Origin of the sequence: Zhongshania sp. R06B22, assembly GCF_040892595.1 — a bacterium.
Taxonomy (GTDB): domain Bacteria; phylum Pseudomonadota; class Gammaproteobacteria; order Pseudomonadales; family Spongiibacteraceae; genus Spongiibacter; species Spongiibacter arctica.
Genome location: NZ_JBFRYB010000002.1, coordinates 170145 through 227815 on the forward strand (window position 1 = coordinate 170145; position 57671 = coordinate 227815).

The following is a 57671-nucleotide window of genomic DNA, read 5'->3' on the forward strand; positions in this document are numbered from 1 at the left end:
GCTGCCGTCTGCCATGCAACGGCTGCCTTTTTGAATATTAAAGATGCAGCGGGTGACTACGTTGTCAGCGGTAAGGCGGTAACAGGTTTCAGTAATACTGAAGAAGATGCGGTGCAATTAAGTGATGTGGTTCCCTTTCTTTTAGAAGATGAACTTGTTAAGCGTGGCGGTGACTACCAAAAAGTAGCTGACTGGCATGCGTTTGCTGTGCAAGATGGACTGCTTATTACTGGCCAAAATCCAGCAAGTTCGGAGCTCGCTGCAGAAAAATTATTAGCAGCTCTGGCGGCTTAGAACTGCCCTCTCTATTGAAACCAATAGGACATATAAATGTTAAATTTTAGTTTTCAAAATACGACCAAAATCCTGTTTGGCGAAGGCCAAATTAAGGCGATAAGCAAAGCAATACCCAAGGACGCGAAAGTGCTAGTCACCTATGGTGGCGGTTCAATTAAGGCCAATGGTGTTTACGAGCAGGTTGCTGCGGCATTGAGCGAGCACACTTGGTTTGAGTTTTCGGGTATTGAGCCAAATCCGACCTACGCCAATTTGATGAAAGCATTGGTTTCCATTCGTGAGCACGATGTCGACTATCTGCTGGCGGTAGGTGGCGGCTCTGTTGTTGACGGCACCAAATTTATCGCCGCGGCGGCCTTGTACGAGGGTGACGATCCCTGGGACTTTATTGCCAAGGGTCAGCCTATCAAGCAGGCACTGCCGATGGGCTGTGTGCTAACTCTACCGGCAACGGGTTCAGAGTCGAATACCGGCGCGGTAGTTACCCGTGACGGTAATAAGCTGCCCTTTAGCAGCCCTTTGTTGCGGCCCTTGTTTGCAGTGCTTGATCCGGCAGTGACGCTGTCCTTGTCTGATCGCCAAATTAGCAACGGTGTCGTCGATGCCTTTGTTCATACCATGGAGCAATACCTTACCTACAGCGTTAATGGCAAAGTGCAGGACCGTTTCGCTGAGAGCCTATTGCTCACTCTGATTGAAGAGGGGCCAAAAGCGCTAGCCGCCGACACCAAAAATGATTTAGATGTTCGCGGCAATATCATGTGGGCGGCGACCATGGCGTTGAATGGTCTGATTGGTTCCGGTGTGCCCCAGGATTGGTCAACGCATATGATTGCGCATGAGCTAACCGGTGCCTACGGCATTGACCACGCTCGTACTTTGTCCATCGTCTTGCCCGCAGTGATGAAAATTCGCAAAGAGGCCAAGCGTGATAAATTATTGCAGTATGCGCAGCGTATATGGAATCTAACTGATGGTGACGAAGATACGCGTATTCAGCGTGCTATTGAGTTGACAGAGCAATTCTTTACCGCCATGCAAGTGCCGACGCGGCTATCTCATGTTGACTTAGCTGAGGCGCAGATTGATGGTTTGATCGAAAAGCTCACTCAGCATGGCATGGTGAAATTAGGTGAACACAAGGCTGTTACGCCCGATGTCAGCCGTGAAATCTTAGTCGCTGCGCTTTAGGACTAAAATAAATGGCAAGATCAATCTCGCATTGATCTTGCCATTATCATTAGCTTTATTCCGGCTTCACAGGATGAGATTTGTCGACTTTAAGTGGATTTTTTGAAAACGTGGATCTCAAATTCATCGCGACTGCTATTTGTAATAAAGATCAATCAAGGACAAAAATGCCGTCGATTACTGATTGATGACTTTATCAAACGCCTCGCTAAATCTGCGATAGTCTTCATATTGCGGCATATGACCTAGACCATCTAGCTCTATAAGCGTTGAGCCTTTAATCATACTTTGGGCGTTCTTGCCGAGCTTGTCATATTCTCCAAGCGTTCTGGTGACACCCTCTTTTAACCAAGCCCGACCGGGTCCGGTTTTATCCCTAGTTCCAATAATCAAGTATGTTTTATTCTCGATTTGTGAAAATCTAGCGACGATGTTCTCTGAAAATATGGGGCCGTAGCTTAAGGCATTATTCCAGGCAACAAGCTTCCAGTCTTCTCCGGCAAGCATTCCCTTTAGCGGGCTCAAAAGTGCCTCGTAGTCACTTGACCATTTGCCATCATAATAATTGGCCTTTTGATAACGTCTGGCTTTTTCAATTGTGGTGCCAAGCTCAAGCTGATAGAAGAAGTTAATGTCTTTATGTTCTGCATATTGGCTGTAGTCTTCCAAGCCAATAGGATTGATGAGTATGAGCTTATTTACCGCTGTACTGTAATTGGCAGCAAATGTAATTGCTAACATACCTCCCATCGAATGGCCGACAAGATCAAATTTTTTGATATTCAAACTATCTAGTAGTAATTTAGTATTCAAGCCTAGTTGGCCAAAGCTGTATTGGTAATAAGCTGGCTTGGAAGATTTACCAAAACCGATCTGATCCGGCATGATGACCCGATAATTTTTCTGGAGTAAGCCTTTGGCAATCCTTTCCCAGTAATACGCTGAAAAGTTTTTACCATGGAGTAAGACAATGACCTTTTGTGCGTCTTTGTCCCCTATATCCATATAGCGCATTTTTAGGTCTTGGTTTTGAGAGTTGAAGTTGAAAGTATTGACGGTAAAAGGGTAGTCAAAGCCGTCAAGCTCTTTATTATATACTGGCGATTCATCAGCATAGGAGATTGTAGATAGCGTGAGAACAGACACCAAAACCAATAGCAACGTTTTCATAAAAACCTCATAGGCCAAGTTTCTTGCTAGCTTATTCTTTAGCTTCCATTTTCGCCTTCAAATCAGCAAATGGACTATATGTAGCGGCTTTTACTTCTGACTTTGCGCTGCTGCCATATCGCACATGGTTGGCAAATTTTGTGTGCTCTTCATCATGACAATAAATACACAGTAACTCCCAGTTGCTGCCATCACTTGGGTTGTTGTCATGATTGTGATCAACATGATGCACTGTTAATTCGGAGAGATTCTTGCGGTCAAATTCTCTCGTACAACGACCGCAAATCCACGGGTAAATTTTTAAGGCTTTTTCGCGATACCCAGACTCTCTTTTGGCATTGTATTTAATCTGCTCGGCGCGAACTTGATCATATTTACTCATACTTGATTTTTCAGTGCTCATACGTTTTAAACTCTTATTCAATGAACATTCTATTGCCATAAAAGCGCTCAGAGCTTACAGGTACAGTAGATATAATAATCACTGTAGAGCCTGTGAGAGCGTGTTGTAACACTAACATACTAAGTCTAACTGCAGATTGTGTATTGCAATATCTATCTGCCATGGTTTTCAGTGGTGGCTACAAGATGTGGAGCCTGTACTGTGGTAACGGTGAAAAGCGTTTGTAGCTTAATGATCACTATTTAAAATAATTTTTACTGATGAGTATGTCGAGACGCTGTAAGGGACTAGATAAGTAAGAATAATTTGCAAGATATTCTGCTTGCTTAAGCTAAGGCTGAATATTGCCGAGCTATGATTTATCAGTGCCAGTACGGTGCCGACCAGTAGGCAGACCTTAAATGCTGTGCGATATACATTTGGCTGTAAAGCGGCTTCGAGAAATTTAAGCATTTGCTATTCCGGCTATTATTGTTATGTAAAATTTGAGTGCCAGTAAAAAGGCTTCTGCCGGCAGATCAATCCACGATGCTGGCTGTACCTTTACCCCGCGGCATTCCCTCGGCTGGTGTTAGCTTGCGTTTAAATTGATTAATCCACAAGTGGGTTGATTAGTCCGCGGATCAAGCGGCTATTCACGCGAACTAAGACCGTTCGCGGAGAGCGGTAGTCTTCTAATAACCAGTGCAGTGCCGATTGGCTGATCGCACCTACCAGTGAGATCCCGGTGATGCGAGTTTCCTCTTTTGGTAGAGGCCAATCTGGCTGCATGGCTTTTCCTAGGAACAGCAGTAAATCGGCGAATTGCTGGATGCGACTTGTGTACATTGCGTCGATGCGCGGGCTAACGCCAAGGACTTCTAGCCAGCATACGCGAGCCACTCGGGAATTTTCAAAGGCGGTGAAAAATGCCTCAAGGCCGGCATCGATCTGGCTGGCTGGGTGCTGCTGGCTTGCTGAGGCGGTAATCGCCGCCATGACCTGTGCTTGGATCTGGTCTAGCGACGCCGTATAGACCGCAGCCAATAGATCTTCGGTATCACTAAATGTTTTGTAGAAGTAGCGGTCGGTGAGACCGGCCTGCTTGCACAGCATTCTGACGGTGGTGGCGCGGTAACCGACGGTGCCAAAGAGTTCTAAGCCGGCATCCATGAACTGCTGACGTTGTCGGGATAGGCGCTCGGCAGCGCTTTCGCCACCGTAGGTGCGTCCCGGGTTTGCTTGTTGTTCATTTTTTTGCATATGAGTATTTGACGACAAGCGCCATCAGAAGTAAAGTGATGTTATTCGTCGTCACATTAATTGTTTTTCGCTTCAGCACTCAGAGAGAGTCAGAATATGCAGGCAAAGCATTGTTATCGGGTTGTCATTATTGGTAGTGGATTTGGCGGGCAGTGCGCCGCGATGCGTTTGCAGGAACAGGGTATCAACGATATTCGGATTCTTGAGCGCCGCGACTTTATGGGGGGCACCTGGTGTCAGAATAGCTATCCGGGTGCGGCGGTGGACGTGCAGTCGCCCTTGTATTCTATTTCGTCTGAGCCCTACGCTTGGTCGCAAATGTTTGCAGAGCAGGATGAGTTGGAGCGCTACACCAATAAAGTGATCGATAAGCATGGCCTGCGCGATAAAACCACGCTAAACGCCAATGTGAAACAGGTGCAGTGGGATGACGCTGCCAAGCGTTGGGTGCTTGAGACCGAAGCCGCGGGGACGTTTGAGGCGCAGATCCTGATAAATGCGTCCGGCCCCTTGAGTACACCGGTCATTCCCAACTTCCCCGGCCGCGACACTTTCAAAGGTAAAAGCTTCCATACCAATAGCTGGGATCATTCTTATGATTACAGCGGTAAGCGTGTGGCTATTGTTGGCAGTGGCGCAAGTGCCGCCCAGGTGATCCCCGCGATTGCGGCAGAGGTCGGTGAACTGCATGTATTTCAGCGCAGCCCGCATTGGGTATTGCCGCGGCCAGATCGCAAGTTTTCATCATGGCAGCGCAAGCTGCTTGGTATCAAACCACTCTACAAGGCCCTACGCTGGGCGATCTACTGGGGCTTGGAGGCTCGTGTTATTGGCTTCAAGTATTCAAAAACAATGCTTCATTTGGTTGGTGGTCGTGTTGCCCTGAAGCATCTTGAAAAACAAGTCGCAGATCCGCTGCTGCGCAAAAAGCTGACGCCGGATTTCACCATCGGCTGCAAGCGGATCATCCTCTCAAGTACCTTGTATCCCGCGCTGTCTCAAAAAAATGTAACGGTGCATGACAAGCAGGATGGTATTGCGGCGGTTAATGAGAACGGCATACTGACAAGCCAGGGGCAGCAGATTGATGTAGATCTGATTGTATGGTCTACCGGCTATGACGCTACCGATGGTGTTATCTCCTATCCGGTGATTGGTAAAGACAGCGTGAGCCTCGCCTCGGTCTGGGAAGCGTTTCCGCGGGCCTACCTCGGCACTGCCATTCCGGCTTTCCCTAATTTCTTTGTTGTCACCGGTCCCAATACTGGTATCGGCCACACCTCGGCAATTTTTATTATTGAATCGCAAATGAAGTACATCACCGACAGTATTGCCGAGCTGGATAAGTCCGGTAAGCAATCCATTGAGGTGCGGCCCGAAGCCGAAGCTGAGTACACCCAAATGGTGCATTCAGAAATGGAAAAAACGGTTTGGAAGTGGGGCGGTTGCACGAGCTGGTATCAGAGTAAAAGTGGCCACGTTATTGCCATGTTCCCCGGTTTTAGTTTCACCTATCGTCGGCTTGCCAGCCGCTTCAAATCAAAACACCACCTAATGAATTGAGACTGATGACATGAATAACTTTAAAAATAAGATTGTGGTTGTCACGGGTGCGGGTTCGGGTATGGGCCGCGCCTATGCGCTGGAATTTGCCAAACTTGGAGCGCGGCTAGCCCTTAACGACTACGACAGCGCAGGCCTTGCTGAAACCGTTGAGCTACTGCGCGAGGCCGGTGAAGTAGAGCTTTATACCGCCACCTTTGATGTGGCAGACCGGGCGGCGATGGCAGGTTTTGCAGATGAAGTGAAAAGTGTTTTGGGTAACGCCCATGTGATTATTAATAACGCCGGTATCTCGGGTGCTGGAAAGCCGGTGTGGGCGACGCCACTTGCCACAATTGAACGGGTGATGGGCATCAACTTCTACGGGGTAGTGCACGGCACCCAAGTTTTTCTGCCCCAGTTGATTGAGAATGGCGAGGGTGCAGTGGTTAATGTGTCTAGTATTTTCGGCCTTATCGGCCCACCCAATAATAGTGAATACAGTGCCTCTAAGTTTGCCGTGCGTGGCTTCACCGAGTCGCTTATGGTCGAGTTGCATGACAGCCCAATCAGCGTGCATCTTGTGCACCCGGGCGGCATTGCTACCAATATTGCCAATATGCCCCAGCATCAGGCATTTTCAGACAAATACCTGTCAACGCCGCCCGAGCAAATTGTTCGCCACGTGATCCGTGGTATTCGCCGCGGCACACCCAAAATTGTGTACGGCCGGGATTCCTTTAAGACTTGGCTGGGCGCGAATCTGGTTCCGCTGCGTTTATTAAATAAATTGATATGGCACGACATGCGCAAGGTTCTCGACCGCAGCGATTATCCGCCGCAGCCCTCTGCCATGCGTGATCTGTCTACGTCAGAAAAAGAAGGTAATGCAGAATGAAGAAGCCCCTTGTTGTTGCCCTAATCAGCATAGTGATTGGCTTTGCCATCTGGGCTGGCGTCACCTATCCGCGCATTGGTGGTGAGGTGTTGGCACTAGCCAGTAAGATTGAAACCACGCTCTATGGACTGCACCGCGCTGAGATAGAAATCAGCGATAGCCGCCTTATGAGCTGGCAGGGCGGGCCAAAAGACAGCGCGGAAACCGTGGTCATGCTTCATGGCTACAGCTCAGAAAAGACCGTGTGGATGCGCTTTGCCAGTCATTTTACTGACCGTTATCGAGTGCTGATCTTAGATCTCCCAGGCCATGGTGAAACGGCCTTTGATCCCGCGCTCAAATACGACTCAGTGAGTCAGGGTGAGCGTGTGCTGCAAGCTCTGGATGCACTGGGTGTTGCCAAGGCGCATATCATCGGTAATTCGATGGGCGGCTTTATCGCCGCGCAGATTGCTCTGCACCATCCAGAGCGGGTGCGGAGCGCGACGCTGATCGATCCTGCGGGGGTGGTAGCGCCAAATACCAGTGATATGGAGCGGATGCGCGCCCTCGGCCGCAATCCATTTGAGATGAGCAGCCGTGAGGAGTTTGACACCTTCTACGCCATGACCATGTCGCAGCCGCCTTGGTTGCCACGAATGATATTGGACTATATGGCGGACGACTATATTGCGCGGCGTGAATCACTGGCGCGTATTTTTCACGACTTCCATGACGTCGACATGCTCGACACGCGGCTCTCTGAGTTTGGTGTGCCGGTGTTGCTGCTGTGGGGTGAGCGCGACCGTCTGTTGGACATCAGCAGCGCTGAAGTATGGAGGCAGGGCATTCCTGGCGCGCAACTCATCACTTATCCAGAACTCGGGCATATGCCGATGCTAGAAGATGCCTCAGGTAGTTCCCGCGATGTTCTGGATTTTATCGCCAAGCATCAGTAAATATCGTTCTCTCTAATAGGCAGCAAGCATGAAAACATTTAAGGATAAGGTTGCCATCGTTACCGGCGGTGGTGGCGATGGTATTGGTCATCACTTAGTGATGGAGCTTGCGCGGCGCGGCGCCAAAGTCGCGTTCTGCGATATTGCTAATCGGGAGGCCAGCGAAGCTAAGCTCGCAGAGATCAAGGCAGACTTTTATAGCGAGCAAGTGGATATGGGCGATAAGGGCGCCATCAACGTCTTCGTCGACAATGTGATTGCTCACTTTGGACACATTGATCTCTTAATCAACAATGCAGGTATTGCCCTAGGTGACCTCACTTTTGGGGAAGCCAGTGAGCAGGACTTTGAGAAAATAACCAATATCAATTACTGGGGTGTTATTCACACCACTCAGCGCTGCTATCAGCATCTACTGAGTCGCCCAGAGGCCGCCATTGTTAATCTCTCTAGCTCGCAAGGTATTTTAGCCTTGCCCTATCTGGTGCCGTATTGCACAACCAAGTTTGCGGTGCGCGGCTTCACCGATAGCTTGCGTGCCGAGCACCGTATCCGTGGCATCCATAATCTTACCCTGCATACAGTTCATCCCGGTGCAGTGGCCACCAACATCACACTTAATGCCGATCACCACAACAGCAGTACAAAACACTTTCATGCCGAGTTGCAAAAGGGCACGCAGCCATCAGCTGCGGCCAATATAATTTTGCGCGGAGTACAGAAAAATGTTGGCCGTATTTTTATTAGCGATGGCCGCGTGCAAGATATACTCGCTCGACTTATGCCCTCAGGCTACGTGAGCGTTGTACGCTGGCTTATGCGGATGCGCGGGATTGCGATACGTTGAGTGGCGTATTAACCCACCGCGCCTTTCGGCGCGGTGGGTTAATACGGGGATATATTATTTTTCCAGTTGAGTGCGTATCTGCAGGCGTTTGGCGTCGGCCATCGACGCCAAAAAACGCACGTTGGCAGAAATTTCTCGTAGGTCTTCTAGCCAGCGTTGCCTGCCATCCACCGCGTCGCCTCCAGCTTTCAATAAATTCTGGTTGTCCGCTATTTTAATCGCGTTTTCAAAATAGCTGCCGGATACCGACTCTTCGCAATGGATTCGCTTTTGCAGAACGCGCTGCTTGCCCAGGGTTAATGCGTGATTGATAAGTTGCTTTGGATCACTAATTTCACCCTCGGCTTGCATCCGCAAAGCCCTTGCCAACACTAGGTAGGCTTCTATAAACGGCCGGAGGGTGCCGTGTCCTAAAATGGGCGTAATACCAGCCAGCAATTTCCGCGTGGGTTTGGCCCCTTGTATAACGCTGTTCCGCCAGTCTGGTGCGCGTTGTTCAAGTTCGCGTTCCAGCAGCAGGATAAAAGCGCTTGAGCCTTCGAAGAAAAATTCGTATTTGAACATCTCTCGCAGTTTGAGTGCTTCGTCGTGGAATTGGGTAATGGCTTCGTCACCGGTTTTGTTAACAGCAAGCAGTGCCATATCGGCAATAGCGCTGGTGATGAAAAAGTGAATCAAGCCATTGCGATAGTAGGCCGCGGTGCGACCCGCGCCAGCGGGCAGCATATAAACAGATTCAATACCGTCGTTGAAAATATTGATGACACCGGTTGTGCCGAGTTGTTGCAGGCATTTTTTGATGCCCGCGTCATCGAGGTTTTTGACGTCGTTGGTGGCCGCGAAGCCCAGCTTATTGATTAACTCCAGCAGCGCTTGGATATCGGCATTTAGCTCGCTAAACGTGATGGCCTTGTGGCCGTGTTCAAGAATGACATAGCAGATTAAAGAGTTAACGGTGATTGGCGTGGCATTGTTGGCGTCAACCGCTAATTCGAAGGCGATTTTTTGAATGTCTCTGGTTTGCGGCGCCGGACTGCTAAGGTCTAGGTGTTCACTGATAGTGACACCTTCCCCAAAACGCACATGGATTTTGCCATGAGGGTTTTTTAGACCACTGATGTATTCCATAAACCACGAGGTCGACTCGGGGCGTTTTTTACCGCCGGCCTGCAGGGCGTCGTAGTCAGCAACTTCAGGTACTTGGTCGTAGGTAATGGAGACTGGCATCAGTAACAGGTCAGGGGCGTCGTCACGCATATGCGCGCTAACCACATAGTTGATTAAGCCGAAGCGCGGGGGCATTAATTTGCCGGTGCGGGAGCGTGTACCCTCTAGCGCCCACATTAATGGGAAGCGTTTTTCACCGAGGTAGTCGATATAGTTTTTAAATACGACCTTGTAGACGGCGTCGTCTTGGAAGCTGCGACGAATAAAAATAGCGCCAGATCGGCGGAGTATTGGGCCTATTCCGGGCATGTTCATATTGATGCCCCCGAAGAGGTGTAGCGGTGTTAAATTCTGGTCGTGAAAGATGGTCATCAGTAAAAAACCATCGATATGCGATTTGTGGGTGAATAGAAACGCGACCGGTTTTTCGGTGAGTAGTTTGCGGATGCGCTCGATATCGCCATCCGCGTAATCAATGTCTTTGTCAAAACCGCGGGTGTACATGAAGCGGCCTAAGGCGGCGGCAAGGTCAGTACCGAGAGCGGTCGGTTTTGCCGACATTTCGTCTAGGCAAAGTTTTGCCTCTTTGATCAAGCTGTCCATCGAGCGGCCGCTAGACTCGCTAATCTTAGTGAGGGCTTTGATGACAGAGGGCTTGCGAATGACTTCGTCTGAGAGTAACTGGGGAATTTTGTAGCGCGCGCCTTTGATATGGCGTTCATTTTTTTCTAGGGCTAAAAAAGCCGAGCGATCAATAAACTTAACAAGATTCTCGTCGCCACCGTGCTTGCGAACATGGTGAACACAGGCCTCGTTTAGCTGCGCGAGACTGGCGCCATTGCCAACGGTAATGCTGTAGCTGTTGCGGTCCTTGCGCAGCCTGAGTTGCTGTTGAAACCAGCCGGGGTATTCACGATTGCCGGTCACTAAATCTCGTAGTGACACCCCTTGCATATCCCGAGGCGTGCGGGTTTTCCAGCTCACTCGCACGGGCACAAAGTAGGGGTTTTGATTTGATTTGGTCAGTTCTGACAGCTGGGTGTTCGAGCCCTGTCCGTGGCGCCGCACTTCTCGTAATTGGCGATGAACGACATGGTAGCTTGCGCCTGCGGGTTTGTTCTCGCGGATAGCCTCTTCTAGTAGGCGTTTTTCAGTTCGGGTGATGCTGTCTACGATGAAAACCACCGGCCCCGTAATATTGTCAGGCCAGGGATTATTGCGAGTTTCCTGCATATTGCTATTCCTTTAGTACTATATACCGAGAGATTATCACTACTAATATGGGGCGCGTTCTTATCGACCCCGTGCCGTGTTATTTAAAAAGCATATTACCCATCTTTATAATTGCCGCTCTAACCAAGTGTGTACTTCGGCGTAGATTTCATGCTTTTCCGGTTCAAGAAAAATTTCGTGATAAAGGCCCGGGTAAATCTTTAGGGTTTTATCCGCGGAGGAAATACCGGCGTAGAGTTTTTCTGAACCCGCGGGTGAGGCCATTCTATCGTCGCCACCATGTAAAATCAGCATCGGTAAAGAGATGCTAGCGGCATTTTTGAGTACACGGTCAGCTGTACGCAATAGTTCAGTAATCAGTCGCACCCGGATTTTGCCAGTGAACACGCGTGGGTCGTTGCGATAAGCTTCAACAACCTTGGGATCATGGCAGACGTCATTGGCCTCTAATTTTAGTATCGGTAGCTTTGGCAGTAGGATTGACAGTAGGCGCAGCAACAGTCTTTGCACAGGACCCACTGCACCACCCGTGTCCAGGGCTGCACCCGATAGAATACAGCCGGCGACCTGTTCTTGATGCTCCAGCAAATAGGCGCTTGAAATCACGCCGCCCATGCTGTGGCCGATCAAAAAGAGCTTGCTCGTGGGGTGTAGCTCGGCAATTTGCTGGCGGTACTCGTCAAGGGTGGTTAGAAAGTCGTCAAAGTTATCTATATAGCCGCGCAGCCCTTGGGACTGGCCGTGGCCTTCGTGGTCTAGGGCGTAAACGGCAAAACCCTGGGCCGTAAAGTACTTAGCTATTTCGACATAGCGATTGCTGTGTTCAGCCAGGCCATGGACCAGAATTAATACCGCCTTTGGCGTGCCGACTGGCTGCCAGTTTTGGGTGTAAATACCGCAACCGTTGCGGCTGCGTAAAAGACTTTTTTGCTGTGTCATCGGCTAGCTTCCATTGCAACTTCGGTTCTTGAGCGTTTTGAATCATTTATCAGTCGGATTTCCATATCTCGCAGGATACGGTCAAGGACATGACTGACATTGGTTTGGAGGCGAATGGTTTCTATATAGGGCCAGCATGCGCGCTCGCCGTCTCGAATCATATCCATTGCTTCTTCTGTGGTGCGACCTGACAGCAAACCCATTGGGTTGTGGAGGCGACGCGGCGGCAGAATATTAATATCGCCGGTATAGGTTTGGGCCAATACCGAGCTGGTCATGTTCACCAACTTACTGAGGCTAGGGTTGAGACCCACGGGTTTGGAAATAAGTTTAGTGCCGGCCAATAGCCATTCGCGGGTAGTGTTGCGCATGGCATGTTTCATAATACCCCAGCTATTCTGATCTTTGGACTCAGAAACGAAGGGTAGTGCAATGGGGTTGGTTTGGCTGACAATAAAATGATTGACACCGTATAGCCTAGCGACGCGTTTTATAGGCATATCGTCGCTGACCGAACCGTCAATCCATTTCTGGGAAGCGAGATAAGCTTGGCGCTCGCCGCGTTGATTTTTGGCCGCTAGGGTGACGGGCGGAAAGGCGCCGGGAAAGGCGCAGGATGCCATCACCGCTTCGCGAATCATCACATTGGGTGAGGCAATCGCGTTGAGCAATCGAGACGATTGGTGTTTTTCAGCGGGGGCCACCGACACATTGATTTGCAGCCCGGTTAGATGGAATGCCTCTTGGAATGTCAGGTCTGGTATTAATCGTTCATATAATTCTGCAGCCGCTTCAGGGGATATTGCCGCGCGTTTAAATATATTGAGATTGGCGAGCTTGCTGGCATCTTTGGCTACTTCGATACTGATGTATTCTGGTGTAAAAATTTTAGCTAGGTCGGCTCGGGAGTGGGTGCCCACTAGCGCGGACACGAGGGCGCCACCACTAGAGCCGGAAATAATAGGTGGCAGTAGCTGCTGTTCCCACAGTGCCTTTACCACCCCAAGGTGGAAATACAGCAGGGTGCCTGAGCCACTTAACATTAGAGCGGAACGACCAAAGCAGTGACTGGCGCGCTGAAAGAATTCGAACTTTTCTTCAAGCGGAATATCCTCGGTCCTGTCGCTGGCTAAGTATAGTAAGGCTGAACCGATTTCTTCTATGTATTCGACGATCAGGCTTTTGGTGCCAAAACGCGCTTTTTTGTAAAGGCTTGAGCGGCCCATACCGGCCATATTGCCGTGAATACCTTCGTTCAGCGAAAACATCAGACCGTGGTTGTCGCCTTTTGCACGTAAGTCACGGAGTCGGTCTAGGCGCTGTCGAATAGACTTAAAATCATATAGACCACTTCGGTCTACGTTTTTCCAATAATCAAGACCGCTCTTCTGGTCGCTGCGCATTGCCGCGGCCTTCCATTGCTCATAGGTTTCTGCGTTGTCTAATTCTTGGTCGATTACGTCTTTGCGTCGGGACATGTTTTATTCGCTCCGGTCAGCGTCGTTATCGTTAGGGAGATTAAATTTATTACAGGCTTTAATTCGGCAGTCAAAGAAATATGATCCGTCGGCAATGATGTTTTTGGCGCGGATTATGTCGAGGGAGATTAGCTCCTTGTCGTTCAGCGAAGAACTGCTTGGACCCTCAGCATGAGCTAGCATTGTCATGTTTTGCGGGCCTATATTTCTTTGCACCTGAAAAAACGCATTGTAAATATTCCATTTATGGCAGCGTGACGATCTTCAGGGCTAAGACAAAGCATCATTTTTGCTTGCACTTATAGCCCTACTATTGTCAGTGTTATTTCCCGTCTTAACAATATCAATCTCCTGCAATGATGCTCTGCTGGTCATTGTTCTTAGATGATCGGTCGCTTTGAATTTGATGGCAGGCTGTTTTCGGCCGCATTTGCTCCCTCTTATGGGGTAAGCATATTTTGTGCCGTCGGCTTTTTTCTAGACTAGAGGGTGCTTGGCGCGCGTTACTTGTCCTATTCGCCCTCATAGCATTAAGTGCAGCCAATATCGCAGCCCCGTCTAAGCGTTGATGGCGCGGCGATGCATGACTATGCGCGGCTTTTAAGATATTTTGCGGGGATATTCAATGTTTAGGGCCTTCGCGATTGTGCTAGGCAGATGACGATTGCGACTGAATCCTTTATTGTACGCCCCTTTATATTGTTGAGAGCACAAACCAATGGATGACTTCGCTGAGATCCGGCCATACCACGACAATGAAGTTGTGCCGGTGCTAGCCAAGTTGTTGCGAGATCCAGAGTTGTTGAATATCGTTGCGAATCTGCGCATTCCGACCTTAAATCGCTACCTGCCATGGTTGGTGCGACCAGTTATCACCTGGTATCTGCGGCGTGAACTCAAGGACGTAACGACGGTGGCGGATTTTCAGCACGTCATTAAGCGTTATATGGACACGATGATCGAGGATCATACCTCCAGTTTCACTGTGTCTGGACTTGAGGTTTTGGGTTCGAGCGCAGCGTATTTGTTTATTAGCAACCATCGCGATATTGCTCTCGATCCGGCCTTTGTGAACTACGCCCTCTATCATCACGAGCGAGATACCGTGCGTATCGCCATTGGCGACAATCTACTTTCTAAACCCTTTGCCGCTGATCTGATGCGTCTCAATAAGAGCTTTATTGTGCAGCGCTCTGCCCGCGGTCCTCGGCAGATGCTGGCGGCGTTTAGGCAATTGGCCAACTATATTCGGTTTTCATTATTGGAAGAGCGCAGCTCTATTTGGATTGCCCAGCGCGAAGGGCGCGCTAAAGATGGCAATGATGCCACCGAGGCAGCGGTTATAAAGATGATTGGTATGGCTCAGAAAAAGCCAGACGAGAGCTTTTCTGACTATATCAATCAGTTAAATATTGTCCCGGTTGCTATTTCATATGAGTGGGACCCCCTGGATGCCGCCAAGGCCCAAGAGTTGGTGCAGGTTGAACGCGATGGTGCCTATTTAAAAGCGGAGCATGAGGATTTAAAAAATATTGGTATTGGCGTGCTGGGTAATAAAGGCGATGTTCACGTTAGCTTTGGTGCGCCCCTCAAAGGGGAGTTCGCCGACGCAGCAATGGTGGCGGCGCAGTTAGACGAGGCAATTATTGATCAGTACCGCCTGCATGCGAGCAATGTGCTAGCGTATACGCGGCTATACAATGATGAAAGCTGGCGTGAGTTGCGGGTGCCAGACATTAGCGATGCTGATATCGCCGATTTCGACAGGCACTTCGAAAACATCCCGCAGGAGTATCGTGTTAAGGCGATGGAGATATACGCTAACCCAGTGCGCAATCAATTGCGCAGTCGGGATTTGCGGGCAATAGAAGAGATCGTTTAGGTGCTCACTGACGCGCTTAAAAAAGCGATTCAGGATGCCTATCGACAATTCCTAGACGTAAAAAAGCTGCGGCCTCGCTACGGCCAGCGCTTGATGATTGCTCATATCGCCAGAGTGTTGGGTGGTATAAAGCGCAATCAAGAATTTCAGCGCGGTGGTGGTGATCACCTCTGTGTGGTCGAGGCGGGCACCGGTACCGGCAAAACCTTAGCCTATGCGGTTGCGGCGATTCCAATCGCGAAACAGAGTCATAAGACACTAGTTATTTCTACCGCAACCGTCGCTCTGCAAGAACAAATTATCTACCGCGATCTGCCTGATATTCTCACCAATAGCGGCCTGCACTTTACGGTGAGTTTGTCTAAAGGTCGGCGGCGCTATATCTGTTTGTCGAAATTAGATCAGTTGCTGTCGGGCGCAGATGCCAAGGTCTTACCGCTGTATGTGGATGAGCATATGGCGGCGCCAGATGCCGAAAGCCTGTCTTTGTACACTGATTTTGCGCAGAAGATGGCGACTGGTAAATGGGGCGGTGACCGCGACGACTGGAACACGGTTATTGCTGACGATAAGTGGGCGAGGGTTACCACCGATCATGCTCAATGCACTGGTCGGCGCTGCAGTCATGTCAAACAATGTAGCTTTTTTAAAGCCCGAGAATCGCTGACGCAGGCCGATGTGATTGTGGCAAATCACGATCTGGTCCTGGCTGATCTCGCCTTGGGCGGCGGTGCCATTCTGCCACCCCCTGAAGACTGCATCTATATTTTTGATGAAGCGCATCACTTGCCAGATAAGGTCATTAACCATTTCAGTGCGAACTTTCGCTTGGCCGCGACCGAGCGCTGGTTGGAACAAATTGAGCGCGCCTTGGCGGCGATGATTGCTGTGCCGGCCATGGATGTAAGTGCGCGAGGCGGGCTGGAGAGCTTGCTGTCGCAGCTGATTGCGGTGCGGCGGGGCTTGGACCCGCTGCGGCCCATATTAGAAGGCTTGTTAGACAGCGCGGAAGAGCGTCAGGGTACAAAGAGCGTTCGGTTCCCAGAAGGTATAGTGCCGGATGATTTAGCGGCCCATGCTAAGAATATGGTTGGGGGCTTCAGTGGCGTGATTCAACAGGCTGAAAAGCTTATTGATACCTTTCAGGACAGCTTGGATGGCAACCAACTCATGGCTAGCCGAGAAGTTACCGAACAGTGGTTGGCGACGGTATCCTCTGCGCGTTTTCGTGCCGAGAACGCCTGTGCGTTATGGCGCTCTTATGCCAGTGATGCGCGTCAAGAAAAACCGCCCAATGCACGCTGGATGGCCTTGGTAGAAACTGGCCAGGGATTGTTTGATATTGAGCTAAACGCCAGTCCAATACTGGCGGCCAATGCACTTAAATCGGCCCTGTGGTCACGTTGCTACGCGGCGGTGCTGACATCGGCAACACTCACTGCGCTAGGCAGCTTCAATCGCTTTAGTATGCGTGCGGGTCTAGATGTTGATGCCAGCTTTGAAGTGGTGCCGAGTCCGTTTGCCCACGCCGAGGCCGGTGAATTGTATGTGCCGGCCATGAGTTGCGATGCGGGCAATGCAGAGGCGCATACCGCCGCGTTAATAGAAATGTTGCCAGAGCTGATGGCGCCCTCGGCTGGGAACTTGGTGCTGTTCTCATCTCGCAAGCAGTTGCGCGCGGTCCGAGAGGGTATGCCGGCGGAATGGCAGCAACGTATTCTTGCCCAAGATGACCTGCCCAAGCATGAGATTCTTAGTCAACATCGAGCGCGTTTAGATAAGGGCGACGGCAGTGTCATTTTTGGCTTGGCAAGCTTTGCCGAAGGGGTGGATTTACCCGGTAAATATTGCTCCCATGTGCTAATCGCCAAAATTCCCTTCGCGGTGCCGGAAGATCCGGTAGAGGAGGCGCTGGCTGAGTGGATTAGTCGCAATAACGGTAATCCCTTTATGGATATTACAGTGCCAGATGCCGCGGTGAAACTGATACAAGCCAGTGGTCGTTTGTTGCGCAGCGAATCAGATGTTGGGCGTATTACTATTTTAGACCGGCGCATTGTGACTAAGCACTACGGTCGGAAAATGCTGGCGTCGATGCCGCCATATCGGCAGATAATAGAATGATTTGGATGACTTCTACGCGCGGATTCAGCGATGAGTGACGGCCTTGAAGTTGCAGCGGTATTAATCGATATCGAGGCCGAGTTGCGTCAAATAGGATGTTGGCAAGCAGAGGCACCACCGCCATCAGCGCTGCGCAGCGAGCAGCCCTTTGCCGTGGATACGCTTAATTTTGCGCAGTGGCTGCAGTTTATCTTTATTCCGAGGATGCGATTTTTAATCGATCAGCAGCAGGACTTGCCGAGGGCCAGCGGCATTGCGCCCATGGCCGAAGAGTATTTTAGCGCTACGCAATTGCCTGCGAATGGTTTGATGGCTGCCTTGCGTGCGGTAGACGCCTTGCTGGGCAGCCAGCAAGCTTAGCGAGTGCCAGTGTCTTCGGCAGCCATAACCATGCGTACTAAGTGGGCCAGTGAGCGCACTCCCATCTTCTCCATAACGCGCGCTCGGTGGATTTCTACGGTACGCTGACTGATATCAAGATCGTAGGCGATGACCTTGTTTGCCTTGCCTTCGATCATGAGTTCCATTACTTGAGTTTCGCGCGGGGTAAGATCGGATAATTTAGCCCGAATTTTATGCTTCTCTTCCAGATCAGCACGATTCTCGGTGTCAGCGGCGATGGCCTGTTGAATTTTCCCTAATAACTCTTCTTCTCGGTAGGGCTTTTGCACAAAGTCCACTGCACCTCGTTGCATGGCGTCTACAGCCATTGGCACATCGCCATGTCCGGTGACAAAGATAATAGGCAAAATAGAATGTCGGGTATTGAGTTGGCGCTGCAGTTCCATGCCATTCATGCCGGGCATACGAATGTCCAGCACCATACAACCTGCCATCTCTGTGCTGTAATCTTCTAGAAAGGCGTCCGCTCGTGAGTAACTAGCCACTTTGTGGCCAACTGATTCTAGTACCATTTGGAGGGAGTCTCGCACGGCTTCGTCATCTTCTACTAGGTACACAGTTGCTTCGATAGTCATTGTTACTTCCTTGCCGTTACCGTTTTATAATGTATTTAGGCTACCATGAAATTATAGGCTTTTGGCATGCTTAATCTGCGAATTAGTCGATTGATACTGGCAGGAAGCGCCAAGACTGGATAAGCTTCCGGCTAATAAGCCGCAACGCAACGATGCGATTGCTAAACACAACAAGGGTTGCGCATGCGAACTAAGCGCAGTTTAGTACAGATTTATCTCCTCAGCCTAGTCGCATTGTCTGCGATTCCTTTGGCGATATTTGGCTATATCTGGATTGCTAAGGAATACGAAAGTTACACCGAGCAAAGCGAAGCGTGGCGAGACGCCTACGTGGAGTCTCGGCGTGAGCTGTTGCGTAGAGAAGTTGGCAAGGCCGTTGAGTATTTAGACTATAAGCATAAGCAGTTGAACCGACGGCTGTATAATGACTTGCGTCAGCAGGTCGCCGTGGGTATCACTCTCGTTGAAGATACCCGCAAAGAGTTTGTCGGCGAAAGTAAGGCTGAGCAGCTAACCCGTTTGCGGGCAACCATGGCCTCACTCAGATTCTCCGATAATAAGGGCTTCTTCTTTTTATTCGACGACCAAGGGCGAGCTTTGCTGCCGCCGATGGACGCCGCTGCTGAACAGCGAATGACAGACCGCGCGACGGTAGCTTCTTTTTCTAGCCAGATCAGGGCCGCGCTATCAAATAAAACATACGACTTTCTTGAATACCGATTTACCGATCAGAATAGCGACCTTACGCCAGAACGCAATTTTAGCTTTGTTTACTACTACAAGCCGCTGAACATTTATATGGGCGCCAGTATCTATCTCCGGGATGAACTCAATCGTCTAAAGAGCGAAGTCATTGAGCGGATCGCAGCGGTCCCCATCGACCCAGATAACTCGATATTGTTTGTGGTGGATAAAGACGGTCGGCAGCTGGTTAATGCCTATGATCCCAGTAACGTGGGTTCCTTTATGCCAGATATCGTCGATGTTAGTGCAAGGGTCGGCGGTGATGAGCAGAGCCTGTTTACTGAATTAAGCTGGCTGGACCGCGACGGTCAGAAAAAACCGGTTATCTCTTATATCCGCCGTTTCGAACCCTGGGGCTGGGTATTGGGTTCTGGTGTGTTTCTGGATGAACTTAACGTCAAACTCGCCGATGAACGCACCGCCCTTCAGGCCCGGGTTAAGGAGCATATTCTATTCATTGTTGTTATCGCGTTTGTGTTGATGATGTTCTCAACCATTGCGGCGCGTTGGTTGGCTAGGCGCAGCGCAGCTGGGTTTCATATCTTTCAGCAGTTCTTTGCTGATGCGAGCAAGAGTTCTACCGCAATAGAAGTGACGCGTCTGCCGTTTGCCGAGTTTCAGCGTTTAGCTGAAGACGCAAATTATATGGTTGAACAACGCACCGAAACCGAACGCGCTTTAAAGCTCAGTGAACGGCGTTTCCAACTGGCACTCGATGCAGCCCAAAACCATCTCTGGGACTTGGATTTACAGACCGGCTTGGTGACCGTTGGCGAGAGTTTTTTCCGTTTACTGGGATACGACGCCCCCTTTAAACCCTATCCCGTGGGTGCATTCAAAAATATTGCCTATGGCGATGATCTACAAATTATCGCCTCGGCGGTGGACAGCTGGCTGGGCTTGGCAACCGGCAATAGCGTTGAGTTCAGAGTAAAGGATCGCGCCGGTAATTTCCGCTGGATTTATAGTCGCGGCGACGTAGTTGAGAGCAATGAAAACGACCAGCCGATTCGCGCCATGGGTATTATGACCGACGTGACTGATCGCAAGCGGATTGAGCAAGAACTGGTCAACGCGCGCATTGCCGCCGAAGACGCCTTGCATGCAAAGAGCCAATTTTTATCCAGTGTCAGCCATGAATTGCGTACCCCCTTGAACGGCGTTTTGGGCTACGCGCAGCTATTGCAGCGCGATACCGGTATTCCCCTGGGTAGTCAGGAGCATTTGCGGGCGATAGAGAGCTGCGGCAAGCATTTGCTCACCTTAATAAATGATGTCTTGGATCTAGCGAAGATTGAAAGCGGTAATATAGATATTGTTTGCCGCCCCAATAAGCTCGACGATATCGTGTCTAATGTCAGCGATATTGTTGCCCATAGAGCGAAATCAAAAGGTCTAGAATTTGTTGTTGATCTCGATCCCAATTTACCCGTGCAGGTCCAAGTCGATGAGGTGAAGCTGCGTCAGGTCTTGGTTAATTTACTGGATAACGCGGTTAAATTTACCAGTAGCGGCAAGGTGGTTTTAAAACTGCATGCCTCACCTGAAACTAAGCAGCTAATGTTCTCAGTCACCGATAGTGGCATGGGTATTCCTCAGGAAAAGCTGCGCGACGTATTTGAACCCTTCCGGCAGGTAAATCCCCAAGACGGCAAAGGCACTGGCCTAGGTCTCTCTATTTGTCGACGCTTAGTTGAGGCGATGGGCGGTAATTTAAATGTCAGTAGCGAATTCGGGCAGGGTAGTTGTTTCTATTTTGACGTGCCTTTACTGGAGATTGGGGCAAGCGAATATATTGATGAACTGGTGGTAGAGGCCGCTGACCGCGCGCCCAAATTGCTGACGGAGACTGGTCAAAATCCAGCGATCATTGTTGCTGATGATGTTGCGGTAAATCGCCATGTCTTGCTGAGTATGCTTGAAGACGTTACCACTGATGTGCGGGAGGCAGTCAATGGTCTTGAAGTTATTGAGCACTTGAAAGAACGCACCGCGCAGCTGGTTTTAATGGACTTGCGTATGCCGGAGATGGACGGCATGGAAGCGACGCGGGTTATTAAACAAGAAATGGGTATGAAAGATGTCGCCATTATCATGGCCTCGGCAACAACGGATGAAGAGATGATGGAAGAGGCTGTGGAGGTCGGCTGTGATGGCTTTTTACCCAAGCCTATAAGCATAGGTGATTTACTTAAGATTGTTGCCTCTACCTGTGGCGGTCAAGCGCAGAATCCCGTCGTTATGCCCCCTCCTGTGGTGGCTAATGTGGTGCCCTTAAGTGATTTTGTATTGCCTAAAGATCAAGATTTACAGGACTTGAGTGCAGCGGTGGATCTTGGCGATGTCACGCGGCTGCGGGAGTTATTGCAGCAGCTGCGGAAGCGCAGTCCCGAGTGTGATGGCTTTATTGATGAAGCTGAAGAATATCTGCGTGAATTTGATTTCGATAAATTGGCTCGGCTATTGGTGCAGGCTTCGCACGAGACGAGCGTAAACGATGCCTGATCGAGGCAGCGAACAAATATTGTTGGTTGACGACAATCCGACAAATTTACAGGTTCTTTTTAAAACCCTCGAAGGTAGTGGTTATCGGCTACTTGCAGCGCGCGACGGTGAAGCCGCACTTTACACCGCCAGGCGGGCGCGACCTTCTCTTATTTTACTTGATGTCATGATGCCGGGTATGGATGGCTTTGAGGTCTGTGAACGCCTTAAAGAAGACCCCGATACTGCCGACATTGCGGTGATTTTTTTGTCGGCCTTAACGGATAGTCAGTCCAAAGTGCATGGTTTAGCCATTGGCGGTGTGGACTATATTGCCAAGCCTTTTCAGACCGACGAAGTGCTTGCGCGGGTGCGAACCCACATCAAGATTCAGCGGCTTGAGCGCGCCCTGGCGCGTCGAAATAGCGAATTAGAAGATGAAAATCAGCAGATTTTAAATGCCGTCGATGAAGGTATTATCGGCATGGATGTTACTGGTCGTGTGACCTCAATGAACGCCCAGGCCGCGGCGATTACTGGGTGGCCTGCCAGTGATTGTGTTGGTGAATCTTTCTCTTTGCTGCAATTGTTTCCCGACGATGAGGCCCTGAATCAATCGCTGGGCTTGCTGTGTGAGGGCGGCGTGGGTTTGCGCAAAGAGCACGTTAGCATTACTACTCGCTCCGGTCGTATTGCGCCTGTCGCCGTGAGTGGCTCACCGCGGAGTGAAGGTGGTGCGGTATTAGTTTTGCGGGATATAAGTGAATGGCTGCAAGATCAATACGCGCTTGAGCAGGCCAGAGAGGAAATGGACACCCAGCGTCAGCATTTGGCGCATATAGAACGCCTTAGTACCGGTGGCGAGATGGCGGCGGGGATTGCCCACGAGGTCAATCAGCCACTGACTGCCGTCACCAATTATGCCCGGGTCGCGCAGCGCCTGCTGAATGATTTGCCTGCGGATAAACGTTTAAAAATGGACGATGTGCTCACTAAGATTGCCACTCAGGCTGAGCGCGCAGCGGCCGTTATTCAGCGCATGCGCAGCTATGTTAAAAAGCCCTCAGGTGGTCGCCAGGTGCTGGATTTAAATGCCGTCCTTGAGGATGTCTTGGCGCTTGCTGAGGTCGACTCTAGGGTCAACTCGATTCCTGTGGAACTAAAAGCTGGGGCTAATTTGCCGGCTATTTTTGCTGATGAAGTGCAGTTGCAGCAGGTGGCTTTGAATTTAATTCGCAATGCTATGGAGTCGACCGCCAATGCCGGTAATAGCAACGCAGTAGAAGTCAGTACCTACCTAGAAGGGGGTATGGTGTGTTTTCGGGTCAAAGACTTTGGAGCCGGTATGGCGCCAGAAATAGAAGCGCAATTATTTAGCCCATTTGTGAGCTCTAAAGAAGGGGGTATGGGCATAGGCTTATCGGTGTCTAAGTCGATTATGCAGGGGCATGGTGGCGATATTCGATTTCAGGCCAATCCCGATGGCGGCGCCATTTTTAGCTGCGAATTTCCGGTGCATCACTAGAATCTATTGCAATTATTTTAAGCGGAGGGCGACCTAGCTAGTGGCTATGTTAAAAGCACTCAAGTCCAAACGTGTCACCGAGCTGCGGAGTCAGCAATATTTGCAGTGCCGCGATCAATCTATTGCCATCACTATTATTCGCAGCCGCCGCCGGCGCCGCAAATTGAGCTTGCAGGTAGGGCGCTCCGGTGTAGTTTTACGCGCGCCTTTTGCTACTGTTGCCGCTGATATTGACAATATGCTCGCCCGCAACCGAGATTGGATCTACGATCGCCAGCAAATGCTGCAGGTGCAACAGGGTGAGGCCCTGCGATACGAATCTGGCGAACACCACGACTACCTGGGTGAATCGCTGGAGCTAAGTGTGGCGGCCGGCAAGGGGCGCCCGCACGTGCGGTTAGGCGACGGTATGCTTCATATCGACGGTGACATAAAAGATGCTGCGCAGATAAATCGAGTTTTACAGCAATGGTATTTGCGACAGGCTGAGCAGGTTTTCTCGACGCGATTGCAATTTTGGGCTGAACAATTGCCGTGGGTAAAGGACGTGCCCGAGCTTAGACTAAGGCGTATGCGTTCGCGCTGGGGAAGTTGCTCGGCTGACGGTCGTATTTGTTTAAATACCCATTTGATCAAGGCCGACCAGCGCTGTATTGACTATGTGATTGTTCATGAGCTCTGCCACTTACAGGAGTTTAATCACAGCCCGCGATTTTACTCCCTCATGACGTCTGCTATGCCCGACTGGCCGCAATATAAGGTGGAGCTAGAGGCTATTGGCGCTCGTCTTGTGCGGGAATAGATAGTTACCCTGACGTCTTTGTCGCGCTGTAATTGGTGGCAGCTATAAATAAAAATAAGCTGCTCTCAATGACGTTTGCCACGGGCTCACGGTAATTGTTTAATGCCCAGCGGCGGGCTATCTGCAATACCGCGCCGACTAGCCCCGCATACACCATACCTTCATCGGGTATGTCTGAGATATCGGTTTGCCCCAAGGATTCAGTTAAGGTCTGAATCAATACCGCAAAGTCTTCCATCGCCTCATAGTAGAGTTCATCGATAGTGTCGCTGACGCCTAAAATCTCGAATAACAAGAGGCGGCCAATGTCAGGATTCTGGTGGAGGGTGTCGAAAAACGCTTTTAAGCCCGCGCGGGAAAATGCTTCAGTATTGCGTTCAGAGGTTTCGACGGCGGCGAGCATCCGATCTTTTAAATAGTGCGTCTGAACTTTATAGACTTCTGCTAATAGCGCCTCGCGATTGACGAAGGACTCATAAAAGTACCTCTCGGTTAGGCCCGCTTCCGCGCAGATGCTGCGAACACTGGCGGCGGCGTAACCATTGCTGCCTATCACGCTAAGGCCGGCGCTGAGTAATTGCTCGTAGCGTTCGTTGCGGCGCTGATCTCCGCTACTGCCGCGGTATAGGCGCGGCTTCTGGGTGGCGTTAGTCTTACTTATTAATTTGGGCATTTAGAAATTTTGACATGAGTTGATGTCAGATGTAAAGTGACATGATGTGTTGTCAAATTCAACTGCTGCGGTTCATCGCAGTGATACTTGTCGTAAAAGGTGTGTGTGAACGTGGAATACGATGTTGATTACTTGGTAGTGGGCTCTGGTTTTGGCGGTTCGGTGTCTGCATATAGGCTGAGACAAAAAGGCTATAGCGTTGCCGTGATGGAAATGGGTAAGCGCTGGAGTGCGGAAACCTATCCACCTTCCAACTGGCATTTTCATCGCTGGTTGTGGCGGCCGATGCTGGGGCTAAAGGGCTTCTTCAATATCAAATGGTTTAAACATGTGTTGGTCTTGCACGGCAACGCCGTGGGCGGTGGTTCGATCACGTATGCAAACACCTTGTTGGTCCCTAAGCCCGAGATATGGCAGCAGGGCAGTTGGGCGGGCTTAAAGGATTGGGACGCAGAGATGCCTGCCTATTACGCTACCGCGCAGAAAATGCTGGGGGTGACAGAGAATCGTATTTTGGGGCCGGCAGATCATATTTTACAAGAGGCAGCCGAGGACTGGGGCTGTGGCGATACGTTTTATAAAACCCAGGTTGGGGTATTTTTTGGCGACGAGGGTGATACGCCTGGAAAGTCATATCCTGATCCCTATTTTGATGGTGAAGGCCCGGATCGCAATAGCTGTATTGGCTGTGGCGGTTGTATGGTGGGCTGTCGCCATAATGCCAAGAACAGTCTCGATAAAAACTATCTCTACCTAGCTGAAAAACAAGGGGTAGAGGTTTTTGCTGAGACCCGTGTGGTCGATGTTGTGCCTCTCAATGGTAAGGCAGACGGCGAGGATGGCTACGAGATCACTACCGTTAGCAGCACATCAATATTGTCTCGCAATAAGCGGCGCTGGCGGGCGAAGGCTGTCGTGTTTGCGGGTTCTTCACTGGGGACTCAGGAGCTGCTCTTTAAACTGCGGGATAAAAAGTCACTGCCAAATATATCTCAGCAATTGGGTCGCCGAGTTAGAACAAACGCCGAATCGCTTATCGGTGTGCGCTTGCCTAAGGCAGATAATATGGATGAGGGCATTGCGATTGGTTCTGGTATTTACCTCGACGATAAAACCCATATTGAAGCCACGCGTTATCCCCGCGGTTCTGATGCGATGGGCCTGTTAGTTACGGCAATGATTCGCGGTAACACAGATTGGCGTCGTATCTTTAATTGGCTGTATACCATGATGCGCCTGTTGGTGAGTAATCCTAAGCAAGCGCTCGGTGCTATGATCCCTTTTGGTTTGGCACGACAGACTATTATCATGCTGTGTATGCAAACCTTGGACGGACATATCGATATGTTATACAAGCGGCGCTGGTACTGGCCGTTTAGTAAACGCATGGTCAGCTTTGGCCCTAAAATTCCCGCCCATATTCCCGAAGCTAGTGAGTTCGCCTTAAAAGCCGCGCGACGTTTGGGCGGTATGGCCGGTAGCTTGATAACCGAAGTATTGTTTAATATTCCGGCCACGGCCCATTGTATGGGTGGCGCGGGCATGGGGCGCAGCGCGGATGACGGTGTGGTCGATGTGCAAAGCCGGGTGTTTGGCTACAAGAATATGTTGGTCTGCGACGGCTCCACTTTGTCGTCCAACTTAGGCGTTAACCCCTCACTGACGATCACCGCTTTAAGCGAGCACGCAATGGCATACATTCCCGCCAAGCACGCGCCAGCCGAGGCCGATGTGATAGCGTCTACAACGGCAGTTGCAGGCTAGCTCCGCCGCCAAATTCGCGAGTCCCGGCATAGCTAAATTGGACCTCTATTCTGAGCTGCTCACCAAGGCGATAGCGCAGGCCGGCGGTGGGTAGATCAGAATCGGTGTCGCTGTCTAGCCATTGATAGCCTAGCAATAGGTCCATCTTGGCATTTAGAGGGAGCAAGGTACTAAGTTCGTAGGTCTTGCGGGACGTGAGTTCACCAAAGCCTTTTTCAGGCGTAATGTCGACATCTAAGCGGAGGCTGCCCCAGTCGGCGGTGTAATTGATATTTGTGGATATATGGCTGCGCTGTTGGTAGCGAGTGCCTTCGGGGCCGATCATTTCTTGTTGGTAAATATCTCGTAAGTCTATGCCCACTATCCACTGATTAATTTGATGTTCAAGGCCAATATCTGCATTTAGCTGGAGATAGTTTTCTACATCCCTAGTGCGGTCAAACAGCTTATCTTCGTCATAATCGGCAATAGAAATACGTCGCTCAATAACACTGATGTTCTGGATCTTTGCGGTCATGCCAATGCGGGTGTCGGGCATGCTGCCATTGGTGTAGCGGTAGTTGAGTCCTAGATAGTTTGTCCACAGAGCGTTTACGTTTATGGAAGACTGTAGTTCGCCAAAGCTAAATAGGCCGAGTACCGTGGCAAAACGCAGTCGAGTCGCATCGTCTTCATCGTAGAAAAATCTGCCGCTACCGTTAAATTCAGCGCCCCCCACCACAATCCAATTTTTATTTTTGCTAAGCAAAGCAAAATGACCTCCGGCGGCAAAGCTGGTCTTACCATTTGCGGCATTTTCCAATTCGCTTACTAGGGTGCTTTCATCGCCGGGGAGAACAAGTATGCCCCGAGAGCGCCCTTCCAGTGCGGTACCTTCCTCACTAATTTTTCTTAAATTATCTAATAAACTGTCGTTGTCATTCACAAAGCCGTAGCCATCTCCCTGCAGGGCAGTATCGGCGTCGCGGTTGATTGCGGGGAACGCGGCAGAGCGGCTATGTATTGCGCTCAGGCGGTTATCGCTTGGTGTGTCGGCGACAACAGTGATAGATATCGTTGCCAGGCTCGTGAGTAATAATTGTTTTACTCGGAGGGAGATCAGTATTTGCAAATGTCTATTCACCTTGTTCGAAATTTTATTATCGGCGGCATTGTCGCGATCATTTAGATGTTTGGCCAGAATAATGGAGGGGGGAAGAGGCGGCAAGCGCTTTGCCGGTTTTTCTGTATCTTTGGGGCGTCCTTTACGGTCCACTATTATGTTAGGAAAAGTAGTGCCTGGCAGAGTGCAATGTGCCGCCTATAGGGGTGTTTAACTCATTGTTTTTCAATGTTTTTTTGATATAAAAACCAACTATCTTTATTTTGCTATGCCTTAGTTAGTACGTCCGCTTGAGTTTATTTGAGTGCCGGCAGCTCGGCGTGCGCTGGATAAATGGGAAGTGCAGAGGTAATCTGCCCTTGCTTGCTCGAGAAGGTGGTTTCTTGCGCTCTTCTAGGTGGAATACACAGTATTGTCGGCGAGTGAGACTTGCTATAAAGACCAGTCGTGTTACGTGTGTCTGTGCGCACACACCCATATTGAACCTGCCTGTTGGCGGTTTAGATAAAGCACCCAGCGGATGGATTGTTGAAATGTCTGATTTTACGAATTTTTTGCTCGGCCCAGAAATGCCGCCGCATGGTCATTGTTATCTGTGGAATGATGATTTGGTGTTTTTGCATGTGGCTAGCGACACATTAATTACTATTTCTTATTTCACCATCCCGATTGCCCTGGTGTATCTGGTGCGCAAGCGCGATGATTTGAAATTCAATTTTATGTTCGTGATGTTTGCGGTGTTTATTTTTGCCTGCGGAACAACACACCTTATCAATATATTTAACGTTTGGTATGGCGCGTATTGGCTTAGCGGGATTGTTAAGTTGATCACGGCAATTGCCTCGGTCGGCACCGCAATTGCCGTGTGGCCATTAATCCCTAAAGCCTTGGCAATTCCTAGTAATCAAAAATTATTGGATTTGAACCAGCAGTTGCGAGACGAGGTGGCTGATAACGTCAAGCAGCGGGCTGAGGTGGAACGTTTGTCCCGCGACTTGCGGCAGCTTGTTGACGAGCGAACCCAAGAGCTTGCGGAAACGCGGGTAATTAAAGCACAGCTAGAGCAGAATCAAGTGTCACTTGAAAATTCTAACGCGGCCTTAGAGCAATATGCCATGTTAACGGCGCGAGATATTAAAGAGCCATTGCGCTCGATCACGGTATTTGGCGAGCTATTGTCAGAACGCCTGACTGATCGTTTGGCGGAAGATGAGGCCAAGTGGTTGGCAATGATGGTGGCGTCGGCAAAACGCACCGCGTCGATGATTGATGATTTACATGAGTATTCGATATTACAAACCCACGGCGATGCAGAGGCATCGTCATTGGATGATGCGCTGGAGCAAGCGCTGTCTGCGAATGCTGCTGAGCTGAAAAAATACAATGTGCTAGTACAGCGCGAAGCCCTCGATACCGTCAGGATACCGAAGGCCCTGTTAGCAAAGCTGATGTCGAATATATTGCATAACGCAATTAAGTTTAGTCGAGATCAGGATGCGCCGGCGATTAAAATTGGTCGGCTAGCTGACGCGGGCAGCGGAGAGGCCGGCTTCTATATTCGCGATAATGGCATTGGTATTGCTCGGCAGTACAGTAGCCGCATTTTTGGAGTATTTGAGCGTTTGCACACTGAACTAGAATACGAGGGTAATGGTATTGGTTTAGCGATATGTAAGCGCATTGTCGACGAATATGAAGGTCGAATTATGCTGGTGAGCGAAGAGGGCTCAGGCGCTGAGTTCAGAGTATATCTGCCAGCGGCCTAGGTCTATTAGCTGTGTTCGAGCTGCGGTCAACGACCGCAGTCAGCAAAACTTAGCTTACTGGTTTCCCGGCTCATTTTCGCTTGTCGGTACTTGAATGATACGTGTATATATTTTGTCAGTGACCGTTGGATCGCTGCGCCACAGTTGCTCAGCAATTTTTGCTCCGGTTTGACGGCTGCGGTCAAGATGACGACTAAAGCGTCGGCAGTGATGACAAATCATTAGGTGAAAACCAATCTCAAGACGCTTCCAGCCAGTATGCTGGTGGTCGATATGGCCGCTGGCAAGATCGGTGAACTGCTTACAATTTAGCATTCTCCGGTCTCCTGATAGTGGTTGATGATTTTCATAAGTTGCAATCGCGCACGGTGCAGAATTACCCTAACATTTGCCTCAGTAAGCGAAAGTAACTCGGCTATTTCTTCTAAATTACTTTGCTCAACGTCCCGCAGTAAAAATACCGCTTTTTGATTTTCAGGCAATACCGTTAAGGTATGTTCGATGCAGAGCCGTAATTGGTCCTCCTGCAGCATAAGCTCGGGTGTATTTATATCCCAATGCGATGGTGGGTTTGCCCAATGGCCTTTATCATCAAAACTACTTGGGTCGACCTCCGGCCGCACTTCGTCAATGTCGCCAAAGCTAATGTGGCGCTTTTCTTTGCGCAATCTGGATTTGGCTTCGTTGCTCACTATCTGAATCATCCACGTAGACAAGCTAGAGCGGCCTTCAAATTTGGCGATCGCCTTGTAGATTGAACTCCATGCTTCCTGAGTAACATCCTCGGCAAACACGTCACCAGCAATCGCTCTCGCCACTATCAGCAGCCTAGGGTGATAGCTGCTGATAAGGTATTTAAAGGCATTGTTGTCGCCGGCTTTAAGGCGGCTGAGAAGCTCATGGTCGTCGACGGACAAAGACACGGGCAAGTCCAAATTAAGATTAAGTCGCTAGTGTCTCTGATCCTCATGCCCGCAGGCAACTACTCACTGAATTACGGGATAAATTTGTGACTTACTTGGCTGTTAGCAATGCCCTGCCTAGCCAGTAATCGGCACTGACATAACGGCCGCCGCCCATGACGATCAAGGCCAATAGCATAACTAAGTAGGTGACTGAAAACTCAATACCATTATTTAGCACCACAATATTGCCGCTGGACGTCAGCCAGTCATAATTGCCATGGGTTTCAAGTAGCGAGCGAGCGGCCGCAAGTTTGTCGACGGAGTCGGCCACGCGCTCGTTGGCAAAGGGTGCGCTGGCGTCGGCAATGGCTTGCCAGCCATTACTCCAATGCACCGTGGTGGCTGCGACAATCATGGTCACGGCCAAGGGAACGGAGATCCAGCGAGTCCCAAAGCCTACTAGCAATAATGCCGCGCCACCCACTTCCGCGGCGGTAGCTAAAAAGGCCATCACATAGGGAAAGGGAAGCCCAAGGCCCCAATCGCTGTTGCCAAACCATGCCACCGTATCAGAGAAATGCAGCATTTTACTGCTGCCGGCCATCCAGAATACTGGCACTAGGTACAGCCTTAGTGCCAGTGAAGGTAGGCCCTCGAAGGGTATTAGCAGTCGGCCAATAGCGGCGTGTAAGTCTCTGATTTTATTGAAAACATCTATCATGGGGCTTGCTCCGTATAAAAAAGGGGCGCATTACCGTTGCTTGCTAGCGGTAAGCAGTGGAGGTTCATGCTTGTAAGACGTGGGGCCACGGAGCTTGTTACAAATATCCAACAATAAATTTATTTTTCGTGGGGTGTAACAGTGTGTAGTCGCGTTTGTCTTATGGCTAGCATCGTAGCGATGCGACCATTTAATTCTTTTAATTTAAATTCTAAGGTGATGACACAATGAAAAATACAGCGATGACGGCTTTCGGTGCGGCCATATTAGCGTCTTCAATGGCGGCCTCTGTGGCTGTTGCAGATACCAACCCTTTTGCAGCCAAGGTAATGAGCAGTGGTTATCAGTTAGCTGATTACGGAAAAGATGCTGAAGGCAAATGTGGCGAAGCGAAGTGCGGTGCTGAGAAGAAAGCAGCTGAAGCAAAATGTGGTGAAGCCAAATGCGGCGCTGAAAAGAAAGTCTCTGAAGGCAAATGTGGCGAAGCAAAATGCGGCGCTGAAAAGAAAGCTTCTGAAGGCAAATGTGGCGAAGCAAAATGCGGTGCTGACAAGAAGTAATCCTTAGTTTTTCTCAAATCCCACCCCTTCGCGATAGCCCAGGGGTGGGGATTTCCCCCCTAGCATTCTTCAAATCCCGGCTATTTACTGGCCAATGTCTGTGCGGCTCATTATAGTGTGACGGCGCTCTAGCTACGATCGCGGTAGCTCGACGTTTAATCATGATAAGAGACCTTGTTTTGCCTTTAACTCTTGAAAAAAAGCAATTACTGACCGGATTGGCGCTGTCTTTGGTGACTGTGTTTTTTTCCAGTACGGTTGCCGCCGTAGGTAAGCATACTTCTCAGGAAGTCCACGTCTCTGCCATTGTGTTGGTGCAGTATGGTATTAGTTTTCTGTTCGCCCTGCCCATGGTGTTGCGCGCGGGTCGCTCAGGTTTAGCTACGTTGCGTCCCGGCCTGCATCTCATCAGAGGGCTCAGCGGCTGCGCGTGTTTTTATTTGTTCTATCTCGCCCTTAATAAAATATCCCTAGTCGAAGCAACATTATTGCGTTCTTCGGCGCCTTTGATGGTGCCTCTGGTAATCTATCTTTGGTATAGCCAAGGTGTTCGCAAGGAAACCTGGCCGCCGCTGGTGGTTGGATTTCTGGGCGTGATACTGGTGCTTAAGCCGGGCTTTGCCGGTCTAAGTTTATGGCATTTGCTGGCTTTGCTGTCTGGCCTCGGTTTGGCCGTGTCTATGGTTAGTACCCGTGCTCTGGCGCAACACGAACCGCAGAATAGAATTTTATTTTATTACTTTAGTATTTCCCTTCTTGTTAGCCTACCGTTCTTCCTTTGGCACTATCAGCCCATTCCCATCTCGGCCTGGCCCGGTTTGCTATATATGGGCGTGGCGATCTATCTGAGTTTTGTCATGTATACCATGGCGTATCGCTATGTCTCGGCGGCGGTGCTAGCACCGATTAGTTATTTTGGGGTGGTATTTAGTGGTCTGCTGGACTGGTTAATTTGGGATCATATCCCGGATATGCTAACTCTGACGGGTATCGCCTTTGTGGTGATGGGCGGAGTCTTAGTTGTTAGGCACAAACAGCTTCCAGCACCGAGTTCACCGGGCTAGCGCTGGCTGCTTGCGCCGATTAGCGCTGGTATAAGGGCGCTAGTGCGGCCTGTGGGTCTTGCTTGGTCCTGGCAGCTTTGCGTTCTTCCTTGAGTGTGGCGAGTATGGCATTGGCGTCGATGCTGATGTCCTGACCAGAGAATAAATGCGCATCTAGTTGTTGGCAGAAGTCGCTGATCTTAGGTATCGCTTCGCCCAAGGCATTCAGGGTCATTGTGCGCTTAAAATAGCATTCTCCCCAATGTATCAAGGCATTGCGTAATTGGCGGTGATCGATCTCCGCTTTGATGCTTTTTTCCAATAGTTTAAACGCCTTGCTCTCACTATTATTACTGTCTTCTGATGACGCTATCGCCATAGGAGGGCGCTGTCGGCCGCGCCACCACGCAAATGCAAAACCAATATTGCTGAGTAGTAATGCCGCAATAACTAGCCAAATAAGCGGCTTGCTGGCTGGTGGCGCAATATCACTAAGGGTGTTGTTATCTAAATTCGCAGTCCCATTCTCTGAAGGCAAATCCATAGTGATAGTCTGGCTGCCATCACTATTTTCACCACTGGCAATGGCGGGAGCAACGATAAACTTGCGTTCGGCAAGGACGGCGAACTCGGCTCTGTTGCTGTCGGTATTCCACCATGCAATACGCACTTCAGGGAGCACAAACTCGCCAGCGCGGGTGGGGATAATCGCCAGAGATTCACTGCGAATACCTGTCCACTTTGATTTGTCTTCGCCTTTTTCAATCTTGGCTTGATCTGGGTAGAGCTTGGCATTCTTTAAATCAATGCTCGGCAGTGTGGGGAGTTGCGAACCCAAAAGACCGTCGGCTTTGATGTTGATTGTACGTGTTATGGAATCGCCGACTTTAAGGGTGTCCTGGTTTTTACTCCAGGCCTCTTCCAGCGCTATTTCTCTGGCGGGTAGCCATACCGAGCCGGTAAATTCTGCCGGGGGTGGAGACACTTTTACGCGATGCGAACCACTGCGTTTCACCACTAATCTGCCGGGGTCGAGCATGGAAGGGCGATAGCCTTCAACGCGGGCTTGCAGGGTAAGTGCTGGAATAGTGAGTGTGCCACTGATTTGCGGGTAGATAGCGTAGCGCCGCTCAATGACTTGAAAATAGCGACCGTTAATCAGGGTTTGATAGCGATCTTCGCCGCGGGCTTCGATAACTGCATTGTCAACCTCGGGGGCCTCCAAGGAGGCATCGAGAATATTCACGGAGGTAAATATTTTTACCGTGTACTGCAGCTCTTGTTGCACATAGGCATCGCGCGGGGTGATATCGGATTCTAAATAAATGCTTTCGTTGCCAGCTTGCCGTGCGTCGGTAGCTTCGCTTACGGTAATGGTTATGGGGCGGGTAGTGTATTTACCCATCGGCAGAGCGGGAATAGTGAGTGTGCCTTCACGCTTAGCAACTAGGGTGTAATCCCATTGGCGGCTGCTGTTCACTTTGCCGTTGATGATATTGGTGCGACTACTTTGTTGACGATTAATAATATGGAAGTCTTTTTCCAGCGCGGTCACGTCGGGTTCGCCGGAAAACAAAATACTGTCTGCGGTCAGCGACAAGCTAAAGGTCTCTTCGCTTGAAACCTGATTTCGGTCAACGCTGGCGCGAACATTGGTGTCAGCGTGGGCGGTGCTTATCTGGCAAAGTAATAAAGCCAATATAGCCAATATTGTGGTGTAGTGTGTGAATACACTATGAGTTTTGTTTAGCATAATAGCGTTCCTGGGACGTATGCGATGTGCGCTCAGATTAATAGGGTGCATAGTCGTCGTTGTTACCTTGTTGTTCACCGCGCTGCTGGCGATCCAAATGTTGGTAGCGGAATTTATTGCGCAGCAGGTTTCCTGGGTTGTCGGGAATATTGCGCAGCCACTGTTCTCGGGCTTGCTCTTCTTCACTAAGTGGTTCGTCGCTGGCAATAGCCGCAGCCGCTTGGTCAGCTGGCTTATCCTCGGCCCCTTCAGCTTGCTTAGCGGCCAGCGCTTTTTGGACTGCATCGTTTTGCTCTGCGGCTTGGCGAGCATAATCTTCCGCTAATTTTGCATCGCGCTGCTCAGCTGCCTCGCGTTCGGCTTGCGACTGCTCGTTTTGTTGTTCGTTATTATCTTGTTCACTCTGATCTTGCTCAGTGTCGTTTTGTTCAGATTGACCCTGCTGTTCGTCACTCTGTTGCTTATCACTCGCAGGAGCGTCTGACTCCCGCTCAGAGTCTGCGGGGTCTTGGCTTTGTGATTTGTCTTGTGAGTCGTCTTGCGGTGATGACGGTTGCTGATCTTCAGAGCTTTGCGATTGCTCGCCAGAGTCGGAATTTTTAGAATTTTGATTCTGCTGATCCTGATTTTTGTCGCCTTGCGAATCTTGTTTATTGTCTTGGGACTGTCCGTCTTGAGATTGCTCTTGGTTTTTATTTTCCTTCATATCTTCAATGATTTTTTTATTACTTTTTGCATCACTTAGGGAAGGATCTATCTCCAGTGCGGACTGGTAGGCGGCGATGGCATCGTCAAGTTTACCTGCTTTGGCCAGTGCGTTGCCGCGATTATAGTGGGCGTCGGCGGTATCAAATTGAGCGTAACTCTCTGCCGCAGTGGCGAAGTCACCAGCGCGATATTGTGCGCTGGCTTTCCACATCGGGTCTTCAAACTTGTCAGCCGCAGCTTGAGGGTCTGAGTCTAGCAGTGCGGCAGCTTGTTGATCTGGTGTTTGCCAAAGATCTTTAAACTCAAAGGCGTTGGCCTTGCTAGGTAGTGTGACAAGCAGAGCAGGCAGTAGCAGTGGTACCAGACCCGCTAACCAGCTTTTTCGAAAACCTAGCAGGGCGAATGGGAGCAGTAGTAACACCAGCCACGGTCCGGCGTCTTTCCATTGGTCGTAATTGCGCTCAGCGCGTGATTCCGACTCTTTGTCATTCACGCTTGAGATGGTGTCGACAGACAGCGCGTTTATATCGCTATCGTCCAGGCTCAGCTCTCGGTATACACCGCCGCCGGCAGCGGCAAGGGTTTGCAGCTCATCTACGGTGAGCGCTGGAACAATAATATTGCCATTATTGTCTCGCGCAAAGCCGCCGCCAGGCAAGGGGATGGGCGCGCCGTCGGACGTCCCTACCGCGAGTACCGAAAGGGGGTAGTCGCTGTCGCTGATAAAGTCCCTTATGCCGCTAAGTTGCTGGGGGTTAACGCCGTCGCTGATGAGCAAAATACTGCCATTGCCACCGCTGCGATCCAGTAAGTCTTTGGCCAGGCTAATGCCGGCCAAGGGATTGCTACCTGTCATTGGCATCATGCTGGGGTTGAGACCAGGGATGAGCGTTAATAGGGTATTCACATCATCGGTGAGCGGCGCGACGATAAAGGCGTCGCCGGCAAATACCACTAAGCCGGTTTGACCGTCGCGGCGCAGATGCAGAATATCTCGTAATTTAAACCGCGCCTGACGCATGCGTGAGGGTTGAATATCTTCGGCGAGCATAGACGGTGATAAATCTAGCACCACCACCAAGCCCTCGGTATTTTTGTGTAGTGGCGAAGGGACTTTCTCCCATGCGGGACCCAGCAGTGCCAGCCACGCTAGTATCGCTGCGAGCAGCAAGATCAGCGCAGATCGCCGTGGTTTGCCGCTGGGTTTGCCGTCCAATAAATACGGTAGCAAGCTTGGGTCGATATGTTTCTGCCAGCTGCGCTGCTGAAAATGCTGACGGGCGAGCAGCAGGGCGCAAATGACCAGCGGGATGGCAGTCCACAGCAGCTCAGGGCGAATCCAATGTAATTCGAGGCCAGCAAAATTCATGTTGACGCCTCGTTTGATTTACCGCCGCCAGCGAAGGGCCAGTTGCGACTTAGTGCCAATAGCAGCATTAGCGCGCCAGCTAGGAGTAGCGGCCAGTGCAGCAGTGATTTTTCTGGGCGTAGCATTTCCTGTTCTTGTTCTACGGGCTCTAAAGCCGCAATGGCGTCGTAGGCAGCTTGTAACTCGGCAGGATTGCGCGCGCGAAAATACTCGCCACCGGTTTTATTGGCGATGGTTTGCAGGGTGTCTTCGTCGAGATCTGCTGATGGGTTAACCGTGCGCGCGCCAAAACTACTACCGAACATGCCGGGGATTTTCATTTCGGTGGCGCCAACACCAATAGTGTAAATTTTAATTTTTTCGGCGGCGGCAAGTTCGGCTGCTTTTAATGGCTTCAAGTTGCTGGCGGTGTCCGCACCGTCGGTTAGCAAGATTAAAACGCGGCTGTTTTCTGGTCTTTGGCGCAGGCGCTTTATGGCAAACCCGATGGCATCGCCAATGGCGGTTTGATTGCCGGCAAAACCCACTTGGGCCTCATTCATTAAGGTGCCTAGGGTGTCTAGATCAAATGACAGTGGCGATTGAATATAGGGGTTGGAGCCGAACAGAATGAGGCCTAATTTATCGCCTCGGCGCTGACGAACAAATTCGTTTACCACTGCTTTTACCACGGCAATACGCGGTAAATTCTGATCTTTAATGACCATGTCTTCCTGCTTCATTGAGCCAGAAATATCCACTGCCAGCATTAAATCCCGGCCTGTGGTGGGCATGGCGACGGGTTCGCCAATCCACGTGGGTCGGGCCGCACCCGCAAGCAGTGCCAGCCAAACTAGGCTTAGCAGAATAAGGTTGATATAACTGCCGCTGCGAATCGGGCCGCTGTGTTCGGCTCCTAGGCTGCGCAGCTGTGTAAAGAAAGGGACCCGCAGCGCCGCAGCGGTGTCTTGGCTTTGCGGTTTTGAAAGCCAGCGCACCAGCATTGGCAGGGGCGCGAGTAAAAATAGTAGTGGCCATTGAAACTCAAACATGACTGCTCCGGTGACGGCGTATCCACGTCTTGCTTTGGGCAATGAGCACGTCGCGAGCTAAGGGGGTGGCGGCAGGCTGGTAGGCTGTTGCGAACAATGTTTCTAAGATGCCGTCGCTAAACGCGGGCTTATCGCCGCAACTTTGGTATAAGAAATTAGTCCATTTATCGCCGCTGAGACCGGCTATATTGTCGTTAGAAAAACTGTGCAGCGAGACGCGCCGCAATAATTGATTTAGCTGTTGGGCAAATTCGGCGTCTTTTTCAATGGCCACGAGTTCGCTTAATTCGGTTAGTGCAGCTCGCCGAAAGGCGTGTTTGCGACGACGCTGCCGCAGCCATAAAAAGCCCGCTAGCATAACAATAAGCAACAAACCGAGTAGTAGCCACCAGCCGGGCGCCCAGGGGAAGGCCGCAATAGCTGGCGGCAAATGAATGTCGGCCAGCTGATCTAGCGGCGAATTTTGTCCCGATGCAGGCATCATTGGCACTTGGCTATTACTATTCATGCCTGCCCCATTCCGCGTTGCAGTAACTGAAAGAATCCGGCGTTGGTGGACAGTGCAATATGATGAATACCACCCCGTTTTAAGCTCGCTTGCAAGTGCTGGCGATTTTGCTGATGGCGATTTAGGAATTGTTCGCGCAGGGCATTCGTTAAGCTCATTTGCAGTCGTTCGCGGCCGTTACTCACCGGATAGTTGCCGTTGGCTGGCAGACTTTCTTCCATTGGGTCGCTGATTGAGATGGCGATCACATCGTTGTGGCGGGCTATTAAATGGAGCTGGCGTTCCGCTTCTTTTTCGTAGCCAGAAAAATCACTTAAGACATAAACGGTTGAGCCGGGACGGGTAATGCGCCGCAACTCTTCGAATGCGTTTGCCAGACTTTGGGCGCTGCCTATCTCTGATGCCTGAGTGATTTGGCTCAGCTCTTGGTTGTAGGTGGAAGCCGTGTGAATAAAATTCAGCACCGCGCGATGGCTGCGCTTAGGTCTCACTTCGCGATGATTTTCATCGGTAAAGACTAGGCCGCCGACTCGGTCATTATTCTCCAGTCCTGCCCAGGCAAGAGTGGCGGCGGCGTGGCAGGCCAGCACCGACTTAAAACAGTGGCGACTGCCAAAAAACATACTGGCTCGTTGATCTAGGCACAATACAACGGGGCGTTCTTTTTCTTCTTCGAAAATTTTGGTGTGGGCTTTGGCGGTACGAGCGGTCACCCGCCAATCGATATGACGAATTTCGTCACCACCTTGGTATTCGCGCACGTGGTGGAAGGCTAAGCCGCGGCCCTTAAAAGGCGAGGCGTGGTTGCCGCCTTGTTTCGCAAAATGGCGACGGCGCGGTCTTGCTTTTAGTTTTGTGGCTACAAAGCGAGTTTGGATCAGATCTTGCTGATCGACCACCGCACCTTTCACCGGCGCACTAACGTCGCTGCGCAGCGGACTGCTCATGCCACCGGCACCACCTGTAATAGGCGGTCGATAATATAATCTTTGCGAATACCATCGGCCTCAGCTTCAAAGCTTAGTATCAGGCGGTGGCGCAATACATCGTGGGCAACGGCTTGAACGTCATCGGGGCTGACATAGTCGCGATCATTGAGCCAAGCGTGGGCGCGAGCACAGCGATCCAGGGCGATGGTTGCGCGGGGGCTGGCTCCCACTTCTATCCAATTGGCGAGTTCGGCATCTAAGGCTTTGGGGTCGCGGCTAGCAACGACAAGTTGCACCATATATTCCTCAACCGACTCTGCCATGTGCAAATCTAATATCTGATTGCGGGCGGTGAATAGGACTTCTTGGCTTAGTGGCGCGGGGGTATCAATTTCGCCTCGAGCTTCGGCGCGCACCCGGCGAAGAATCTCTAATTCTGCCGCCGCATTGGGATAGGCGACATTGACGTGCATTAAAAAGCGGTCGAGCTGGGCTTCCGGCAGTGGATAGGTGCCCTCTTGCTCTAATGGGTTTTGCGTTGCCATGACCAAGAACAGGGGCGGTAGGGGCAGGGTATTGCTACCTACGCTGACTTGGCGTTCGGCCATGGCCTCTAATAAAGCGGACTGCACTTTCGCGGGAGCTCGGTTGATTTCATCGGCCAATACTAGATTGTGGAAGATTGGCCCAGGCTGAAATTCAAACGCGCCGGTTTCGGGGCGGTAAATATCACTGCCGGTCACATCGCCGGGGAGCAAGTCGGGGGTGAACTGAATACGCTGAAAACTGGCATCAATGCCGTCAGAGAGAGTTTTAATGGCCTTGGTTTTTGCCAAGCCGGGCGCACCTTCGACCAGTAAGTGTCCGTCTGCCAGCAGCGCAATAAGAAGGCGATCTACCAGACTTTGCTGACCAATAATTTGCGAAGTCAGCCAGTTACGTAACTGGCCAATCGATTGTTTTTCCGTCATTGGGGTGGTTCCCTTGCCGAGCGAGTGTCGTTGTCCGTTCCTGTGACACCAAAAATGGGGTTTTGCTCGCTTATTTCAAGGGCAAATTTAGTTTTGATAGCATTTAATGCCGCTTTAGCAAAAATTAAACGACTAAAGCCGGTCGCTGGATGTTACTCATTGCGTTCCGACTCGCGTGCAACCGCCTCATCCAGCGCTGCGTATGATTCCTCCAGGCAGCGCCGATACAAGTCTGGGTCTTCGAGTGCGCTGGGGCTACTCAGCACTGATAAAGTCATCACACCGTTATAGCTGGTGGCAACGTGAAACAAGCCTAAGTGATCGACAATCAGCCCAAGGCCGAGCATGTCGACCAGTTTGGCATCATTAAAATATAGCGGCACTGGTGGACCGGGTACATTGCTGACGATGGTGCAGGCTGGCATTGCCAGGCCGCCGGGCCAGTAGGCCAGTGCAGAGAGGGCTCGCAACGTAATCGACCCCAGACCATTGGGTATTTCACGTACCAGCGAGGTGATAGCGCTGCGACCAATGGTATTAGAAAAACCTTTGGCACTATTGGCCGCGTTGCGCACTGCCTGCAGGCGTTGAAGTGGGCATTCGATGTCGGTGCGCAGAGTGGCGATCATCATGCTGATAGCATTACCGGCTGCATTGCCGTCGTGACTGCGTATATTGACTGGAATCATTGATGCCAAGGGATTGTCCGGCAGACGATCTAGGGCAATCAGGTAGCGCCGTAAAGCGCCGCCGACAATACTGAGAATAACATGATTCACGGTGGTCTGTGGGTAGTGGCGGCGAATTTGACGCAGCCGGAAAAAATCAAAACGCAGCATTAAAATATTGCGCTCAGCATTAACGCGGCAATTGAATGGGGATCTTTGCCAGCTGATAGTGGGACTGTGATCACTGCGGGCTGCATTTGTCGCCTGTCTAAAAGAAGGAATAAGTTTACGTGCCTGCCACGCTAGGTTTAGCGGCTTGCGGAGGTTGTTGATGCAGGCTTGGCGGGCAAGCTGCCATTGCTTGGGTGGTACCTCCGCTCGCCAGCGGTCGATTGTTGTACGGGCCTCGTGTGGTGAAAAGGTATGCGCTTCTAAACTGTGTATCGCCGCCAATATTTCAGTGCCAGATACGCCGTCCATCGCTGCGTGATGGACTTTTATATATAAGCCAAATGTGCCTTTATCATAGGACTTTAAGCTGCCTAGGCCATGAATCACGTGGACTTCCCAGAGTGGCCGGTTCATATCCATGGGTAGCGCATGCAGGGTTGCGAGCAAGCCGGGCAAATCTCCTCGGTGGTCTTTAATCGAGTGACTAAAGATATGCTGATCTAGATCGAAGTGCTGATCTTCAATCCAATAGGGGTTGTCTAAGCCGTAGGCAACGGTGAACAGACGGCGTCTAAAAATAGGCGAGGCAGACAGCCGCTGCTTAAAACTTTGGCGTATTTCCTGCTGTAAAAAAAGCTTGTGCTTGCTGGTGCTGGGTTTGTATATCAGCAAGGCGCCGATATGCATTGGCGCATGTTGGCGTTCGTTAAGGGCAAAAAAAGCATCCAGTCCATCTAGCTGTTGCATAGTAATGTGTCCGTCATTTTAATGCTTATATGCAGTGACAATACTAAGTCTTGATTATAGCGCCGAGATGTTACCAAGCCATGGTCATCACGTGTGTGGAATGGGGTGTTGTCGTAGACCCAATAAGTAAAGCAGGCTAGCGTGACAAGGCGCCACCTTTCTTAAATGCACATCTAAGGGCGCATGCTAAGAATTATAGTTGAGGCTACAATATATTCTCTTTGCGCTAATATCCATGCTCATTATTAGCGCTGCGGGCCGCGGATATGCGTCTTAATGAGCAACACAAGGCGGTATACATAAAGGCATAGTCACACAGTCCCGCTACAAGGTCAGATATTAACGCTAGCACTGACCGATTTCATAGTCTCGGCGTTTTTCGCAAAGATGAAATTCTTATAAGGGTCGATGATAAAGATGTTTATTCGAACTTTTGGCTTCGGGGCTGATACCATCATGGCACTTTCGAGATTACTAAGAATTGCAGTGCATTAATAGCAAGCCATTCATTCATGCTGGTTTCAAGGCTACTTAAGGTGGACTTTGTGGTATTGAATAGCTGTGTCGCGGAGCCTCGTGCAAGTTCGCGAGTCGCGCTTCAAGTAGAAGCGCGGTTTTGCAGCATCGCTGGACTTCTTCTTGTTATTTTTATTTTGGCAGCGCGCATATTAATATCGGCAAGCTAGCCGGCTTCACAGTTGGCCTAGGCAACGGCCATTTTAAAATTTCTGATGTTGTAAGTTTGTTCCACAACGTTTTTCTTTATCGTGGTTGATGATGTGCGCGGATTATAACTTACTTGTTTGATCTGCTTGCCTGCTGATTTCAAATACGATTCTACTGCGAGATTGTGGGGTTTATTGCCCCAGTCTTCGCCAATAACAAAAATATCAGCATTCACTTCTTTACAGCCAGACACATACTCTAGTTCATCGTAGGCGATCACAATATCTACGCAACTTAAGGCTTTTAGCATTTCCATGCGTTGCTCTAGAGGAATCACAGGTACATTGGGTTTGTAAGAATTTACCACACGATCTGAAGCAACACCTACGGCGAGAGAGCCCCCTAGTGATTTACAGTACTGCAGTAAAGCAAGGTGACCTACATGCAACAAATCAAACGTACCTACGGTATATACAATCATGCGCTATTTAGTTCCTCGAAAAGATGAATAAAGAGCCGGTCATATCGGCTGTGCTGGTGTTTCTCAGTTTGACTACAAAAGCTTGCAGGCATAAATTCCGCTTATGCTAAGCGTGTAAAAACCGAGGAATACGACGTTTCGTGGTGTGCCGGAAAGTTTTGGGGTTTTTATTTGCGATACATTAAGCGCGGCCAGGATAAGTGCGCTGGAATAGAGAACAACTGAGAATGTCCCAACGGGTAGAACACTTTCTAATAGAAATATTGAAACCAGTGCGATGCTATTGTTGTCTAGCGCCAGACCGGTGTATTTTGATTCGTCAGATAGCCCAAAGGTGCTGAAGTAGCTTAAGCGTATCGCGCTAGCAGCGAGCATGATGAATGCGATGGGTAAAAATATTGGATTGAAAACGCCGTAACTAAGCACCAAAATGGCAGGCGTCACGCCGTAGCTCACAATGTCTATGACGACGTCGAGTTGAGCGCCAAACATGCGGTCGCTACCAGTGCGGCCTTTCATTCTTCTTGCGACTAGACCGTCTGCCCAGTCAAAGGCGACTGCCCAGATCATGCCAATCATGGCAGCGTAATAAACACCAGTAATACTGAAATAGATAGCTAATATGGTGCAAGCTAGGCCCGCAAGTGAACACAGATTAGGTAGATCTTTTACAAAAGAAATAATCGTTGGTCGATACTGAGCTTCTTCGTTGCTGATCGTCATGGCGCTCCTGAAAAATACCGATAAATTAAGGAAGCACTTACTTCGCGCAGGATAATATCGCGCAGTATTTCACTGCTAAGTAAGCAGAGTTACACTAAAAGTCTGGGTGTTCGCATAAAGCGTGGAAAAGCGAAAACTGCAGGTGCTATGAATCGATGCAATTTATATAGAAATAAATGCAATCGCAGTCAGGAGGAGAGGTGCGAGTAGCTCGCAAGCTCGACACCAGGAAAGTCGAACGACGAACTATACGCTTTATTTCCACGGACGGACAGGTTTTCTTGGTTTACTTGCGATATCGACGTTCCTGAAGCCGTGTATTTTCTCCATTACCACTATTTACAGAGGCCGCTTGATTTTCGACTAATTTAAGTTGTTAGACCTAAATGCTGTGTCTTGTGGATATATGTATTTGGAATTTTATTTTTATGGAAATCTGGTGATGAGCTAGCCCTGGGTTACTATTTCACTGGCAATCTCGTCAGCGTTTCTAATTGTAGGTGGTGCTTATTCTAAAAGGGTGTAGTCATGACTTCATCTTATTTGAATTGACAGCCTTGGCCCGAATATTGAGGCGGCGATACTATGTGGGGTAGCATTATTAGTGCAGATTATTTAATCGTCCAGCCGCCATCCAACACCATTTCCTGTCCCGTCATATTCCTGGCAGCATCACTAATTAAGTAATTCACGGCGCCGCTCAGCTCATCCATTTCGATAAAACTCCTTTTTGGCATGGGTTCCAGCATGATTTTGTTGATGACGTCTTCTTCTGAAATGCCGTGGACTTTTGCTTGGCTGGCGATCTGCTCTTCTACTAGTGGCGTTTTAACGTAGGAGGGGCAGAGGGTATTTATGGTTATATTCTGATCTGCGGTTTCCAGTGCCACTACCTTGGAAAAACCTAGCAAGCCGTGTTTGGCGGCGACATAGGCACTTTTATGTGGGGATGCCACCAAGGAGTGGATTGAGCCAATATTAATTATGCGGCCAAAATTGTGGCGACGCATAAGCGGTAGCAAAGCGCGAGTGAGCATCGCCGGTCCGATAAGTAAAACTTCGGTGAGTAATTTCCAGCGATCCACCGGAAAATCCTCAAGGCGAGCAACGTGCTGAATACCGGCATTGTTAATTAGAATGTCAGCATAACCGCCAGCATCCTCTAGGCTTGCTAGGGCATTGGCGATATCGATTTCGCTGCTAACATTAAGCTGAATGGCGTGAGCCTTTAAGCCTTGCTCGCGCAAATTTTCAGCGGCGTGCTCCACCTTCTCTAGTTGAGTATCACTAAACCATACGGTGTAGCCTTGCTGAGCTAAATTATTACCAATAGCCAGACCGATGCCGCTGGCGGCGCCAGTGACTAGCGCAGTTTTACTTCGCATTACTCACACCTTTAGTTATTGGTTTTAGATTCTATTTTTCGCAAACTGCCCTAAAGCCAGCGGACATGAATGGAATCATGCGCTGATACGCTGTTTCAAAATCTGAAGATTGGCATTTTCCACCCGACAGCCTATCTATTCGCCCGGTTTGTGCCAGTGTTAAGGCGAGCGCCCCTGACACGTAGTGGTAACACCAGTGCAGGTCTTCTACTTTGGCTTTGGGGAAAATTAATTTCAGCGCCTTGATAAATTCACTTACGTGTTTATCGAAATTATTTTCCATAAGGGTTTTACTCCACACCGGCGACGTCATGACATATGCCAATAGCGCCATATAATTTTTCCAACCAGGGTCGCCGCTTTCTTGCGCGAATTTTAAGGGCAGCAAAAACGCTTCTATAATTTGCTCCAGGGTCTGCGGTTCACCGCTGGGATCTTGCACGCTATTGCGCAGTACTTCGCGACGGGTATTGCCGAGTAACTCTGCGCGACGATTAAACACGGCGTAAAATAAATCTAGTTTCTTGCCGAAATGATAGCTGGCTAGCGCTACATCGACGTTGGCGCCAGTTGAGATCTGGCGCATTGTTACGCCGTCAAAACCATGTAAGGCAAATAGCTCTTCTGCAACATCCAGAATACGCTCACTTTTTAGCCCATTTTCTTTCTTATTCATTGTCATACCCTAAAATCTATTAACACTTAATTCTGCCATCCCCGGAAATAGCATAGAAGCAAGCTTTCGCTAGGAGGCAGATAAGTTAGCTTTAAAACGCGCTTGTTTTTTCAACAAGCGTTGAATATAGTGGCTTATCAATAATTAAAATACAAGGCAGATAGTACATGACATCGGCAGAAATCTTTAAATATATGCTCACTGGGGCTTATGTCATTCTAGTTTATTGGCTGTCTTGGATCGGTATGCGTCGTACCAAAGACATCAGTGGCTTCGCTATCGGCAATAAAGATATGAGCCCCTATCTTATCGGGATTACCCTTGCGGCCTCTATCGCGTCTACCGCCACCTTTGTTATCAATCCCGGTTTTGTCTATGTACATGGCCTTTCGGCCTATGTCCATTATGGGATCGCCGGTTCGGCGGGCATTCTAAGCGCATTTTTAATCTTGTCGCGCGGCTTCTTAAGACTGGGTGAAGAAAGTAAAGCCCTGACCATTCCGCAATGGATTTATCACCGCTACCACCATCGTGGCTTCAGTCTTTTCTTTGCGTTTATCAATCTATTGTCGATCAGTTTTGTGGTCTTAATCTTGGTAGGCTGCAGTTTATTGATGACGGGTATCTTTCCTATAGAGCAAAAAACCGCCCTAATTGTCATACTGGTGTTTGTGTTTTCCTATGTCTTAATGGGAGGCACCTATGCCCACGCTTATACCAATACCCTGCAAGGTATTATGATGCTGATTGTGACCTTGTTGCTGTTTGTGCAGGGTTTTCATTATTTCGATGGCGATATATTGCAGTCCTTAAACGATATTAGCCCTGGTTATGGCGCCGTTTTTAATCCCGATAGCAATCTATACTACGACTTCTTCTCAGTGTTTGGTGGCGGCTTTATCGTCACCTTCGCCCTAATGCTCCAGCCTCATATTTTAACCAAGGTACTGTATCTGCGTAACGAGGCAGATATCGGTAAATTTATTGCTACTACCGTGGTAGTAGGCACCTTCTTCACCCTCATTCTGATGGTCGGTTTTTACGCCCGTCTCGCCGGTTTAGATATTCCCGTTCAAGATACGGTGGTAAGAGAGTACTTGCTGCATGAGTTCAGCGGAAGCGCTCTTGGCGAGCTAACACTGACGTTTGTGTTTATCACTTTGCTAGCGGCAGGAATGAGCACCTTGGACGGTATTTTAGTGTCGCTATCGGCGATGGTGGTCAATGATATTGTGACACCCTTAAGTAAAACCAAAAATAACGGTCTCGCTTGGTCGCGTTGGACCTTGATTGGAGTGGGTCTTATCGGTCTGTTATTGGCCTGGAATCCGCCGCCACTGATTGGCTTGTTCGCACAGAAAGGGGTGTATGGTTTGGCCGCCGCGTCCTTGGTGCCGATGCTATTCGGGGTGTTAATCCGCAAGCCGCTGCCACTGGCGCTGATTGCCAGTGCCTCGTTTATTGCTCTGTTGGGTCACTTTTATCTCAATTTGTTTGGCGGTGTTGCCAACCCTGCAGTTTCTGCCAGTTACGCCATTATTGGCTCCTGCGTATACACCCTACTAGGAATGGTAGTGCTGAGATATTTTAATTCTAAAAAATAATTTCACTTGAAGGGTCTTGACTTTTCAACATGTGTTGAATAATCTCAAATCCAACTTCAACAAATGTTGAATTTAAAAGAAGTGACTCAGCACTGATAGCTAAATTTAAAAACTTAATACAAGGTGCCTTATGATAAATATAACAACCGATAAAAAACGACTCGCCATGCTAATTGCAATAAGTAGCGTTTCTGCATTGGGTCATAATCTCGCGTGGTCCCAGCAAGGTGCTGCAGTGGTTTTGGAGGAGGTACTGGTTACCGCCCAAAAACGTGAACAAAATCTCCAAGAGGTGCCGGTCTCTATCACCTCGTTTAATGCAGCCGAGCTGGAAAATAAGGGCATTACCAGTATTACCGAGCTAGAGAAAAGCGTACCCAACACCCAGTTCCGCGCCAGTCGTGCTACCAACTCTACCCTTACTGCATATATCCGCGGTGTCGGCCAGCAAGATCCGCTATGGGGTTTTGAGCCTGGTGTTGGCGTTTATGTCGATGATGTTTACTACGCCCGTCCGCAGGCGGCGGTTATGGATGTGTTCGACGTTGAGCGCATCGAAGTTTTGCGCGGTCCTCAGGGTACCCTGTATGGAAAAAACACCGTGGGCGGCGCCATTAAATATATCACCCGTAAAATGACCGGCGAAGCCGAGGCCAAAATTACCGTAGCAGCCGGTGCCTATGGTCAGCAAGATCTAAACATCGCCGGGCAATTTCCGGTGATCGAAAATGAGCTATATATCGGTGGTGCAATCGCTAGAATGGAACGCGATGGTTACGGCAAGGTAGACACCGGCTATAACATCAATAACGCTACTTTTAATAGTAGCGAAGAGAATTACAATAAGGATGTGTTAGTTGCACGGATTAGCGCCGAGTACAGTCCTGGCGATCGGCTATTTATTCGTCTTGCTGCTGACAGCACTGACGATGATTCCAATCAGCCCTGTGGCTCACAGTCAAGCCCGACAGCTCTGACTAATCCCTCGAATGGCCAGCCCTTTGTGATATCAAACAACCCCTTTGATGGCGCTTGCGGCACTAGCCACGTTTCGAATGTAGAAAACAGTGGCTTCTCGCTTACCGTGCAATATGATCTTAGCGAAACCACGACACTGAAATATATTTTTGCCAAGCGTGAAGGGGAAACGCAGCAATTTATAGATTTTGATGGCACACCGCTGGACGCCTTTGATGTCCCCGCAAAATATGCCGATGATCAAAAATCCCATGAATTGCAGCTTAACTACACCATAGATCGTCTCGCAGTTGTTGCCGGCCTGTACTATTTTACCGGTAACTCAGCGGGTGCATTTGACGTGGTGTTGAATGGCTTGGGCGGCACTCCCTATATGGATGGCGAGCATTTCGACTTGGCCATCGGTGGTGATGTCGACACCGAAAGCACCTCCGCATACGTTAATGCCAGTTACGAGCTTCTCGATAACTTAACGCTTACCGGTGGTTTGCGGCTAACTAAGGATGATAAAAATTCCAATATTCAGCGTTTCTCTTACAACACCACTAACTCCTTCCCCTATACGCAAAATCAGGGCACAGGATTTACGTTTGGTGATCCAAGTAACGACACCTTGCTGGCTGTCGCTACCGATATAAGTGATAGAGAAGCGAGCAATGACTGGAGCGAGCTCAGCCCCTCGGTCAAACTTGATTGGCAGATGAACGACGACATTATGTTGTATATCAGTTATGCCGAAGGCTTTAAGTCTGGTGGCTTTGATATGCGCGGCAATGCTGCTACCAACCCCAATGTCGCTCAAGGCTATGATCCTGAAATTGTTGAAACTATCGAGGCGGGTATAAAATCCCAGTTGTTGAATGATCGTCTGCGCCTCAACTTCACCATTTTTGATATGAATTACACCGATATGCAGCTGACCGTGCAAACGGCTCAACCGGCGCCGGTTTTCTTCTCCTCAGACGTGGTCAACGCCGGCACGGCTGAAATTCAAGGTGCCGAGCTGGAAGCCTTGCTGCAAGTCACCAGCGGTGTCAGCACCTCGCTGTCTATTGGTCATATGAATGCTGAGCTCACTAAGGTGCTATCAGGGGGCGTAGATGTCTCTGACAGCTGGGAAATGCTCAATGCGCCAGACTGGACCGGCCAAGTGGGGGTTAATTATGAACGGGATCTGGGTGACGCAGGCAGCTTGATGTTGAACACCGCCGCCTCTTACCGCGACTCTTCTAGAAACTTTAACAATGTAGTGTGTAGCTGCGACCAAGATCAGTCTTATACTTTATTGGACGCAAGCGCCAACTGGTATTCTGCTGACGAGCACTGGACTGTTAGTCTCTTTGTGAAAAATATTGAGGACAAAGAGTATAAAACCGGCGGCTACAACCTAGGTTCTGGCGAGCTGGCTTTCTACGGCCCACCAAGAACGTGGACTGCGAGCTTGGCCTATGCATTTTAATATTCCCGCTTTTAATATGCATTACTCCTAAGCAAAGTAGTGAGCCTTGGTGCTTAGCCATCAAGGCTCCTCACTCCACAAACCCGAAGCGTTCGCCGCACTTGACTGAGCCATAGCCAATGCAAAACTATAGCGACTACTGGTACCAAAGCAGCGATGGTTTGCGCCTTTATGCACGACAATACGGCAATGAAAGCGCCGACCGCACCATTATCTGTATTCCTGGGCTAACCCGAAATTCTGCCGACTTCGCCCCCTTATGTGAACACCTAGCGGATGGCTACCGGATATTTGCTGTTGATCTGCGTGGACGAGGAAGTTCTGATTACGACCCTCAGCCCGAAAACTATCACCCCGGTAGCTACGCGGCAGATATTATTTCTTTGCTCGATGACCTGGCACTGCCATCGGCCATTATCATTGGTACGTCTCTGGGTGGGCTGGTATCAATGGTGTTGGCGGCCACTGCCTTAGAGCGCATCAGCGCTGTAATTATGAATGACATCGGCCCAGAGGCAGATCAAACAGGCATAGACCGTATTAAAGCCTATGTCAGCAAGCCCAGCTCGGTGAGTAACTGGGCGGATGCCGTGGCCAAAACCAAGTTAATTCAAGGTCAAGAGTACCCAGAGTTTAGCGACCAAGACTGGATTAATTTTAGTAAAAACCTATACCGAGAAAACAGTGGCGGCCAGCCGGTCTTGGCCTATGACCCGGCTATTGCGCAGCTGTTGATCCAGCCCAGTGATCAGCCGGCACCGGATCTCTGGCCCTTATTCACCTTATTGAGCAACACCCCGATGCTGCTCTTGCGTGGCGAGCTATCCGATATTTTAAGTCCGCATTGCGTCAGTAGAATGTGTGAACTAAAACCGGATATCCAGTTTCTTGAAATAGCGAACTGCGGCCATGCTCCGCTGCTCAGCGAAGCCAGTGCGCTTCATGCGATAGATGACTTCCTCGCTAAGTTGGGCTGATTGTCAGCGTAGAAATGAGATGCCAGCGCGTCGCACGAACGGTTGTCGACAGCATAGGGGTTTTGTTTGCCAATAGGGTAAAGCTTGGTCTGCAAAGCCTTCGCTAGAGCGTTCTCACTACTAAGCGCGCAAACGACTCTTAGAATCTGGATCTGGTTAATCGATCCGGCCGTCGCTAATGCCTGGCTCTGCATTTCGCTTGGCTGTCGTCATTATTATAAAATATAAGAAGGGTAGGCCTTATGAGTAAACTATTGTGGACACCCTCGGTAGATCGCGTCACCAGCGCTAATATTACAGCGTTTCAAACCGTGTTGGAAAAAAGCTATGAGCAGACATTCAATAGCTACACTGAATTGCACCAATGGAGCGTTGCAGAGCCAGCAAAGTTCTGGCGCCAAGTTTGGGATTTTTGCGATATCCGCAGCAGTGTTCCCAGCGGTGAAGTGCTGGCAGTAGGCGAAAAATTCGCCGACGCGAAATGGTTCGCTGGCGCTAGGCTTAATTTTGCAGAAAACCTGCTCCGCCGCCGCGATGATAAAATTGCCATTGTCTCTTTACTAGAAAATGGCGAGCGGCGCACCCTAAGCTACGCAGAGCTTTATCAGCAAGTAGAGTATCTAGCCGCGGCTCTGCATGCCCACGGTGTGCGGCAAGGTGACCGCGTTGCGGCAATCATGCCGAACATTCCCGAGGCGGTAGTTGCCATGTTGGCCACCAGTAGTATCGGTGCTATCTGGTCGTCGTGCTCGCCAGACTTTGGTTTGCAGGGCGTACTTGATCGCTTTTCGCAAATTAAACCCAAGGTTTTATTCTGCGCTGACGGCTATTATTACAATGGTAAAACCATTAATTCTCTCCCTGTCTTACAAGCTATCTCCGCGCAGATACCCGAGTTAAAGAAAGTTGTGGTGGTGCCACTGATATCTGCCACACCTGACGTAAGTGGCATTTCACACTGCCAGCCCTACCCAGACTTCCTGCGCAGTGCGCCGCCACGCGAGCTAGAGTTTACGCAGCTGCCCTTCGATCACCCGTTGTATATTATGTTTTCATCGGGCACGACCGGTGTGCCCAAATGCATTGTTCATTGCGCCGGCGGTACCCTGTTGCAACATCTTAAAGAGCATCGTTTTCACGCCGACATTAAGCCTGAAGATGTGTTGTTCTATTACACCACCTGCGGCTGGATGATGTGGAACTGGTTGGTATCTGGCTTGGCCAGCGAGTGCACCGTCGTGCTTTATGACGGCTCGCCACTTGCGGGAAACAATACCTTATTGCTAGACGCCATCGACCGCGAAGAAATCAGCATATTTGGAGTGAGTGCACGCTATATCGCCGCGCTGCAGAAGTTCGGCATAACTCCCCGCAGTAGTCACCACTTGGCAAGTTTAAAAGCCATACTGTCTACCGGATCGCCCCTCAGCGACGAAAGCTTTCGCTACGTCTACCGCGATATTAAAACGGATGTCTGCCTGTCTTCGATTAGCGGTGGTACCGATATTATTTCATGTTTTGTTTTGGGTAATCCGGTGCTGCCGGTCTACAGTGGAGAGATTCAATGTCTTGGTCTGGGTATGGCTGTTGAAATATGGGATGAAGAGCGTGACGCGGTTTATATGCAGAAAGGCGAGTTAGTCTGTACTAGTCCCTTTCCCTGCTGTCCCATCGGATTCTGGAATGACGAAGATGGCGGCAAGTTTTACAAAGCCTACTTTGCGCAATTTCCTGGTGTCTGGGCACACAGTGACTACGCAGAGATTAGCGAACACGGTGGGGTGATCATCCACGGCCGCAGTGATGCGGTATTAAATCCAGGCGGTGTGCGGATAGGCACTGCGGAAATATATCGTCAGCTTGAGAAGATTGATGCGGTTGTCGACTCCGTCGTGGTAGGTCAAAGTTGGAAAGATGACGTAAGGGTGATTTTATTCGTCATTTTGAGACCGGGTATAGACATAAATGAGTCTCTTATCAAGGAGATTAAAACTACCATTCGCCACAACGCCACTCCACGTCATGTACCGGCCATGATTATTCAGGTAAAGGACATTCCCCGCACCGTCAGCGGCAAAACGGTAGAGTTAGCGGTTCGCGAGCTTATTCATGGCAGAGCGGTTAAGAACGCCGACGCCTTGGCGAATCCAGCGGCGCTTGGATACTTTAGGAATATTGCAGCGCTGCAGGAGTAGGGTGTTGATTTCCAGATAAATAAGTACCAACATTTCGGTGTTTACAATCCAGTACTTGGCGCTATGGAGAGCTATATTATTGCAACTGAGGAGCAAGATGTTTATGTTGCGGCGCTAGAGCGAGAGTTTCACTTCGATCCTTTTGAGTCCATCCATTTAGAATACTCTTTTAAGTTTCTTAGAAGCGATATCGATTTTCTTAGTAAAAATACTAACTTTGAGGTGATAAAGCATTTTTCAGATCCTCGAGATTATTTTATCGATTCGCTTTGGGAAGTGAAGAAGTAGCAGCCTGGCGATCTTTTAATCTACTACGTTTTTCGGCGCATGCTCCGGAGTCAGTTTTTAGACTGAGCAAGGGCTTGGCCGCAACAAGGCCGCTTCCCTCAGAGTAGGGGCTGTTCGCTATTTGGGCTCGGCAAGCTTGAGTAATTGCTTACCCTTGTTTTTTCCTGCAAAAAGTCGCACTAGCGTTGTCGGTATATTATCAAAGCCCTCTTGAATGTCTTCTTGAGTTTTTATTTTTCCCTCCATAAACCAGCTGCCAAATTCGGCATTAAACTCATCAATGCGGCTCAGATAGTCCAGCATGATAAAACCTTGCATGCGAATACGTCGGGCAATCAATAACATCAAGTTGCTCGGGCCTGGGCTGTGCTCGGTATCGTTGTATGCAGATATAGAACCACAAAGCACGATGCTGCTGTGCTCGGCCATGTGTTCTATCCCAGCTTCAAGGATGCTGCCTCCAACATTGTCGAAAAATACATTAATGCCAAGAGGTGCTAGCTCAGCGAGCTTTGCTGCTACATCTTCATTGCTGTAGTCGATTGTTTCATCTACACCGCATTCAGTTTTGAGCCAGGCACATTTGTCGGCGGCGCCCGCAATACCTATCACCTTGCAGCCCTTGAGTTTTGCGATTTGACAGACCACCGAACCGGTCGCCCCCGCAGCGCCGGATACCAATACGGTATCGCCAGCTTTGGGCTGCCCGACATCCAGAAGGCCGAAGTAGGCGGTCATGCTGGTGCCGCCAAACGCAGACAAAGCCATTGATGGCTCCGTGCCTTCGGGTAGGATATGTAGCTGCTCCGCGCTAGTGCTGTCGAGCAATATATACTCCTGCCAGCTAAGCAGTCCGGTAATGAGGCTACCCTTTGGGAAGCCAGGGTGGCCAGAGGCAATAACCTGCCCTACGCCTGAGGCGCGCATGGGCTCGCCGATACCGACTGGTGGAAGATAGCTCGGCTTGTCGTCCATCCAGCCGCGCATAGCGGGATCGAAGCTGAGATAAAGGGTTTTGATTAAAACCTCGCCAGCATCAATATTCGGCTGTGGACAATCGGACTCCCGATACTCGAAGGTATCCTGATCGACAAAACCTGAGGGGCGTTGTTTTAAAATCCACTGCCTATTTATTGTGCTCATATTGGTCTTGCCGCATGTTCTAAGGGTGGAAACACTAGCACAATGAAAATCCCAATAACATCACTCGCTTTTACCGAGCGCGACCGAGAGGCAGCGTGCTGTTGAGGAGATCTATCGTCGATTCAACAGAGAGAATTGAATAAATCGATCGTTTAGAAAGAGAGACTCCCTTGAGGTAGCCGATTCCTCATTTTCATTTTTAGTTTCACCTAAGCTGTCAAAGTCTTTATCATCATTTCAAAAATACAAAATAATGTATCGGGAGATACTATGGACTTAAATAGCATTCTCGCGGATGTTCAAGAAAATTGGTGGCTGTATTGTCTGCTGCCAGTCGTCGCCGCTCTGATTGGCTACGGCACTAAGCTTGCCGCCATCCATATGATGTTCTACCCCCTAAAGTTTGTGGGCATAAAACCTTTCGGTTGGCAGGGGGTTGTGCCTGCCCGTGCTCATATTATGGCTGGCATAGCCTGCGACACCCTGACAAAAGATCTGATTAGGCCAGAAGAGCTTTTTGACCGCCTAGATCCGGCGCGGGTTGCCAAGGAAATTGAGCAGCCCTTATTGAAGATGGTGGATGATATCACCCGAGAGGTCGCCGCCGCCTACCAGCCCGGACTCTGGGAATCGATGCCGGAAAGTGTCAAAAAGATGCTGATCAAGCGGGTGCAAAAGGACGCGCCCACTATGGTCGAAGACATCATGAGTGATGTGCGCAATAATCTGGATAAGGTTTTCGACCTGCGCGATATGATCGTTAAAAACCTCACCCGCGACATCGTCCTACTCAATCGCATGTTTCAGGAAACCGCAGCCGAGGAATTTAGATTCATCCGCAATTCCGGCATCTATTTCGGCTTTGCTATTGGCTGTGTTCAGGCGGTAGTGTGGGCGCTAACCCACAACCCCTGGGTGATGCCGATCTTCGGTGGTATTACCGGCTGGCTTACGGACTGGCTGGCACTTAAACTTATTTTTGAGCCACGGGAAGAGAAGAAGGTCTTTGGGCTTTTTAAATGGCAGGGCATGTTTATGAAGCGCCGCGATGAGGTTGCTGTAGATTACGGCACTATCATCGCGAATGAGATCATTACGCCCGCGAATATTACCGACGCGATATTAACTGGCCCGATGTCAGACCGTCTTTTTGAGATGGTACAGCGACATGTGCAGCGCGCCGTTGATGAGCAGGCGGGTATTGCCAAGCCCTTAATGGTCTACCGTATTGGCAGTCGTAACTATCAGGAAATGAAAAAGATTGTCGCTGAGCGGGTGATGGAAAGAGCGCCAGAGGCACTTCACGAGATTGAAGAGTATGCGGCGGATGCCATGGATCTCAAGACCACTATTATCGACAAAGTCCGCGCCTTGTCAGACGACGATTTTGAAGGTCTGCTGCGACCTATCTTTAAACAAGATGAATGGAAACTGATTGCGGTAGGGGCGGTTCTGGGTTTTCTAGTCGGCGAGTTGCAAGTGCAGATCATGCTGAGCCACTAACGCTGTACCCTATTCATAATAATAAAACGCGTCATTCAGATTAATATTCACCAAGAGAGTAGCTCATGCGATTTGGTCTTTTGTCCCTTGCCCTTGTTTTGCTGTGTTTGATCAGTGCCTGTAAGGACGGTGGAGGTTCCAAGGTCAGTGACAATAATCCTATTGCCGCCGAAACCAGCTGCCTAGCACAAAGCCCATGGCTGGCTTACGGCGAGGGCTTGCACGCCAGCGCGCTTAGCAGCGTTCCAGCCTCTGCCTCCGACGGCACAGTTAATTCTATTACTCAGTGCAATGGCAATACCGCATTCCAGTTTGGGGCAGCTAAGGCTGATATTACCGGTCCGGCGGGCGGCAAAATTCATATGGGCAATGAAAGCCCAGAAAACTATTCCACTGGCATTCATATTCGTCAATACGCGCGCAGTTTTGTGGTGGCTTCGCCCTGCAATGGCAAGCGCGTGGTGATGGCTATTACTGATACTGGCATGCTATTCGAGTCAGTGCGCAAAGCCGTATTGGATCGCATTGCTGCCGACCCAGATCTCAGCCCACTGTATAACGAAAGCAATGTGATGATGAGTGCCACGCACACCCATTCTACTCCCGGTGGCCAGGCACATTTCACCGCTTACAATGCCCTTCGCCTTGGCCATGATCCGCAGACGTTCAATATCACCGTTGAGGGCTTGTTCAATTCCATCAAGCAGGCGCATGACAATCTACGCGCGGAGCCACAAAGTGGCAGCATAGCCATGAACCTAGGCGAGCTCACCGGTGCCAATAAATCCCGAGCCATACCTGCTTATATGCAGAACACTGAAGCTGAACGTGCTTTGTATAAAGACGCCCTTGGCAACGACGTCACGACTCCGCGTTTGATGACGCTGCTGAAATTTCAACATGGTGATGGCAGGGCAGTCGGCAGCATGAATTGGTTCGCAGTGCATCCTACTTCGGACGCACTGTCGGAATACGGTCTTGCTGCGGTACCGATCAGCGGCGACAACAAAGGCTATGCTGCCTACTTATTTGAGCGTTTTATGCAGCCGCATAATCCCGGCTTTGTTTCTAGCTTCATGCAGTCTGATGAGGGCGATGCCTTCACTCAGATGTGGTTTGATGATGACGAAAAGCGTGCCGAGCAAGAGATCTTTCTGCCACCCAATGAACCCAGCCCAGTGACTGTCGCCAATGGCCAGAAGCAGCTACTCAAGGCATTGAACTTATATGCAGAAGCCGAGAAACCGCTCAATGGGCCTATCGATTACCGCTTCGCCTATGTACAGATGGATCAGGTAGAAATTACCGACTCTGTAGTGCTTAACTCCTTGCAGCACCCGGCTGAGCAGGATGCGCAGCCCAAGCGCACCTGTAATCCTGCCATGGGCGTTTCGTTCCCGGCGGCAGGCCATGGCGCGCAGCCGGGCGAGCCCGGCATGATCACTGAAGCCGGTGTCACCTGCAAAGACCCAGACCTTGCCCAGCTACTCGCTGACGAATTTCGGCAAGGCGCGGGCGGAAATATACCTACCAATCTGTTTGCCGCCACCGTGGGCTGCAACGCAGGCAGCCTGCCGGGTCTAAATTTGCAGTGTCATGCCGAAAAACCGGTTCTGCTTATCTTCGGGCCACCTCTTAATGCATCGGCTACCGTGGTCCCCTTTCAGTTATTTCGTCTCGGTAACTTAGCGATAGTTGGCTTACCTTGGGAAATCACCACCATGGCGGGCCGCCGCATCCGCGATACCTTGATTGATGTATTGAAAGAAGATGGCGTTGACCATGTTGTTATCACCGGTCTCGCGAATGACTACGTGAGTTATCTCACTACACGCGAGGAGTACGCACTGCAGATGTACGAAGCCGCGTCTAATCAGTTTGGTCCATGGTCACTTGCGGCGGTGCAGCAGGAAACACGTCGGCTGGCACTCGATATGGTTAACGCGAGTGTCACCCAGGGTGGCCCCGTGCCTCCTGTCACTTCGCCACAACTGTTTCAGCTGCTACCACCGCAGGGCACTGACTTGGCGCCGCTTGGTTCAGCATTTGGCGCGGTAACCGTGCAGCCAGAGGCAAGTTATGATGCAGGGCAGACAGTGCGCGCAGTATTTCAGGCCTCCAGTCCCAATAGTGATCTGAAAACCGGCGGCAGTTTTCTATTTGTTGAACGCCAACTTGCCGATGATACATGGGAAGTTGCCGCGCAGGACGCTGACCCCCAAACCAGTTTTGTCTGGCATTCGGATACGCCCCAGCCGCAGCTCAATGTGACGCTCACCTCCACGGCAGAAATTCTGTGGCGCATTCCCCGCAACACCCAA

General features: G+C 50.0%; 49 protein-coding genes (2 of these 49 cut by a window edge). 23 read left to right on the forward strand and 26 right to left on the reverse strand.

All coding sequences use genetic code 11. From position 1 onward, the window contains the following. Positions 1 to 294, forward strand: partial view of a type 1 glutamine amidotransferase domain-containing protein gene (locus tag AB4875_RS16630; RefSeq protein WP_368377237.1) — the final stretch only. Its footprint begins 405 nt before the window's first position; 294 of the gene's 699 nt are visible here — the last part of the coding sequence; its start codon lies off the left edge, out of view; it ends in the stop codon at positions 292 to 294. A 36-nt stretch (positions 295 to 330) separates the two neighbouring features. After that, positions 331 to 1488 (forward strand): iron-containing alcohol dehydrogenase, encoded by a 1158-nt coding sequence (locus AB4875_RS16635; RefSeq protein WP_368377238.1) that lies wholly within the window; start codon positions 331 to 333, stop codon positions 1486 to 1488. A 177-nt stretch (positions 1489 to 1665) separates the two neighbouring features. Here the strand turns inward: AB4875_RS16635 and AB4875_RS16640 are convergent, their stop codons facing one another. The 4 genes from AB4875_RS16640 to AB4875_RS16655 all read right to left on the reverse strand — a co-directional run bounded on the left by AB4875_RS16640 (position 1666) and on the right by AB4875_RS16655 (position 4303). Next, on the reverse strand, positions 1666 to 2658 hold the full coding sequence (locus AB4875_RS16640; RefSeq protein ID WP_368377239.1) for an alpha/beta fold hydrolase: 993 nt from the start codon (positions 2656 to 2658) through the stop codon (positions 1666 to 1668). 31 nt (positions 2659 to 2689) lie between these two features. After that, a complete protein-coding gene (locus AB4875_RS16645; protein ID WP_368377240.1) occupies positions 2690 to 3061 on the reverse strand; it encodes a YajD family HNH nuclease in 372 nt (123 codons plus the stop codon). A gap of 228 nt (positions 3062 to 3289) precedes the next feature. Next, positions 3290 to 3514, reverse strand: coding sequence for a nitrate/nitrite transporter NrtS (nrtS, locus tag AB4875_RS16650; RefSeq protein ID WP_368377241.1), 225 nt, complete (start codon positions 3512 to 3514; stop codon positions 3290 to 3292). Positions 3515 to 3652: 138 nt separating this feature from the next. Beyond that, the gene (locus tag AB4875_RS16655) at positions 3653 to 4303 is read right to left on the reverse strand and encodes a TetR/AcrR family transcriptional regulator (protein WP_368377242.1); all 651 of its coding nucleotides are present in this window, start codon (positions 4301 to 4303) and stop codon (positions 3653 to 3655) included. A gap of 96 nt (positions 4304 to 4399) precedes the next feature. Here AB4875_RS16655 and AB4875_RS16660 point away from each other — a divergent pair, with 96 nt between their 5' ends. Genes AB4875_RS16660 through AB4875_RS16675 form a run of 4 tightly spaced genes read left to right on the forward strand, consistent with a single transcriptional unit; the run spans position 4400 to position 8528 of the window. After that, complete coding sequence (locus AB4875_RS16660) at positions 4400 to 5866, forward strand: flavin-containing monooxygenase (protein ID WP_368377243.1); 1467 nt, start codon at positions 4400 to 4402, stop codon at positions 5864 to 5866. 10 nt (positions 5867 to 5876) lie between these two features. Beyond that, positions 5877 to 6743, forward strand: a complete 867-nt coding sequence (locus tag AB4875_RS16665) for an SDR family NAD(P)-dependent oxidoreductase (protein ID WP_368377244.1) — start codon at positions 5877 to 5879, stop codon at positions 6741 to 6743. After that, entirely contained in the window at positions 6740 to 7681 is a 942-nt protein-coding gene (locus AB4875_RS16670) for an alpha/beta fold hydrolase (RefSeq protein ID WP_368377245.1), read from the forward strand. The genes AB4875_RS16665 and AB4875_RS16670 overlap by 4 nt, the downstream gene beginning before the upstream one ends. Positions 7682 to 7709: 28 nt before the next feature. Next, positions 7710 to 8528, forward strand: a complete 819-nt coding sequence (locus AB4875_RS16675; protein WP_368377246.1) for an SDR family NAD(P)-dependent oxidoreductase — start codon at positions 7710 to 7712, stop codon at positions 8526 to 8528. Positions 8529 to 8582: 54 nt separating this feature from the next. Here AB4875_RS16675 and AB4875_RS16680 read toward each other — a convergent pair whose 3' ends face one another. The 4 genes from AB4875_RS16680 to AB4875_RS16695 form a co-directional block, all read right to left on the reverse strand. Further along, complete coding sequence (locus AB4875_RS16680; protein ID WP_368377247.1) at positions 8583 to 10928, reverse strand: 1-acyl-sn-glycerol-3-phosphate acyltransferase; 2346 nt, start codon at positions 10926 to 10928, stop codon at positions 8583 to 8585. A 105-nt stretch (positions 10929 to 11033) separates the two neighbouring features. Beyond that, positions 11034 to 11867 (reverse strand): alpha/beta hydrolase, encoded by an 834-nt coding sequence (locus tag AB4875_RS16685; protein WP_368377248.1) that lies wholly within the window; start codon positions 11865 to 11867, stop codon positions 11034 to 11036. Continuing rightward, the gene (locus AB4875_RS16690; RefSeq protein WP_368377249.1) at positions 11864 to 13345 is read right to left on the reverse strand and encodes a DUF3336 domain-containing protein; all 1482 of its coding nucleotides are present in this window, start codon (positions 13343 to 13345) and stop codon (positions 11864 to 11866) included. The genes AB4875_RS16685 and AB4875_RS16690 overlap by 4 nt, the downstream gene beginning before the upstream one ends. A 3-nt stretch (positions 13346 to 13348) precedes the next feature. Next, complete coding sequence (locus AB4875_RS16695; protein ID WP_368377250.1) at positions 13349 to 13534, reverse strand: hypothetical protein; 186 nt, start codon at positions 13532 to 13534, stop codon at positions 13349 to 13351. Positions 13535 to 14063: 529 nt separating this feature from the next. Here AB4875_RS16695 and AB4875_RS16700 point away from each other — a divergent pair. The 3 genes from AB4875_RS16700 to AB4875_RS16710 are packed head-to-tail and all read left to right on the forward strand — an operon-like array spanning position 14064 to position 17711. After that, positions 14064 to 15227, forward strand: a complete 1164-nt coding sequence (locus tag AB4875_RS16700) for a 1-acyl-sn-glycerol-3-phosphate acyltransferase (protein WP_368377251.1) — start codon at positions 14064 to 14066, stop codon at positions 15225 to 15227. Further along, positions 15228 to 17351 (forward strand): ATP-dependent DNA helicase DinG, encoded by a 2124-nt coding sequence (gene dinG, locus AB4875_RS16705; RefSeq protein WP_368377252.1) that lies wholly within the window; start codon positions 15228 to 15230, stop codon positions 17349 to 17351. Between the two features lie 30 nt (positions 17352 to 17381). Continuing rightward, positions 17382 to 17711 carry a YqcC family protein gene (locus AB4875_RS16710; RefSeq protein ID WP_368377253.1) on the forward strand — a complete coding sequence of 110 codons (330 nt, stop codon included), beginning with the start codon at positions 17382 to 17384 and terminating at the stop codon, positions 17709 to 17711. Here AB4875_RS16710 and AB4875_RS16715 read toward each other — a convergent pair. Further along, positions 17708 to 18328, reverse strand: coding sequence for a response regulator transcription factor (locus AB4875_RS16715; protein ID WP_368377254.1), 621 nt, complete (start codon positions 18326 to 18328; stop codon positions 17708 to 17710). The two genes, AB4875_RS16710 and AB4875_RS16715, sit on opposite strands and share 4 nt — an antisense overlap. Before the next feature lie 183 nt (positions 18329 to 18511). On the opposite strand from AB4875_RS16715, the gene AB4875_RS16720 reads away from it, so the two are divergent. From AB4875_RS16720 to AB4875_RS16730, 3 genes are read left to right on the forward strand one after another with little or no spacing between them, the layout of a single operon-like run. After that, on the forward strand, positions 18512 to 21577 hold the full coding sequence (locus AB4875_RS16720) for a cache domain-containing protein (protein ID WP_368377255.1): 3066 nt from the start codon (positions 18512 to 18514) through the stop codon (positions 21575 to 21577). Then, positions 21570 to 23081, forward strand: a complete 1512-nt coding sequence (locus AB4875_RS16725; protein WP_368377256.1) for an ATP-binding response regulator — start codon at positions 21570 to 21572, stop codon at positions 23079 to 23081. The genes AB4875_RS16720 and AB4875_RS16725 overlap by 8 nt, the downstream gene beginning before the upstream one ends. Positions 23082 to 23127: 46 nt before the next feature. Then, complete coding sequence (locus tag AB4875_RS16730) at positions 23128 to 23883, forward strand: M48 family metallopeptidase (protein WP_368377363.1); 756 nt, start codon at positions 23128 to 23130, stop codon at positions 23881 to 23883. Positions 23884 to 23887: 4 nt separating this feature from the next. On the opposite strand, the gene AB4875_RS16735 is transcribed toward AB4875_RS16730, so the two are convergent. Continuing rightward, entirely contained in the window at positions 23888 to 24556 is a 669-nt protein-coding gene (locus tag AB4875_RS16735) for a TetR/AcrR family transcriptional regulator (protein WP_368377257.1), read from the reverse strand. 111 nt (positions 24557 to 24667) lie between these two features. Here AB4875_RS16735 and choxAB point away from each other — a divergent pair, with 111 nt between their 5' ends. Then, positions 24668 to 26320 (forward strand): cholesterol oxidase, encoded by a 1653-nt coding sequence (choxAB, locus tag AB4875_RS16740; RefSeq protein ID WP_368377258.1) that lies wholly within the window; start codon positions 24668 to 24670, stop codon positions 26318 to 26320. Here choxAB and traF read toward each other — a convergent pair. Next, positions 26298 to 27527 (reverse strand): conjugal transfer protein TraF, encoded by a 1230-nt coding sequence (gene traF / locus AB4875_RS16745; RefSeq protein WP_368377259.1) that lies wholly within the window; start codon positions 27525 to 27527, stop codon positions 26298 to 26300. The two genes, choxAB and traF, sit on opposite strands and share 23 nt — an antisense overlap. A gap of 428 nt (positions 27528 to 27955) precedes the next feature. Here traF and AB4875_RS16750 point away from each other — a divergent pair, with 428 nt between their 5' ends. Continuing rightward, positions 27956 to 29188, forward strand: a complete 1233-nt coding sequence (locus tag AB4875_RS16750) for a sensor histidine kinase (RefSeq protein ID WP_368377260.1) — start codon at positions 27956 to 27958, stop codon at positions 29186 to 29188. A gap of 54 nt (positions 29189 to 29242) precedes the next feature. On the opposite strand, the gene AB4875_RS16755 is transcribed toward AB4875_RS16750, so the two are convergent. The 3 genes from AB4875_RS16755 to AB4875_RS16765 form a co-directional block, all read right to left on the reverse strand. Continuing rightward, positions 29243 to 29503 (reverse strand): anti-sigma factor family protein, encoded by a 261-nt coding sequence (locus tag AB4875_RS16755; RefSeq protein ID WP_368377261.1) that lies wholly within the window; start codon positions 29501 to 29503, stop codon positions 29243 to 29245. Continuing rightward, positions 29497 to 30111 carry a sigma-70 family RNA polymerase sigma factor gene (locus AB4875_RS16760; protein WP_368377262.1) on the reverse strand — a complete coding sequence of 205 codons (615 nt, stop codon included), beginning with the start codon at positions 30109 to 30111 and terminating at the stop codon, positions 29497 to 29499. Before AB4875_RS16760 ends, AB4875_RS16755 begins: the two co-directional genes overlap by 7 nt. 91 nt (positions 30112 to 30202) lie before the next feature. Next, positions 30203 to 30814 carry an HvfX family Cu-binding RiPP maturation protein gene (locus AB4875_RS16765; RefSeq protein ID WP_368377263.1) on the reverse strand — a complete coding sequence of 204 codons (612 nt, stop codon included), beginning with the start codon at positions 30812 to 30814 and terminating at the stop codon, positions 30203 to 30205. Positions 30815 to 31041: 227 nt separating this feature from the next. Here AB4875_RS16765 and AB4875_RS16770 point away from each other — a divergent pair, with 227 nt between their 5' ends. Both AB4875_RS16770 and AB4875_RS16775 read left to right on the forward strand, forming a co-directional pair. Next, positions 31042 to 31374 (forward strand): HvfA family oxazolone/thioamide-modified RiPP metallophore, encoded by a 333-nt coding sequence (locus AB4875_RS16770; RefSeq protein WP_368377264.1) that lies wholly within the window; start codon positions 31042 to 31044, stop codon positions 31372 to 31374. Between the two features lie 179 nt (positions 31375 to 31553). Next, complete coding sequence (locus AB4875_RS16775) at positions 31554 to 32438, forward strand: DMT family transporter (RefSeq protein WP_368377265.1); 885 nt, start codon at positions 31554 to 31556, stop codon at positions 32436 to 32438. Between the two features lie 19 nt (positions 32439 to 32457). Here the strand turns inward: AB4875_RS16775 and AB4875_RS16780 are convergent, their stop codons facing one another. The 11 genes from AB4875_RS16780 to AB4875_RS16830 all read right to left on the reverse strand — a co-directional run bounded on the left by AB4875_RS16780 (position 32458) and on the right by AB4875_RS16830 (position 45203). Beyond that, the gene (locus AB4875_RS16780) at positions 32458 to 34170 is read right to left on the reverse strand and encodes a BatD family protein (protein WP_368377266.1); all 1713 of its coding nucleotides are present in this window, start codon (positions 34168 to 34170) and stop codon (positions 32458 to 32460) included. A 37-nt stretch (positions 34171 to 34207) separates the two neighbouring features. Then, positions 34208 to 36247: a VWA domain-containing protein gene (locus tag AB4875_RS16785; protein WP_368377267.1), complete on the reverse strand. Its 2040-nt coding sequence runs from the start codon at positions 36245 to 36247 to the stop codon at positions 34208 to 34210. Beyond that, positions 36244 to 37278 carry a VWA domain-containing protein gene (locus AB4875_RS16790; RefSeq protein WP_368377268.1) on the reverse strand — a complete coding sequence of 345 codons (1035 nt, stop codon included), beginning with the start codon at positions 37276 to 37278 and terminating at the stop codon, positions 36244 to 36246. The genes AB4875_RS16785 and AB4875_RS16790 overlap by 4 nt, the downstream gene beginning before the upstream one ends. Then, positions 37271 to 37786, reverse strand: coding sequence for a DUF4381 domain-containing protein (locus tag AB4875_RS16795; RefSeq protein ID WP_368377269.1), 516 nt, complete (start codon positions 37784 to 37786; stop codon positions 37271 to 37273). The genes AB4875_RS16790 and AB4875_RS16795 overlap by 8 nt, the downstream gene beginning before the upstream one ends. Continuing rightward, positions 37783 to 38733, reverse strand: coding sequence for a DUF58 domain-containing protein (locus AB4875_RS16800; protein WP_368377270.1), 951 nt, complete (start codon positions 38731 to 38733; stop codon positions 37783 to 37785). The genes AB4875_RS16795 and AB4875_RS16800 overlap by 4 nt, the downstream gene beginning before the upstream one ends. Further along, the gene (locus AB4875_RS16805) at positions 38730 to 39686 is read right to left on the reverse strand and encodes an AAA family ATPase (protein ID WP_368377271.1); all 957 of its coding nucleotides are present in this window, start codon (positions 39684 to 39686) and stop codon (positions 38730 to 38732) included. Before AB4875_RS16805 ends, AB4875_RS16800 begins: the two co-directional genes overlap by 4 nt. 152 nt (positions 39687 to 39838) lie before the next feature. Further along, positions 39839 to 41272 (reverse strand): wax ester/triacylglycerol synthase family O-acyltransferase, encoded by a 1434-nt coding sequence (locus AB4875_RS16810; RefSeq protein ID WP_368377272.1) that lies wholly within the window; start codon positions 41270 to 41272, stop codon positions 39839 to 39841. A 703-nt stretch (positions 41273 to 41975) separates the two neighbouring features. Next, complete coding sequence (locus AB4875_RS16815) at positions 41976 to 42419, reverse strand: FAD synthase family protein (RefSeq protein WP_368377273.1); 444 nt, start codon at positions 42417 to 42419, stop codon at positions 41976 to 41978. 72 nt (positions 42420 to 42491) lie between these two features. Further along, entirely contained in the window at positions 42492 to 43142 is a 651-nt protein-coding gene (locus tag AB4875_RS16820; protein WP_368377274.1) for a CDP-alcohol phosphatidyltransferase family protein, read from the reverse strand. Positions 43143 to 43753: 611 nt separating this feature from the next. After that, a complete protein-coding gene (locus AB4875_RS16825) occupies positions 43754 to 44527 on the reverse strand; it encodes a 3-hydroxybutyrate dehydrogenase (protein WP_368377275.1) in 774 nt (257 codons plus the stop codon). A gap of 31 nt (positions 44528 to 44558) precedes the next feature. Beyond that, a complete protein-coding gene (locus AB4875_RS16830; RefSeq protein ID WP_368377276.1) occupies positions 44559 to 45203 on the reverse strand; it encodes a TetR/AcrR family transcriptional regulator in 645 nt (214 codons plus the stop codon). 167 nt (positions 45204 to 45370) lie between these two features. Here AB4875_RS16830 and AB4875_RS16835 point away from each other — a divergent pair, with 167 nt between their 5' ends. From AB4875_RS16835 to AB4875_RS16855, 5 genes are all read left to right on the forward strand, one after another. Next, entirely contained in the window at positions 45371 to 46807 is a 1437-nt protein-coding gene (locus AB4875_RS16835) for a sodium:solute symporter family transporter (protein ID WP_368377277.1), read from the forward strand. A gap of 130 nt (positions 46808 to 46937) precedes the next feature. Next, on the forward strand, positions 46938 to 49244 hold the full coding sequence (locus tag AB4875_RS16840; RefSeq protein WP_368377278.1) for a TonB-dependent receptor: 2307 nt from the start codon (positions 46938 to 46940) through the stop codon (positions 49242 to 49244). A gap of 119 nt (positions 49245 to 49363) precedes the next feature. Next, on the forward strand, positions 49364 to 50221 hold the full coding sequence (locus tag AB4875_RS16845) for an alpha/beta fold hydrolase (RefSeq protein ID WP_368377279.1): 858 nt from the start codon (positions 49364 to 49366) through the stop codon (positions 50219 to 50221). A gap of 242 nt (positions 50222 to 50463) precedes the next feature. Continuing rightward, the gene (locus AB4875_RS16850; protein ID WP_368377280.1) at positions 50464 to 52416 is read left to right on the forward strand and encodes an acetoacetate--CoA ligase; all 1953 of its coding nucleotides are present in this window, start codon (positions 50464 to 50466) and stop codon (positions 52414 to 52416) included. A gap of 15 nt (positions 52417 to 52431) precedes the next feature. Further along, the gene (locus tag AB4875_RS16855) at positions 52432 to 52704 is read left to right on the forward strand and encodes an L-histidine N(alpha)-methyltransferase (protein ID WP_368377364.1); all 273 of its coding nucleotides are present in this window, start codon (positions 52432 to 52434) and stop codon (positions 52702 to 52704) included. 117 nt (positions 52705 to 52821) lie between these two features. Here AB4875_RS16855 and AB4875_RS16860 read toward each other — a convergent pair whose 3' ends face one another. Beyond that, complete coding sequence (locus tag AB4875_RS16860; protein ID WP_368377281.1) at positions 52822 to 53847, reverse strand: NADP-dependent oxidoreductase; 1026 nt, start codon at positions 53845 to 53847, stop codon at positions 52822 to 52824. Between the two features lie 270 nt (positions 53848 to 54117). Here AB4875_RS16860 and AB4875_RS16865 point away from each other — a divergent pair, with 270 nt between their 5' ends. Next, entirely contained in the window at positions 54118 to 55350 is a 1233-nt protein-coding gene (locus tag AB4875_RS16865; protein WP_368377282.1) for a DUF445 domain-containing protein, read from the forward strand. Between the two features lie 65 nt (positions 55351 to 55415). Further along, positions 55416 to 57671: the 5' portion of a neutral/alkaline non-lysosomal ceramidase N-terminal domain-containing protein gene (locus AB4875_RS16870; RefSeq protein WP_368377283.1), read on the forward strand. It continues 117 nt past the right edge of the window; the window shows 2256 of its 2373 coding nt (coding positions 1-2256); its start codon is at positions 55416 to 55418; its stop codon lies off the right edge, out of view.

Excerpts from the sequence above, each read along its gene's own strand:
- AB4875_RS16680 (WP_368377247.1), bottom strand. The coding sequence starts at position 10,928 with ATGCAGGAAACTCGCAATAATCCCTGGCCTGACAATATTACGGGGCCG.
- AB4875_RS16840 (WP_368377278.1), top strand. The coding sequence starts at position 46,938 with ATGATAAATATAACAACCGATAAAAAACGACTCGCCATGCTAATTGCA.
- AB4875_RS16835 (WP_368377277.1), top strand. The coding sequence starts at position 45,371 with ATGACATCGGCAGAAATCTTTAAATATATGCTCACTGGGGCTTATGTC.
- AB4875_RS16815 (WP_368377273.1), bottom strand. The coding sequence starts at position 42,419 with ATGATTGTATATACCGTAGGTACGTTTGATTTGTTGCATGTAGGTCAC.
- AB4875_RS16825 (WP_368377275.1), bottom strand. The coding sequence starts at position 44,527 with ATGCGAAGTAAAACTGCGCTAGTCACTGGCGCCGCCAGCGGCATCGGT.
- AB4875_RS16860 (WP_368377281.1), bottom strand. The coding sequence starts at position 53,847 with ATGAGCACAATAAATAGGCAGTGGATTTTAAAACAACGCCCCTCAGGT.
- AB4875_RS16685 (WP_368377248.1), bottom strand. The coding sequence starts at position 11,867 with ATGACACAGCAAAAAAGTCTTTTACGCAGCCGCAACGGTTGCGGTATT.
- AB4875_RS16735 (WP_368377257.1), bottom strand. The coding sequence starts at position 24,556 with ATGCCCAAATTAATAAGTAAGACTAACGCCACCCAGAAGCCGCGCCTA.
- AB4875_RS16700 (WP_368377251.1), top strand. The coding sequence starts at position 14,064 with ATGGATGACTTCGCTGAGATCCGGCCATACCACGACAATGAAGTTGTG.
- AB4875_RS16720 (WP_368377255.1), top strand. The coding sequence starts at position 18,512 with ATGCGAACTAAGCGCAGTTTAGTACAGATTTATCTCCTCAGCCTAGTC.
- AB4875_RS16810 (WP_368377272.1), bottom strand. The coding sequence starts at position 41,272 with ATGCAACAGCTAGATGGACTGGATGCTTTTTTTGCCCTTAACGAACGC.
- AB4875_RS16790 (WP_368377268.1), bottom strand. The coding sequence starts at position 37,278 with ATGTTTGAGTTTCAATGGCCACTACTATTTTTACTCGCGCCCCTGCCA.
- AB4875_RS16755 (WP_368377261.1), bottom strand. The coding sequence starts at position 29,503 with ATGCTAAATTGTAAGCAGTTCACCGATCTTGCCAGCGGCCATATCGAC.
- AB4875_RS16660 (WP_368377243.1), top strand. The coding sequence starts at position 4,400 with ATGCAGGCAAAGCATTGTTATCGGGTTGTCATTATTGGTAGTGGATTT.
- AB4875_RS16805 (WP_368377271.1), bottom strand. The coding sequence starts at position 39,686 with ATGACGGAAAAACAATCGATTGGCCAGTTACGTAACTGGCTGACTTCG.
- AB4875_RS16865 (WP_368377282.1), top strand. The coding sequence starts at position 54,118 with ATGGACTTAAATAGCATTCTCGCGGATGTTCAAGAAAATTGGTGGCTG.
- AB4875_RS16845 (WP_368377279.1), top strand. The coding sequence starts at position 49,364 with ATGCAAAACTATAGCGACTACTGGTACCAAAGCAGCGATGGTTTGCGC.
- AB4875_RS16655 (WP_368377242.1), bottom strand. The coding sequence starts at position 4,303 with ATGCAAAAAAATGAACAACAAGCAAACCCGGGACGCACCTACGGTGGC.
- AB4875_RS16665 (WP_368377244.1), top strand. The coding sequence starts at position 5,877 with ATGAATAACTTTAAAAATAAGATTGTGGTTGTCACGGGTGCGGGTTCG.
- AB4875_RS16675 (WP_368377246.1), top strand. The coding sequence starts at position 7,710 with ATGAAAACATTTAAGGATAAGGTTGCCATCGTTACCGGCGGTGGTGGC.
- AB4875_RS16725 (WP_368377256.1), top strand. The coding sequence starts at position 21,570 with ATGCCTGATCGAGGCAGCGAACAAATATTGTTGGTTGACGACAATCCG.
- AB4875_RS16820 (WP_368377274.1), bottom strand. The coding sequence starts at position 43,142 with ATGACGATCAGCAACGAAGAAGCTCAGTATCGACCAACGATTATTTCT.
- AB4875_RS16715 (WP_368377254.1), bottom strand. The coding sequence starts at position 18,328 with ATGACTATCGAAGCAACTGTGTACCTAGTAGAAGATGACGAAGCCGTG.
- AB4875_RS16635 (WP_368377238.1), top strand. The coding sequence starts at position 331 with ATGTTAAATTTTAGTTTTCAAAATACGACCAAAATCCTGTTTGGCGAA.
- AB4875_RS16645 (WP_368377240.1), bottom strand. The coding sequence starts at position 3,061 with ATGAGCACTGAAAAATCAAGTATGAGTAAATATGATCAAGTTCGCGCC.
- AB4875_RS16710 (WP_368377253.1), top strand. The coding sequence starts at position 17,382 with ATGAGTGACGGCCTTGAAGTTGCAGCGGTATTAATCGATATCGAGGCC.
- AB4875_RS16765 (WP_368377263.1), bottom strand. The coding sequence starts at position 30,814 with ATGATAGATGTTTTCAATAAAATCAGAGACTTACACGCCGCTATTGGC.
- AB4875_RS16850 (WP_368377280.1), top strand. The coding sequence starts at position 50,464 with ATGAGTAAACTATTGTGGACACCCTCGGTAGATCGCGTCACCAGCGCT.
- AB4875_RS16690 (WP_368377249.1), bottom strand. The coding sequence starts at position 13,345 with ATGTCCCGACGCAAAGACGTAATCGACCAAGAATTAGACAACGCAGAA.
- AB4875_RS16795 (WP_368377269.1), bottom strand. The coding sequence starts at position 37,786 with ATGAATAGTAATAGCCAAGTGCCAATGATGCCTGCATCGGGACAAAAT.
- AB4875_RS16780 (WP_368377266.1), bottom strand. The coding sequence starts at position 34,170 with ATGCTAAACAAAACTCATAGTGTATTCACACACTACACCACAATATTG.
- AB4875_RS16750 (WP_368377260.1), top strand. The coding sequence starts at position 27,956 with ATGTCTGATTTTACGAATTTTTTGCTCGGCCCAGAAATGCCGCCGCAT.
- AB4875_RS16800 (WP_368377270.1), bottom strand. The coding sequence starts at position 38,733 with ATGAGCAGTCCGCTGCGCAGCGACGTTAGTGCGCCGGTGAAAGGTGCG.
- AB4875_RS16830 (WP_368377276.1), bottom strand. The coding sequence starts at position 45,203 with ATGAATAAGAAAGAAAATGGGCTAAAAAGTGAGCGTATTCTGGATGTT.
- AB4875_RS16695 (WP_368377250.1), bottom strand. The coding sequence starts at position 13,534 with ATGACAATGCTAGCTCATGCTGAGGGTCCAAGCAGTTCTTCGCTGAAC.
- AB4875_RS16670 (WP_368377245.1), top strand. The coding sequence starts at position 6,740 with ATGAAGAAGCCCCTTGTTGTTGCCCTAATCAGCATAGTGATTGGCTTT.
- AB4875_RS16785 (WP_368377267.1), bottom strand. The coding sequence starts at position 36,247 with ATGAATTTTGCTGGCCTCGAATTACATTGGATTCGCCCTGAGCTGCTG.
- nrtS (WP_368377241.1), bottom strand. The coding sequence starts at position 3,514 with ATGCTTAAATTTCTCGAAGCCGCTTTACAGCCAAATGTATATCGCACA.
- AB4875_RS16640 (WP_368377239.1), bottom strand. The coding sequence starts at position 2,658 with ATGAAAACGTTGCTATTGGTTTTGGTGTCTGTTCTCACGCTATCTACA.
- AB4875_RS16770 (WP_368377264.1), top strand. The coding sequence starts at position 31,042 with ATGAAAAATACAGCGATGACGGCTTTCGGTGCGGCCATATTAGCGTCT.
- AB4875_RS16730 (WP_368377363.1), top strand. The coding sequence starts at position 23,128 with ATGTTAAAAGCACTCAAGTCCAAACGTGTCACCGAGCTGCGGAGTCAG.